The organism is Pseudomonas sp. Choline-02u-1 (assembly GCF_002836515.1).
In the GTDB taxonomy this organism is placed as follows: Bacteria; Pseudomonadota; Gammaproteobacteria; order Pseudomonadales; family Pseudomonadaceae; genus Aquipseudomonas.
In genome coordinates this window covers 567,724-625,075 of record NZ_PJBC01000065.1, presented here as the reverse complement: position 1 = coordinate 625,075, position 57,352 = coordinate 567,724, and the positions used below count along the sequence as shown (strand labels likewise).

At 59.7% G+C, this 57,352-nt stretch carries 50 protein-coding genes and 1 pseudogene (1 of these 51 cut by a window edge); 39 read left to right on the top strand and 12 right to left on the bottom strand.

Going from position 1 to position 57,352, the window contains the following annotated elements:
- Nucleotides 1-59: 59 nt before the first annotated feature.
- The 8 genes from CXF97_RS24530 to CXF97_RS24495 all read left to right on the top strand — a co-directional run bounded on the left by CXF97_RS24530 (nucleotide 60) and on the right by CXF97_RS24495 (nucleotide 10,823).
- A complete protein-coding gene (locus CXF97_RS24530) occupies nucleotides 60-1,358 on the top strand; it encodes an MFS transporter (protein WP_101161753.1) in 1,299 nt (432 codons plus the stop codon).
- Between the two features lie 251 nt (nucleotides 1,359-1,609).
- Nucleotides 1,610-2,608: a phosphate ABC transporter substrate-binding protein PstS gene (locus CXF97_RS24525; protein WP_101161751.1), complete on the top strand. Its 999-nt coding sequence runs from the start codon at nucleotides 1,610-1,612 to the stop codon at nucleotides 2,606-2,608.
- 504 nt (nucleotides 2,609-3,112) lie between these two features.
- Nucleotides 3,113-5,146: an ABC transporter permease subunit gene (locus CXF97_RS24520; RefSeq protein ID WP_178081232.1), complete on the top strand. Its 2,034-nt coding sequence runs from the start codon at nucleotides 3,113-3,115 to the stop codon at nucleotides 5,144-5,146.
- A 16-nt stretch (nucleotides 5,147-5,162) separates the two neighbouring features.
- Nucleotides 5,163-6,833: a phosphate ABC transporter permease PstA gene (gene pstA, locus CXF97_RS24515; RefSeq protein WP_101161747.1), complete on the top strand. Its 1,671-nt coding sequence runs from the start codon at nucleotides 5,163-5,165 to the stop codon at nucleotides 6,831-6,833.
- Between the two features lie 161 nt (nucleotides 6,834-6,994).
- Nucleotides 6,995-7,828 carry a phosphate ABC transporter ATP-binding protein PstB gene (gene pstB / locus CXF97_RS24510; RefSeq protein ID WP_101161745.1) on the top strand — a complete coding sequence of 278 codons (834 nt, stop codon included), beginning with the start codon at nucleotides 6,995-6,997 and terminating at the stop codon, nucleotides 7,826-7,828.
- A 71-nt stretch (nucleotides 7,829-7,899) separates the two neighbouring features.
- Nucleotides 7,900-8,661: a phosphate signaling complex protein PhoU gene (gene phoU / locus CXF97_RS24505; RefSeq protein ID WP_016772483.1), complete on the top strand. Its 762-nt coding sequence runs from the start codon at nucleotides 7,900-7,902 to the stop codon at nucleotides 8,659-8,661.
- A gap of 187 nt (nucleotides 8,662-8,848) precedes the next feature.
- A complete protein-coding gene (locus CXF97_RS24500; protein ID WP_101161743.1) occupies nucleotides 8,849-9,781 on the top strand; it encodes a response regulator in 933 nt (310 codons plus the stop codon).
- A 145-nt stretch (nucleotides 9,782-9,926) separates the two neighbouring features.
- Complete coding sequence (locus tag CXF97_RS24495) at nucleotides 9,927-10,823, top strand: M23 family metallopeptidase (protein ID WP_101161741.1); 897 nt, start codon at nucleotides 9,927-9,929, stop codon at nucleotides 10,821-10,823.
- Nucleotides 10,824-10,931: 108 nt separating this feature from the next.
- On the opposite strand, the gene CXF97_RS24490 is transcribed toward CXF97_RS24495, so the two are convergent.
- From CXF97_RS24490 to phoB, 3 genes are all read right to left on the bottom strand, one after another.
- The gene (locus CXF97_RS24490) at nucleotides 10,932-12,272 is read right to left on the bottom strand and encodes a hemolysin family protein (protein ID WP_016772486.1); all 1,341 of its coding nucleotides are present in this window, start codon (nucleotides 12,270-12,272) and stop codon (nucleotides 10,932-10,934) included.
- Nucleotides 12,273-12,395: 123 nt separating this feature from the next.
- Nucleotides 12,396-13,682, bottom strand: coding sequence for a phosphate regulon sensor histidine kinase PhoR (gene phoR, locus CXF97_RS24485; protein ID WP_256589924.1), 1,287 nt, complete (start codon nucleotides 13,680-13,682; stop codon nucleotides 12,396-12,398).
- A gap of 74 nt (nucleotides 13,683-13,756) precedes the next feature.
- Entirely contained in the window at nucleotides 13,757-14,446 is a 690-nt protein-coding gene (gene phoB, locus CXF97_RS24480; protein ID WP_007896474.1) for a phosphate regulon transcriptional regulator PhoB, read from the bottom strand.
- Between the two features lie 151 nt (nucleotides 14,447-14,597).
- On the opposite strand from phoB, the gene CXF97_RS24475 reads away from it, so the two are divergent.
- Nucleotides 14,598-14,981 (top strand): hypothetical protein, encoded by a 384-nt coding sequence (locus CXF97_RS24475; protein ID WP_101161737.1) that lies wholly within the window; start codon nucleotides 14,598-14,600, stop codon nucleotides 14,979-14,981.
- A gap of 113 nt (nucleotides 14,982-15,094) precedes the next feature.
- On the opposite strand, the gene ubiA is transcribed toward CXF97_RS24475, so the two are convergent.
- A complete protein-coding gene (ubiA, locus tag CXF97_RS24465) occupies nucleotides 15,095-15,985 on the bottom strand; it encodes a 4-hydroxybenzoate octaprenyltransferase (RefSeq protein ID WP_101161735.1) in 891 nt (296 codons plus the stop codon).
- Nucleotides 15,985-16,545 (bottom strand): chorismate lyase, encoded by a 561-nt coding sequence (locus CXF97_RS24460; RefSeq protein WP_101161734.1) that lies wholly within the window; start codon nucleotides 16,543-16,545, stop codon nucleotides 15,985-15,987. Before CXF97_RS24460 ends, ubiA begins: the two co-directional genes overlap by 1 nt.
- A 201-nt stretch (nucleotides 16,546-16,746) precedes the next feature.
- Here CXF97_RS24460 and CXF97_RS24455 point away from each other — a divergent pair, with 201 nt between their 5' ends.
- The 3 genes from CXF97_RS24455 to CXF97_RS24445 all read left to right on the top strand — a co-directional run bounded on the left by CXF97_RS24455 (nucleotide 16,747) and on the right by CXF97_RS24445 (nucleotide 18,549).
- Nucleotides 16,747-16,914 carry a rubredoxin gene (locus tag CXF97_RS24455; protein ID WP_003177199.1) on the top strand — a complete coding sequence of 56 codons (168 nt, stop codon included), beginning with the start codon at nucleotides 16,747-16,749 and terminating at the stop codon, nucleotides 16,912-16,914.
- A 20-nt stretch (nucleotides 16,915-16,934) separates the two neighbouring features.
- Nucleotides 16,935-18,083: an NAD(P)/FAD-dependent oxidoreductase gene (locus CXF97_RS24450; protein WP_101161732.1), complete on the top strand. Its 1,149-nt coding sequence runs from the start codon at nucleotides 16,935-16,937 to the stop codon at nucleotides 18,081-18,083.
- A gap of 190 nt (nucleotides 18,084-18,273) precedes the next feature.
- Nucleotides 18,274-18,549 (top strand): HU family DNA-binding protein, encoded by a 276-nt coding sequence (locus CXF97_RS24445; protein ID WP_003213368.1) that lies wholly within the window; start codon nucleotides 18,274-18,276, stop codon nucleotides 18,547-18,549.
- 97 nt (nucleotides 18,550-18,646) lie between these two features.
- Here the strand turns inward: CXF97_RS24445 and CXF97_RS24440 are convergent, their stop codons facing one another.
- The 6 genes from CXF97_RS24440 to tssI form a co-directional block, all read right to left on the bottom strand.
- Nucleotides 18,647-19,003 (bottom strand): hypothetical protein, encoded by a 357-nt coding sequence (locus tag CXF97_RS24440; RefSeq protein ID WP_101161730.1) that lies wholly within the window; start codon nucleotides 19,001-19,003, stop codon nucleotides 18,647-18,649.
- Nucleotides 19,004-19,098: 95 nt separating this feature from the next.
- Nucleotides 19,099-21,429 (bottom strand): lipase family protein, encoded by a 2,331-nt coding sequence (locus tag CXF97_RS24435; protein ID WP_101161728.1) that lies wholly within the window; start codon nucleotides 21,427-21,429, stop codon nucleotides 19,099-19,101.
- Nucleotides 21,426-22,217 (bottom strand): hypothetical protein, encoded by a 792-nt coding sequence (locus tag CXF97_RS24430; RefSeq protein WP_101161807.1) that lies wholly within the window; start codon nucleotides 22,215-22,217, stop codon nucleotides 21,426-21,428. Before CXF97_RS24430 ends, CXF97_RS24435 begins: the two co-directional genes overlap by 4 nt.
- A 41-nt stretch (nucleotides 22,218-22,258) precedes the next feature.
- On the bottom strand, nucleotides 22,259-23,050 hold the full coding sequence (locus CXF97_RS24425) for a hypothetical protein (protein ID WP_101161726.1): 792 nt from the start codon (nucleotides 23,048-23,050) through the stop codon (nucleotides 22,259-22,261).
- Nucleotides 23,047-23,895: a DUF4123 domain-containing protein gene (locus CXF97_RS24420; RefSeq protein WP_101161724.1), complete on the bottom strand. Its 849-nt coding sequence runs from the start codon at nucleotides 23,893-23,895 to the stop codon at nucleotides 23,047-23,049. The genes CXF97_RS24425 and CXF97_RS24420 overlap by 4 nt, the downstream gene beginning before the upstream one ends.
- Nucleotides 23,892-25,919: a type VI secretion system tip protein TssI/VgrG gene (gene tssI, locus CXF97_RS24415; protein ID WP_101161722.1), complete on the bottom strand. Its 2,028-nt coding sequence runs from the start codon at nucleotides 25,917-25,919 to the stop codon at nucleotides 23,892-23,894. The genes CXF97_RS24420 and tssI overlap by 4 nt, the downstream gene beginning before the upstream one ends.
- A gap of 698 nt (nucleotides 25,920-26,617) precedes the next feature.
- Between tssI and tssA the strand changes: the two genes are divergently transcribed.
- The 26 genes and pseudogenes from tssA to CXF97_RS24280 all read left to right on the top strand — a co-directional run bounded on the left by tssA (nucleotide 26,618) and on the right by CXF97_RS24280 (nucleotide 56,404).
- Nucleotides 26,618-28,180 (top strand): type VI secretion system protein TssA, encoded by a 1,563-nt coding sequence (gene tssA / locus CXF97_RS24405; protein ID WP_101161718.1) that lies wholly within the window; start codon nucleotides 26,618-26,620, stop codon nucleotides 28,178-28,180.
- 32 nt (nucleotides 28,181-28,212) lie between these two features.
- Nucleotides 28,213-28,716: a type VI secretion system contractile sheath small subunit gene (gene tssB, locus CXF97_RS24400; RefSeq protein ID WP_016772498.1), complete on the top strand. Its 504-nt coding sequence runs from the start codon at nucleotides 28,213-28,215 to the stop codon at nucleotides 28,714-28,716.
- Between the two features lie 25 nt (nucleotides 28,717-28,741).
- The gene (tssC, locus tag CXF97_RS24395; RefSeq protein ID WP_016772499.1) at nucleotides 28,742-30,217 is read left to right on the top strand and encodes a type VI secretion system contractile sheath large subunit; all 1,476 of its coding nucleotides are present in this window, start codon (nucleotides 28,742-28,744) and stop codon (nucleotides 30,215-30,217) included.
- 9 nt (nucleotides 30,218-30,226) lie between these two features.
- Nucleotides 30,227-30,634, top strand: a complete 408-nt coding sequence (gene tssE, locus CXF97_RS24390) for a type VI secretion system baseplate subunit TssE (RefSeq protein ID WP_101161716.1) — start codon at nucleotides 30,227-30,229, stop codon at nucleotides 30,632-30,634.
- A 10-nt stretch (nucleotides 30,635-30,644) separates the two neighbouring features.
- Nucleotides 30,645-30,938: pseudogene (locus tag CXF97_RS28580) on the top strand (PAAR domain-containing protein); the annotation flags it as partial.
- Between the two features lie 1,108 nt (nucleotides 30,939-32,046).
- A complete protein-coding gene (locus CXF97_RS24380) occupies nucleotides 32,047-32,430 on the top strand; it encodes a hypothetical protein (protein ID WP_101161712.1) in 384 nt (127 codons plus the stop codon).
- Nucleotides 32,431-32,450: 20 nt separating this feature from the next.
- Nucleotides 32,451-32,834, top strand: coding sequence for a hypothetical protein (locus CXF97_RS24375; protein ID WP_256589917.1), 384 nt, complete (start codon nucleotides 32,451-32,453; stop codon nucleotides 32,832-32,834).
- Between the two features lie 22 nt (nucleotides 32,835-32,856).
- Complete coding sequence (locus CXF97_RS24370; protein ID WP_101161708.1) at nucleotides 32,857-33,234, top strand: hypothetical protein; 378 nt, start codon at nucleotides 32,857-32,859, stop codon at nucleotides 33,232-33,234.
- A 40-nt stretch (nucleotides 33,235-33,274) separates the two neighbouring features.
- Nucleotides 33,275-33,634 (top strand): hypothetical protein, encoded by a 360-nt coding sequence (locus CXF97_RS24365; RefSeq protein ID WP_101161706.1) that lies wholly within the window; start codon nucleotides 33,275-33,277, stop codon nucleotides 33,632-33,634.
- The gene (locus CXF97_RS24360; RefSeq protein ID WP_101161705.1) at nucleotides 33,631-34,083 is read left to right on the top strand and encodes a hypothetical protein; all 453 of its coding nucleotides are present in this window, start codon (nucleotides 33,631-33,633) and stop codon (nucleotides 34,081-34,083) included. Before CXF97_RS24365 ends, CXF97_RS24360 begins: the two co-directional genes overlap by 4 nt.
- Nucleotides 34,084-34,110: 27 nt before the next feature.
- A complete protein-coding gene (gene tssF / locus CXF97_RS24355; RefSeq protein WP_101161703.1) occupies nucleotides 34,111-35,898 on the top strand; it encodes a type VI secretion system baseplate subunit TssF in 1,788 nt (595 codons plus the stop codon).
- A complete protein-coding gene (gene tssG, locus CXF97_RS24350; protein WP_101161701.1) occupies nucleotides 35,862-36,869 on the top strand; it encodes a type VI secretion system baseplate subunit TssG in 1,008 nt (335 codons plus the stop codon). Before tssF ends, tssG begins: the two co-directional genes overlap by 37 nt.
- A gap of 11 nt (nucleotides 36,870-36,880) precedes the next feature.
- On the top strand, nucleotides 36,881-39,538 hold the full coding sequence (gene tssH / locus CXF97_RS24345; RefSeq protein WP_101161699.1) for a type VI secretion system ATPase TssH: 2,658 nt from the start codon (nucleotides 36,881-36,883) through the stop codon (nucleotides 39,536-39,538).
- Nucleotides 39,539-39,548: 10 nt separating this feature from the next.
- A complete protein-coding gene (locus CXF97_RS24340; RefSeq protein WP_101161697.1) occupies nucleotides 39,549-41,069 on the top strand; it encodes a sigma-54-dependent Fis family transcriptional regulator in 1,521 nt (506 codons plus the stop codon).
- A gap of 93 nt (nucleotides 41,070-41,162) precedes the next feature.
- Nucleotides 41,163-41,303 (top strand): hypothetical protein, encoded by a 141-nt coding sequence (locus CXF97_RS24335; RefSeq protein WP_003229566.1) that lies wholly within the window; start codon nucleotides 41,163-41,165, stop codon nucleotides 41,301-41,303.
- An 18-nt stretch (nucleotides 41,304-41,321) separates the two neighbouring features.
- A complete protein-coding gene (tagH, locus tag CXF97_RS24330) occupies nucleotides 41,322-42,518 on the top strand; it encodes a type VI secretion system-associated FHA domain protein TagH (protein WP_101161695.1) in 1,197 nt (398 codons plus the stop codon).
- Nucleotides 42,519-42,523: 5 nt separating this feature from the next.
- Entirely contained in the window at nucleotides 42,524-43,024 is a 501-nt protein-coding gene (tssJ, locus tag CXF97_RS24325) for a type VI secretion system lipoprotein TssJ (RefSeq protein ID WP_101161693.1), read from the top strand.
- Between the two features lie 2 nt (nucleotides 43,025-43,026).
- Entirely contained in the window at nucleotides 43,027-44,358 is a 1,332-nt protein-coding gene (tssK, locus tag CXF97_RS24320) for a type VI secretion system baseplate subunit TssK (protein WP_016772510.1), read from the top strand.
- A gap of 5 nt (nucleotides 44,359-44,363) precedes the next feature.
- On the top strand, nucleotides 44,364-45,239 hold the full coding sequence (icmH, locus tag CXF97_RS24315; protein WP_101161691.1) for a type IVB secretion system protein IcmH/DotU: 876 nt from the start codon (nucleotides 44,364-44,366) through the stop codon (nucleotides 45,237-45,239).
- 14 nt (nucleotides 45,240-45,253) lie between these two features.
- The gene (gene tssM / locus CXF97_RS24310) at nucleotides 45,254-48,793 is read left to right on the top strand and encodes a type VI secretion system membrane subunit TssM (RefSeq protein ID WP_101161690.1); all 3,540 of its coding nucleotides are present in this window, start codon (nucleotides 45,254-45,256) and stop codon (nucleotides 48,791-48,793) included.
- The gene (locus tag CXF97_RS24305; protein WP_101161688.1) at nucleotides 48,793-49,521 is read left to right on the top strand and encodes a PP2C family serine/threonine-protein phosphatase; all 729 of its coding nucleotides are present in this window, start codon (nucleotides 48,793-48,795) and stop codon (nucleotides 49,519-49,521) included. Before tssM ends, CXF97_RS24305 begins: the two co-directional genes overlap by 1 nt.
- Nucleotides 49,518-50,519, top strand: a complete 1,002-nt coding sequence (locus CXF97_RS24300; protein ID WP_101161687.1) for a serine/threonine-protein kinase — start codon at nucleotides 49,518-49,520, stop codon at nucleotides 50,517-50,519. Before CXF97_RS24305 ends, CXF97_RS24300 begins: the two co-directional genes overlap by 4 nt.
- A gap of 28 nt (nucleotides 50,520-50,547) precedes the next feature.
- A complete protein-coding gene (locus CXF97_RS24295) occupies nucleotides 50,548-52,584 on the top strand; it encodes a type VI secretion system tip protein VgrG (RefSeq protein WP_101161685.1) in 2,037 nt (678 codons plus the stop codon).
- 11 nt (nucleotides 52,585-52,595) lie between these two features.
- Nucleotides 52,596-53,066, top strand: a complete 471-nt coding sequence (locus tag CXF97_RS24290; protein WP_101161683.1) for a hypothetical protein — start codon at nucleotides 52,596-52,598, stop codon at nucleotides 53,064-53,066.
- 5 nt (nucleotides 53,067-53,071) lie between these two features.
- Nucleotides 53,072-55,993, top strand: coding sequence for a M23 family metallopeptidase (locus CXF97_RS24285; RefSeq protein WP_101161681.1), 2,922 nt, complete (start codon nucleotides 53,072-53,074; stop codon nucleotides 55,991-55,993).
- Nucleotides 55,994-56,404, top strand: coding sequence for a hypothetical protein (locus CXF97_RS24280; RefSeq protein WP_101161679.1), 411 nt, complete (start codon nucleotides 55,994-55,996; stop codon nucleotides 56,402-56,404).
- 55 nt (nucleotides 56,405-56,459) lie between these two features.
- Here the strand turns inward: CXF97_RS24280 and CXF97_RS24275 are convergent, their stop codons facing one another.
- Nucleotides 56,460-56,846 carry a DUF6124 family protein gene (locus CXF97_RS24275; RefSeq protein WP_101161677.1) on the bottom strand — a complete coding sequence of 129 codons (387 nt, stop codon included), beginning with the start codon at nucleotides 56,844-56,846 and terminating at the stop codon, nucleotides 56,460-56,462.
- Nucleotides 56,847-57,345: 499 nt separating this feature from the next.
- Here CXF97_RS24275 and CXF97_RS24265 point away from each other — a divergent pair, with 499 nt between their 5' ends.
- A protein-coding gene (locus CXF97_RS24265; RefSeq protein WP_101161673.1) for a lysozyme inhibitor LprI family protein crosses the window boundary here: on the top strand, nucleotides 57,346-57,352 show its 5' end (the start). It continues 737 nt past the right edge of the window; only the first 7 of its 744 coding nucleotides appear in the window; its start codon is at nucleotides 57,346-57,348; the stop codon falls past the right edge of the window.

Below are 57,352 nucleotides of genomic sequence, written 5' to 3'. Positions count from 1 at the left end.
TCCAAGCCACCGCCAGCGTTGTTGTGGCGACAGATTCGACTATAAGAGAAGCCCTTGCCATGACCACAGCGCCTTCGAGCCTCGCGCAGCCCGAGCAACCCGCACGACCGTTGACCCGCAATGACTACAAGACTCTGTCGCTGTCCGCCCTCGGCGGGGCGCTGGAGTTCTACGATTTCATCATTTTCGTCTTCTTCGCCACCGTGGTCGGCAAGCTGTTCTTCCCGGCCGACATGCCCGAGTGGCTGCGCTTGATGCAGACCTTCGGCATCTTCGCCGCCGGCTATCTGGCGCGGCCTTTGGGCGGCATCGTCATGGCGCACTTCGGCGACCTGCTGGGGCGCAAAAAGATGTTCACCTTGAGCATTTTCATGATGGCCGTGCCCACGTTGATCATGGGCCTGCTGCCAACGTATGCGCAGATCGGCATCTGGGCGCCGATCCTGTTGCTGCTGATGCGCGTGATCCAGGGCGCCGCCATTGGCGGTGAAGTGCCGGGGGCGTGGGTCTTCGTTTCCGAACACGTGCCGCAAAAACACATCGGCTATGCCTGCGGCACGCTCACCAGCGGTTTGACCGCCGGGATCCTGCTTGGCTCGCTGGTCGCCACGGCGATCAACAGCATTTATACGCCTGCGGAAGTTTCCGATTACGCTTGGCGGATTCCGTTCCTGCTTGGCGGTGTGTTCGGTCTGTTCTCGGTGTATCTGCGCCGCTGGCTGCACGAAACACCGGTGTTCGCTGAGCTGCAACAGCGCAAGGCCCTCGCTGAAGAAGTGCCGCTGCGTGCGGTGCTGCGTGATCATCGCGGCGCGATCGCGATTTCGATGCTGCTGACCTGGCTGCTGTCGGCCGGCGTCGTCGTGGTGATTCTGATGACCCCGACCGTGCTGCAGACGGTGTACCACTTCTCGCCAACGACAGCCTTGCAAGCCAACAGCCTGGCCATCGTCTTCCTCAGCCTCGGCTGCATTGGTGCCGGCGCACTGGCCGATCGTTTCGGCGCTGGTCGCGTATTCGTGTTCGGCTGCCTGGGCCTGCTGATCAGCTCCTGGACTTTCTACCACAGCCTCGCCGACCACCCGGACTGGCTGTTCCCGCTGTACGCACTGACCGGTCTGCTGGTCGGCACGATTGGCGCGGTGCCGTACGTGATGGTCAAGGCGTTCCCGCCGGTGGTGCGCTTCAGCGGCTTGTCATTCTCGTACAACGTCGCATACGCAATATTTGGCGGCTTGACGCCGATGGTGGTGAGCCTGCTGCTGAAGGAAAGCGCGATGGGCCCGGCCTACTATGTTGCGGTGCTGTGTGCGATGGGGATTCTGGTCGGGGCGTGGCTCTGGAAGAAGGGGCGTTGATTTTCTCTCCCGCCTGATCGTTCCCACGCTCCGCGTGGGAATGCATCCTGTGACGCTCCGCGTCACGTCTCAAATGCGGACGCAGAGCGTCCATGGCGGCGTTCCCTCGCAGAGCGTGGGAACGATCTGTTCATCCAGCAAAACCCGATGCTGGCCTTTCATCCAATTGTCATATTTCAGCCATAGAGTGTTCATACGGCCTGCTGATACTTGGCCCCGACTTAACACACCCTATCTGCTAGGAGTAAGGCATGAAACTGAAGCGTTTGATGGCGGCAATGACATTTGTCGCTGCTGGCGTTGCGACTGCCAACGCGTTCGCCGCTGTTGACCCTGCTATCCCGAGCTACACCAAGACCACTGGTGTGTCGGGCAACCTGTCCAGCGTCGGTTCCGATACCCTGGCCAACCTCATGACCCTGTGGGCCGAGAACTACAAGAAAGAATACCCGAACGTCAACATCCAGATTCAGGCCGCTGGCTCCTCCACCGCGCCACCTGCGCTCACCGAAGGCACCGCCAACCTGGGCCCGATGAGCCGCAAGATGAAGGACAACGAACTGCAGGCGTTCGAGCAGAAATACGGCTACAAGCCGACCGCGATTCCGGTTGCCGTGGATGCCCTGGCCGTGTTCGTGCACAAGGACAACCCGATCAAGGGCCTGACCATGGAGCAAGTTGACGCGATCTTCTCGTCCACTCGCCTGTGCGGTGCCAAAACCGACGTGAAAACCTGGGGCGACCTGGGCGTGACCGGCGACCTGGCGAACAAGCCGGTTCAACTGTTTGGTCGTAACTCGGTATCGGGCACTTACGGTTACTTCAAAGAAGAAGCTCTGTGCAAAGGTGACTTCAAGCCAAACGTCAACGAGCAACCAGGTTCGGCCTCGGTCGTACAGTCGATCAGCTCCTCGCTGAACGGCGTTGGCTACTCGGGCATCGGCTATAAGACTGCCAGCGTGAAAACGGTAGCGCTGGCCAAAAAAGGCAGCACTGACTTCATCGAAGACACCGAAGAAAACGCCCTGAACGGCAAGTACCCGCTGTCGCGTTTCCTCTACGTATACGTCAACAAAGCCCCGAACAAGCCTCTGGCCCCGCTGGAAGCCGAGTTCGTGAAGCTGGTGCTGTCGAAACAGGGCCAGGAAGTGGTAGTGAAAGACGGTTACATCCCGTTGCCAGCCAAGGTTGCTGCCAAGGCACTGGCTGACCTCGGTCTGCAGGAAGGCGGCGCTGTCGCCAAAAAGTAACACCTCAGATCCGGGGCAACCCCCCGGATCTGCTGGAACCCTGTAGGAGCTGACGAGTGAAACGAGGCTGCGATCTTTTGATCTGGCCTCTGATCGCAAGATCAAAAGATCGCAGCCTCGGTTCCCTCGACAGCTCCTGCAGAGGTTTCGCAACCTCGAATTCTCGACTCCGCTGCCGGACTTCCGGCTGGCGGATTTGCTGCGTCACTGCATTGTCATCTTTCTGTCATACAGGATCGCTAGGGTGTGCGCATGAATGATCTGGCCAATTCCCCAATGACTACGACTTCCCCTCCCAAGCGCATTGATTTCAATACGCCTGAGCTGCAACGCAAGCGCCGCATTCGCGCGCTCAAGGATCGCTTCACCCGTTGGTACGTCCTCGTTGGCGGCCTGGCGGTGCTGGCTGCCATTACTCTGATCTTCTTCTTCCTCGCCTACGTCGTCGCGCCGCTGTTTCAGGGTGCCGATCTGACCGCGAAAGACTCGATCACCCCGGCCTGGATGCAGGACGCCGGCAAGCCGCTGATGATCTCGCTCGAAGAGCAGAATCAGGTGGCCATGCGCGTGTCCGACAAGGGCCAGGCGCTGTTTTTCGATGTCGACAGTGGCGCTGAGCTCAAGCGCGTCGACCTGCCGTTGCCGACGGGCGCAACCGTAACCTCGATCGGCGAAGATCAGCCAGGTCATCCGCTGGTGGCCGTGGGCTTGTCCAACGGTCAGGCGCTGGTGTTCCGTCACACTTATAAAGTCAGCTACCCCGACGGCAAGAAAACCATCAGCCCGGCCATCGAATATCCGTACGGCGAGACGCCGATCGCGTTGAACGAAAGCGGCGGCGCGCTGGAGCATGTCAGCCTCAACGCCACCGATTCGACCCTGATGCTGGTCGGTTCCACCGGTTCGCAACTCAATGTGCTGTCGCTGACCAGCGAAGAAAACATGATGACCGGCGAAGTCACCAACGAGCAGAAGCGTATCGATCTGCCGCAGATGACCGAGCCTGTGAAAAACATCTTCGTCGACCCGCGCCAGCAGTGGCTGTATGTGGTCAACGGTCGCGCTCAGGCCGACGTGTTCAGCCTTCGCGACAAGAGCCTCAACGGTCGCTATAAACTGCTGGAAAACGCTGACGCCGAAGTCACCGCCACCGGGCAACTGGTCGGCGGCATCTCGTTGATCGTCGGCGACTCCAAGGGTGGTCTGGCCCAGTGGTTCATGGCCCGCGACACTGACGGCGAGCAGCGCCTGAAGCAGATTCGCACGTTCCAGATGGGCACCACGCCAATCGTTGAAATCGCCGCCGAAGAACGCCGCAAAGGCTTCCTCGCCCTCGACGCCAGCGGCAAGCTCGGCGTGTTCCACAGCACCGCGCACCGCACGCTGCTGGTCGATCAGGTCGTCGAAGGCCAGGGCCTGTTCGGTCTGTCGCCGCGCGCCAACCGGGTCATCGTTGAAGCAGGCGGCAAGCTGCAACCGCTGCTGCTCGACAACCCGCACCCGGAAGTATCGTGGAGCGCGCTGTGGAGCAAAGTCTGGTACGAAAACTACGACGAGCCTAAATACGTCTGGCAGTCGACCGCGGCCAATACCGATTTCGAACCGAAACTGAGCCTGTCGCCCCTGACCTTCGGCACTCTGAAAGCTGCGTTCTACGCCATGCTGCTGGCCGCGCCCCTGGCTGTTGCCGCTGCCATTTACACCGCATACTTCATGGCCCCGGGCATGCGTCGCAAGGTCAAGCCGGTAATCGAACTGATGGAAGCGATGCCGACGGTGATCCTCGGTTTCTTCGCCGGTCTGTTCCTCGCGCCGTACGTAGAGGGCCATCTGCCAGGCATCTTCAGCCTGCTGATGTTGCTGCCGATCGGCATCCTCGTGGCCGGTTTCACCTTCAGCCGCCTGCCTGAATCGATCCGCCTGAGAGTCCCGGATGGCTGGGAAAGTGCGTTGCTGATTCCGGTGATCCTGTTTGTGGGCTGGCTGTCGCTGTACATGAGCCCCTTCCTGGAGAACTGGTTCTTTGGCGGTGACATGCGCATGTGGATCTCCCACGACCTGGGCATTACCTACGACCAGCGCAACGCTCTGGTGGTCGGCCTGGCCATGGGTTTTGCGGTAATTCCGAATATCTACTCGATCGCCGAAGACGCCGTGTTCAGCGTGCCCCGCGGTCTGACCCTGGGTTCACTGGCCCTCGGTGCGACGCCGTGGCAGACCATGACTCGCGTGGTGATCCTGACCGCCAGCCCGGGCATCTTCTCGGCGCTGATGATCGGCATGGGCCGTGCGGTCGGCGAAACCATGATCGTGCTGATGGCCACCGGCAACACCCCGGTCATGGAGATGAACCTGTTCGAAGGCCTGCGCACCCTGGCCGCCAACGTCGCGGTGGAAATGCCCGAGTCGGAGGTCGGCGGCAGCCACTACCGCGTGCTGTTCCTCTCGGCGCTGGTGCTGCTGTTGTTCACCTTCGTCATGAACACCCTGGCAGAACTGATTCGTCAGCGTCTGCGCAAGAAATACTCGTCGCTTTAAGCAAAGGTAGAAGTCTGTGAAACAGAACTCCCTGAAAGGATGGTTCAAGAGCGGCGCCCCGGGCGTCTGGATCAGCGGTGGCGCGGTGTCCATCGCGGTCATCATGACCATCGGCCTGTTGGCGGTGATCGCCGTGCGCGGTCTCGGTCACTTCTGGCCGGCGGACCTGATCCACGCCCATTACGACGTACCGGGCCAGGCCAATCACCTGGTGATCGGCGAAGTGGTGCAGAAAGAAGAAGTGCCGCGCGCGCGTCTGAAGAGCGCCGGCCTGCCGGTGCCTGACGAAGGCCCGGAATTCATGACCCGCGAGCTGATCAAGGTCGGCAACCGTGACCTGAACGGCAACGACTTCACCTGGATCGTCGGCGAATGGCTGACCGACCAGACCACGCCGCCCGAATTGATGGCCATCGAACGTCGCGAGTGGGGCAACTTCTACGGCTACCTGGTCAACGTCAAACAGGACGGCAAGGTCATCGCTGAAGGCGAAGCCGCATGGCCCGAGCTGCAAGCGCGCATCGATCGTGTGAACGATCTCGCCGCTCAGCTCAAGACGCTGGAAAAAGTCGACATTGGCGCAATCAACGCCGGCCTCGAACGCATCCGTCTGCATGGCCGCAAGCTGGAGCTGGAAGGCAAACTCGACGCCACTGCACAAGCGGACATGGAATCGGAGCGTGCCGAGCTGAACGCGCGCTATCAGGACATCGAAGCACGTCTGTCCGACCTGCATGCACAGTTCAACCGCGACGCCCTGACCGCTCGCGACGCCAACGGCAAAGAGATTGAAATCGGTCTGGGCAAAGTGGTTCACGCCTACCAGCCGAACGCGATGAGCACGTTGACCAAGGTCGGCTTCTACTTCAGCAAGATCTGGGAGTTCCTCTCGGATGACCCGCGTGAAGCGAACACCGAGGGCGGGATCTTCCCGGCGATCTTCGGCACCGTGATGATGACCCTGATCATGGCGATGATCGTGACCCCGTTCGGCGTACTGGCGGCGGTGTACCTGCGTGAATACGCCAAGCAGAACACCCTGACCCGCGTCATTCGCATCGCGGTGAACAACCTCGCCGGCGTACCGGCGATCGTCTACGGCGTGTTCGGTCTGGGCTTCTTCGTTTATGTACTCGGTGGTTCGGTTGACCGCTTGTTCTTCCCTGAAGCGCTGCCGGCACCGACCTTTGGTACACCGGGTCTGCTGTGGGCCTCGCTGACCCTTGCTCTGCTGGCGGTGCCGGTGGTGATTGTGGCGACCGAGGAAGGTCTGGCGCGCATTCCGCGTACCGTGCGTGAAGGCTCGTTGGCACTGGGCGCGACCAAGGCGGAGACGCTATGGAAGATCGTCATCCCGATGGCCAGCCCGGCAATGATGACCGGCATGATCCTCGCCGTGGCCCGTGCCGCCGGTGAAGTGGCGCCGCTGATGCTGGTGGGCGTGGTGAAACTGGCGCCGTCGCTGCCGGTGGACGGCAACTACCCGTACCTGCATCTGGATCAGAAAATCATGCACCTGGGCTTTCATATCTATGACGTCGGCTTCCAGAGCCCGAACGTCGAAGCAGCCCGCCCGCTGGTGTACGCCACCGCGCTGCTGCTGGTGCTGGTGATCGCGACGTTGAACCTGTCGGCGGTGTATATCCGCAACCACCTGCGCGAGAAGTACAAGGCTTTGGACAGTTGATATCCCTGTGGGAGCGGGCTTGCTCGCGAAGGCGGCGGGTCAGGCGACATTGATGTTGAATGTGCCGACCTCATCGCGAGCAAGCCCGCTTCCACCCTAGATTGAGTACAGCCGCACCAAGCGGCTACCCGAACCGAATTTGTCAGCACAGGGAGCCTCCCATGCAGCACGAAACACACAGCCACGGCATCAACATGTCTGCCCTGGGCCGCGACAAGCAGAGCCTGAACCTCGAACAGGAAACCGTCGCCATCGAAGTGCCGGGCCTGAGCCTGTACTACGGCGACAAACAAGCACTGTTCGACGTCAGCATGAACATCCCGAAGCAGCGCGTGACCGCGTTCATCGGCCCGTCGGGCTGCGGTAAGTCGACGTTACTGCGTACCTTCAACCGGATGAACGATCTGGTCGACGGTTGCCGCGTCGAGGGCGCAATCAACCTGTACGGCAACAACATCTATCGCAAGGGCGAAGACGTTGCCGAGCTGCGTCGTCGTGTCGGCATGGTGTTCCAGAAGCCCAACCCGTTTCCGAAGACCATCTACGAAAACGTGGTGTACGGCCTGCGCATCCAGGGCATCAACAAGAAGCGCATTCTCGATGAAGCGGTCGAGTGGGCATTGAAAGGCGCAGCGCTGTGGGACGAGGTCAAGGATCGCCTGCACGATTCGGCCCTCGGCCTGTCCGGTGGTCAGCAACAGCGTCTGGTCATCGCCCGTACCATCGCCGTTGAGCCAGAAGTTTTGCTGCTCGACGAACCGTGCTCGGCACTCGACCCGATCTCGACGCTGAAGGTCGAAGAACTGATCTACGAGCTGAAATCCAAGTTCACCATCGTCATCGTGACCCACAACATGCAACAGGCGGCACGGGTGTCCGACTACACCGCGTTCATGTACATGGGCAAACTGGTGGAATTCGGCGACACCGATACCCTGTTCACCAATCCGGCGAAGAAGCAGACCGAAGACTACATCACCGGTCGTTATGGCTGACAGTTGCGGGTTATTCACAGAATTGACGCTGCGGCCCACCGCACCTAACCGGACGCTCCAAGGACGCCAACATGATTAGTAAAGAAGGCCTTACCCACCACATCTCCGCGCAGTTCAACGCTGAGCTCGAGGAAGTGCGCAGCCACCTCCTTGCCATGGGCGGGCTGGTCGAAAAGCAGGTCAACGACGCGGTGACCGCGCTGATCGAGGCGGACTCCGGCCTGGCTCAGCAGGTGCGTGAGATCGACGACCAGATCAACCAGATGGAACGCAACATCGACGAAGAATGCCTGCGTATTCTCGCCCGTCGTCAGCCGGCGGCGTCCGACCTGCGTTTGATCATCAGCATTTCCAAGTCGGTGATCGACCTCGAGCGTATCGGCGATGAAGCCACCAAGATCGCCCGTCGTGCCATCCAGTTGTGCGAAGAAGGTGAAGCGCCGCGCGGTTACGTCGAGGTTCGCCACATTGGCGACCAGGTACGCAATATGGTTCGCGATGCACTGGACGCGTTCGCGCGTTTCGACGCCGATCTGGCCTTGTCGGTGGCGCAGTACGACAAGATCATCGACCGCGAATACAAAACCGCCCTGCGTGAGCTGGCGACCTACATGATGGAAGACCCACGCTCTATCTCGCGGGTGCTGAGCATCATCTGGGTCCTGCGTTCGCTGGAGCGCATCGGCGATCACGCGCGCAACATCTCCGAACTGGTGATTTACCTGGTGCGCGGCACTGACGTGCGCCACATGGGCCTCAAGCGCATGAAGGAAGAAGTTGAAGGCACAAGTGCCGAAACCGCTAATGTTCCGGGCGAAGCTGACGATAAGTAAGATTGCCTGAGAAAAGCGCCCGGCCCTCTGGCCGGGCGTTTTTGTTTGTGCTTTTCACAGGCGACCGAATTGAAAAGCGAATTAAAAAGCAGCACCCGCGAACGAAAAGTCCCGGCGTGACTGAAGAGTTTTGGCAATGTGCCATCAGCCAGCGTTATGCTTGCCGGGATTTTAATAGGGGTGTTGGATGAGCAAGATCAGTGTGTTGGTCGTGGACGATGCTTCGTTCATTCGTGACCTGGTGAAAAAGTGCCTGCGTAATTACTTCCCGGGGATCCGCACCGAGGACGCCATCAACGGCAAAAAGGCCCAGGCCATGCTGGCCAAAGAGGCGTTCGACCTGGTGCTGTGCGACTGGGAGATGCCGGAAATGTCGGGCCTCGAGCTGCTGACCTGGTGCCGCGAGCAGGACAACCTCAAGACCATGCCGTTCGTCATGGTTACCAGCCGTGGCGACAAGGAAAACGTCGTACAGGCGATTCAGGCCGGCGTTTCCGGCTACGTCAGCAAGCCGTTCACCAACGAGCAACTGCTGACCAAGGTCAAACAGGCGCTGAACAAGGTCGGCAAGCTCGACACCCTGATGAACAGCGCGCCGACCAAAATGAATTCGGCATTCGGCAACGATTCCCTGAGCGCACTGACCGGCGGCAAGCCTGCCGTGGTCGGCGGTGCTGCGGCCAAGCCTGTCGCTGCTGCCCCCGCTCCAGCCGCTGCACCGTCGCGCGGTTTGCTCAACAGCCCGCCAGTTCAGGCGCCCGGTGCATCCAAGGCGCCGGTGGGCGGTCGCGGTCAGGGTCAGCTGCGACTGCCGAGCGGCAATCAGCAATGCGTGATCAAGGCCTTGAGCATCAAGGAAGCGCTGCTGGTGGTGAAGCGCACCGAGACCCTGCCGCAGATTCTCGACAGCGCCGTGCTCGATCTGGAGCAGGGCGACAACGCCGAGATAGCGCGCCTCAATGGTTACCTGCACGCCATCGTCGCCCACGAGCAGAAAGCCGACAGCGACTGGCTGCAATTGACCTTCCGCTTCGTCGACCAGGACGCGCAGAAGCTCGACTACATCTCGCGCCTGATCGCCCGTGGCACGGCGCAGAAGCATTTCGTACCGGGCGCCTGATCTCGTCGCCTGGCAGTGATCGTTCCCACGCAGAGCGTGGGAACGATCGGCTTCTGCACTGCCTATTTGCAACATCTGTCGACTAGCCTGGTCTGTCTCAGCTGCTAGGCTGATTCCCAGGCCTTCCTTCGACAGACTTTTGCCCATGCTCGCGCGCCTGCTGTTTTTCTGCGGTCTCTGCCTGGCCTCCCACCTGGCGGTGGCCATGACCATCTACAAATCCACCGACGCCAACGGTGTGATCTCGTACAGCGACCGCCCGAGCAAAGGCGCGAAAGTGTTCGTGTTTCAGGATCGCATGGTCGAGCGCCTCGACCGCCAGGTGTATCTGGACATCAAGAAGCAGAAGGGCGTCGACGTGGTGTTTGCGCGCAACGATCTGTACGCGCCGGTCGAGGTTGCCCTGGCCTTCATCGGCACGAGCAATGTGCGCGGCGCCCCTGCGCAGGCCATACGTCGCGTCCTGCCACCGCGCAGCAACACGCGACTGGCGCTGCTGACGGCGATCAGCCGCGATCAGCCGCTGGTGTATTCGCCACAGTTCCAGTATTCGCTGGGCGACCCCTCAGGCACCGCGCAGGGCTATCGCTATCCGCTGCCCTGGCGTGGCGGGCCGTTCCGCCTGAGTCAGGGCGCCAACGGCCAGTACAGCCACTACGGGCCGAAGAATCGCTACGCCATGGACATCGCCATGCCGGTCGGCACGCCGATCATCGCCGCGCGAGCGGGGGTGGTGGTCAAGACCGAGAATTCCCAGAGCGGGCGCGGCACCGATGCGTCGGGCAATTTCGTGCGGGTGCTGCACGATGACGGCACCATGGGCGTGTACCTGCATCTGAAGCAGGGTTCGGTGAGCGTACGCGAAGGGCAGCGGGTCAAGGTCGGCAGTGCGCTGGCGCTGTCGGGCAACACCGGCAACAGCAGCGGCCCGCACCTGCACTTCGTGGTACAGCGCAATACCGGCGAAGGGCTGGTGTCGATTCCCTACCAGTTCAATCAGCCACTGGGGGCGTTGCCCAATTTTGCGTTGGGCAAACAATAAAGCAAAAGATCGCAGCCTGCGGCAGATCCTGCCATGGGAATGCGATCCCTGTAGGAGCTGCCGAAGGCTGCGATCTTTTGGCAGGCAACGCGGTTTCCCGCATGGCACTCAATCGAGCATCAACACCTTGGCCAGCACAATCTTCGGCCCTTTCATCTTCTTGATGATGATGCGCAGGCCTTCGACTTCCAGCACTTCTTCCTCTTCCGGCACCCGTTTCAGGGTTTCGTAAACCAGCCCGGCGAGGGTTTCCGCTTCGATGTGATCAAGATCGATGCCCAGCAGGCGCTCGACCTTGAACAACGGCGTATCGCCACGCACCAGCAGCTTGCCCGGCTGATAGGCGAGAATGCCGCGCTCAGCCTTGCGGTGTTCGTCCTGAATGTCGCCGACCAGCACTTCCAGCACGTCTTCCATGGTCAGGTAGCCGATGATGTTGCCGTCAGCCTCCTCGACCACGGCGAAGTGCGAGCCACCCTTGCGGAACTGCTCCAGCAACTGCGACAGCGGCATGTGCCGCGATACGCGCTCCAGCGGGCGGGTCAGCTCGGCCAGGTTGAACGACTCGGGAATGTGGTCCAGCGCCGCCAGTTCCAGCAGCAGATCCTTGATGTGCAGCAGGCCGACGAACTCCTGGCGCTCGCTGTCGTACACCGGATAACGGCTGAACTTGTGGCGACGGAACATCGCCAGGATTTCCTTCAGCGGCGCGTTGAATTCGAGGGTGATCAGGTCTTCGCGGGAGTTGGCCCAGTCGACCACTTCCAGCTCGCCCATTTCCACGGCCGAAGCCAATACGCGCATGCCCTGATCGCTCGGATCCTGGCCACGGCTGGAGTGCAGGATGAGTTTCAGTTCTTCGCGGCTGTAATGGTGTTCATGGTGCGGGCCGGGTTCACCTTGCCCTGCGATACGCAGAATCGCGTTGGCGCTGGCGTTGAGCAGGTAGATCGCCGGGTACATCGCCCAGTAGAACAGGTACAGCGGCACCGCCGTCCACAGCGACAGCAGCTCGGGTTTGCGGATCGCCCACGACTTGGGCGCGAGTTCGCCGACCACAATGTGCAGATACGAAATGATGAAGAACGCGGTGAAGAACGACACGCCTTTGATGATCTCGGGCGAGTCGACGCCGACTGCACTGAGCAAAGGTTCGAGAATGTGCGCGAACGCCGGTTCACCGACCCAGCCCAGGCCGAGGGAGGCGAGGGTGATACCCAACTGACATGCCGACAGGTAGGCATCGAGCTGACTGTGCACGGTGCGCAGGATGTGCCCGCGCCAGCCGTGCTGCTCGGCGATGGCTTCGACCCGGGTCGAGCGCAGTTTGACCATGGCGAATTCCGCCGCAACGAAAAAGCCGTTGAGCAACACCAGGATCAGAGCAAAAAGAATCATGCCGAAGTCGGCGAAAATGGTAGCGAGGGACAAGCCAGGGGAAGGGTCCATGATGGAGTTTTGCAGGTTCCGTGTGATTCGAAAGTAAGGGAAAACAGCGCCTGAAAGGCAGGCGCAAGTCAGCCAATGTAGCGGCTGACTTGGCAATTGCCTAGTGGCGTGTGCCGGGCGGCATCACTCGGCGGCGCTGATCGCCCGTGCGCTGGCCACCTGGGCCGGGGCGAAGTGGCAGGTGAACGTGCTGCCGTGGCCGGGCACGCTGCTGATCTCCATGCGCGCACGATGGCGCAACAGCACGTGTTTGACGATGGCCAGGCCGAGGCCGGTGCCGCCGGTGTTGGAGTTGCGGCTGGAATCGACGCGATAGAAGCGTTCGGTCAGTCGCGGCAGGTGTTTGCTGTCGATACCGATGCCCGAATCCTGCACGCTCAGGTGAGCGCCCTGATCGTCGCCCCACCAGCGAATCCGAATGTTGCCTTCGGCCGGGGTGTACTTGACCGCGTTGAACACCAGATTGGAAAACGCACTGCGCAACTCCGCTTCGCTGCCCTTGAGCAGCACTCCGGCATTGGCCTCGAGGCTGATGCGCTGGTTTTTCGACCCGGACAATTGCTGGGCGTCGCTGGTGATCGATTGCAGCAATGTGTCGATCTGCACCGGCTGGTTATCCGACGGATAATCGGTGGCTTCCAGTTTCGCCAGCAGCAACAAGTCGTTGAGCAGCGTCTGCATGCGCCCGCCCTGTTGCTGCATCTGCTGCAGGGCCCGGCTCCAGCGCGGGTTCACTTCCTCGACGTTATCGAGCAGGGTTTCCAGATAGCCGCAGATCACCGTCAGCGGTGTGCGCAATTCGTGGGAAACGTTGGCGATGAAGTCTTTGCGCATCTGCTCCAGTTGATGGATGCGCGTGACGTCGCGCACCAGCATCAGATGCTCGTTGTTGCCGTAGCGGGTCAGGTACAGCTGAATGCGTACGCGATCATTGGTCGGAGACGGGATTTCCAGCGGCTCGGCGAAGTTGTCCTGCTCGAAATATTCCTTGAAGCGCGGATGGCGCACCAGGTTGGTCACCGGTTGGCCGCTGTCTTGTGGGGTCTTGAGGCCGAGCAGGGTTTCGGCGGCGCGGTTCCACCATTCCAGATTGCCGTCGCTGTCGAGCATGATCACTGCGTCTTTCAGCGCGGCGGTGGATTCCTGCACCCGGTCGATCACTGCTTGCAGGCGCCCGCGCACGCGTTGATCGCGGCGTTGCAGGTGGTAGATGCTGTCGAACACCTCGCCCCACAGACCATAGCCATCGGGCGGTGCTTCGTCGGGTTGGTGCTGGCGCAGCCATTCGTGCAGACGCAGCAATTGCTTGAGCGTCCAGGCCAGATAAAGGCCCAGACCCACTGCGAGGCTCCAGCCGTAATAGCCGGTGATCAGGCCGATCACCAGGCAGGCGGTGACCAGCAACAGCATGTGGCGAATCAGGGTGCCATGCCAGTTTTGATTCACAGTCGATACGGTCCTTGTCAGCGAGTCTGGCGGGCGGATCAGGCCTTTGTAGAGAACCGATAACCGGTGCCGCGCACGGTTTGTACCAGATTTTCGTAAGCGTCGCCGAGGGCTTTGCGCAGGCGCCTGATGTGCACGTCGACGGTGCGCTCTTCGACATAGACGTTGCCGCCCCAGACCTGATCCAGCAACTGGCCGCGGGTGTAGGCGCGTTCCTGGTGGGTCATGAAGAATTGCAGCAGGCGGTATTCGGTCGGGCCCATCTCGGCGGGTTTGCCGTCGATGGTCACGCGGTGGCTGATCGGGTCGAGCAACAGGCCGCCGACTTCGATTGGCGCTTCGCCATCGGTCGGTCCGGCACGGCGCAGCACCGCCTTGAGACGGGCGACCAGTTCGCGCGGGGAAAACGGTTTGGTGATGTAGTCGTCGGCGCCGACTTCCAGGCCCTGGATCTTGTTGTCCTCTTCACCCTTGGCGGTGAGCATGATGATCGGGATGTCCCCGGTCAGCTCGTCACGCTTGAGGCGTCGGGCCAGTTCGATGCCGGAGGTGCCCGGCAGCATCCAGTCGAGCAGGATCAGGTCCGGCTTGCGGTCGACGATGATGGCGTGGGCCTGCTGCGAATTCTCTGCCTCGAGGCAGTCATAGCCGGCCATTTCCAACGCCACGGCGATCATTTCGCGAATCGGCGCTTCGTCGTCGACGATCAGAATGCTCCTGCCAACCATGCCTTAATCCTCTTGTCATTTAACTGTCTTGCGCCGCATTAGATAACGGAATTATTGCAGTCGTGTGACAGTATTTCAGAGTGGCGGTGATTGTGCTGATCCTGAACTAAGCTCCAAGTCCGAATCCTGACAACCACAAAAGAAGGTTTCCATGACTCAGATGACTGCTTGTTTCAAAGCCCTGCTGATGGCCGCTGCCTTGGCGCTGCCTGGCCTGGCCATGGCTGCCGATCCGGCGATGGAGAAGGACGGCATGTTCACTGACCACAAAGGCATGACCCTGTACACCTTCGCCAAGGACGCTGCTGGCAAGTCTGCGTGCAATGACAAATGCGCAGCGAACTGGCCGCCATTGATGGCGCAGGCAGGTGACAAGTCGATGGGCGACTGGACGGTGATCAAGCGTGACGATGGCTCGATGCAGTGGGCCTACCAGGGCATGCCGCTGTACACCTTCGTGATGGACAAGAAGGCCGGCGACATGACCGGCGACGGCAAAATGGACGGCGCGTGGAAAGTCGCCAAGGCCAAATAACCAGAAAACCCCTGTGGGAGCGGGCTTGCTCGCGAAGGCGTCGTGTCAGTCACATTCAGGGTTGACTGACACACCGCCTTCGCGAGCAAGCCCGCTCCCACAGGTATGGATCTTCAGCGCAATGCGTAATCCAGAACGATCCCGACAAATATCGCCAACCCGGCCCAGTGGTTGTGCAAAAACGCCTTGAAGCAGCGCATGCGATCACGATCACGGGTGTACCAGAACTCCCACGCATAACACCCGGCCGCCACCAGCAAACCGAGATGGAACCAGATCCCCAGCTCAAACTTCGACCCGGCCAGCGTCAGGCAGCCCAATGACAGCGCCTGCAGGCCGAGGATGATCACCCGATCCGCCTCGCCAAACAGGATCGCCGTGGATTTCACGCCGATCTTCAGATCATCATCGCGATCGGTCATTGCATAGTAGGTGTCGTAACCCACCGTCCACAGCAGATTGGCGATCCACAGCAGCCACGCCGCCGCCGGCAACTCGCCGGTCTCGGCGGTGAACGCCATCGGCATGCCCCAGGAAAACGCCGCACCCAGCACCACTTGCGGGTAATAGGTGTAGCGCTTCATGAACGGATAAGTGAACGCCAGCGCCAGACCGCCCAGCGACAGCCAGATGGTCGGCGCGTTGGTGCACAGCACCAGCAGAAAACTGATGCCCATCAGCACGGCGAAGAACACCAGCGCTTCTTTTGAACTGATCTTGCCGCTGGCCAGGGGGCGCTGGGCGGTGCGTTTGACGTGGCCGTCGACCTTGCGGTCGGCCCAGTCGTTGATCACGCAACCACCCGCGCGGGTCAACACCACGCCGAGGACGAAGATGACGATGTTGGCGAGTGACGGCGAACCCTTGCCGGCAATCCACAACGCCCACAGCGTTGGCCACAACAGCAGATAAATGCCGATCGGCTTGTCCATGCGCGTCAACTGAACGAAATCCCAGGCGCGCGGGTTCAGACGGTTGAGGGACTTGAGCAGGCTCTGGTACATCAGCAGTTCTCCGGATGGGCGCGGGCGGCGATCCACAGGCTCGGCAGGAAAATTTCCGCGACCAGCACGCTCAGCGCGCCACGGTCGAAACGTGAACGCCGACCCCATAGCTCAGGGGCTTTCACCGCAGGCGGCAGCCATTGTTCAGGGTAGTGGCAGACTTCAATCGCGCGGCGCTGGAACGCCTGATCGCAAAACAGCAATTCGCCCAGCGAGCGGCTGCCCAGTTCATCCATGTGCAAACCATCGCCTTGCAGGGCTGCTCGCGAGGCGACGCTGCGGGCAAACACCCAGGCTTCGCCATGGCCGCGCAAATACACCTCGCGCACCCAGCCTTCGCTGCCCTCGGCCAGATCCAGTGCCGCGCATTCATCAGCGCGCAGGGTGTCCCAGCCTTCGAACAACGGCGACACGCTGAAGCCATCGTTGGACAACCGAGTCAAACGGCGGGTCAGCGAACCTTCGTCGAACAACCAGTCGAGGGTCAGAGGATCGGGGCGAGGCGTCAGGCGGGCTTGGGTCAGCCAGAGCGGGGCGGGACAGGCATTTGAATGTTGCACAATGAGTCATTATTGGCCGCAAATGAGGCGGCGAGCTTACCATGGCGGGCGACAAGATCGAGCGGCGCCGGCCGCCGTTGCGCCGAACAGGCTTGCATCTGCCCGGCACCCTCAGTACAAAACGCCCTGAGCCGGATGGCAGCGCAGCACCCATCGACCGTCCGCGCCGGCACTACGCCTGAATCCTGAGGAAGTACCTGAATGAAGAAGTGGCAATGTATCGTCTGTGGCCTGATCTACAACGAAGCCGACGGCTGGCCGGATGACGGCATCGCGCCGGGCACCCGCTGGGAAGACGTACCGGCAGACTGGCTGTGCCCCGACTGCGGTGTCGGCAAGATGGACTTTGAAATGATCGAAATCAACTAAGCAAAACACAGGAGTAAGGCATGAGCGCACCAGTCGTCATCATCGGCACCGGGCTTGCGGGCTATAACCTGGCCCGCGAGTTTCGCAAGCTCGACAGCGAAACCCCGCTGCTGTTGATTACCGCCGATGACGGCCGCTCTTACTCCAAGCCGATGCTCTCCACCGGTTTCGGCAAGAGCAAGGACGCCGATGGCCTGAGCATGGCTGAGCCCGGCGCCATGGCCGAGCAGTTGAAGGCCGAAGTGCGCACCCACACGCGCATCAGCGGCATCGACGCCGGCCACAAGCGCTTGTGGATCGGCGAAGAAGCCGTGCCCTATCGCGACCTGATCCTCGCCTGGGGCGCGGAAACCGTGCGTGTGCCGATCGAGGGTGACGGTGCTGATCGGGTGTTCCCGATCAACGATCTCGAAGATTACGCGCGCTTTCGTGCCGCCGCCGAGGGCAAGCGTCGGGTGTTGGTGCTCGGCGCCGGGCTGATCGGCTGTGAGTTTGCCAATGACCTGATCCTCGGCGGCTACGAAGTGCAACTGGTCGCGCCGTGCGAACAGGTCATGCCAATGCTCTTGCATCCTGCCGCTGCGGCGGCCGTGCAGGCCGGGCTGGAAAGTATCGGGGCGAAGTTTCACCTCGGCCCGGTGCTGACTCGGCTGGAGAAAGCCGCCGATGGCCTGGAAGCGCACCTGTCCGACGGCCAGATCATCCCGTGCGATGTGGTGGTCTCGGCGATCGGTCTGCGTCCACGCATCGATCTGGCGGCAGCTGCCGGCGTGCAGGTCAATCGCGGCGTGACGGTCGATCGTTACCTGAAGACTTCCCACGCCAACATTTACGCCTTGGGCGATTGCGCTGAAGTCGACGGGCTCAATCTGCTCTATGTGATGCCGCTGATGAGTTGCGCCCGTGCACTGGCGCAAACCCTCGCTGCAAATCCGACCGCAGTCAGCTACGGGCCAATGCCGATCACCGTGAAAACCCCGGTGTGCCCGCTGGTAGTTTCGCCGCCGCCACGCGGCAGCGAAGGCGTGTGGAGCGTTGAAGGGCAGGGCGCCGACATCAAAGCGCTGTGCCGCAGTGCCGACGGTCAGTTGCTCGGTTACGCACTGACCGGCGGGGCGGTCATGGAAAAACTGGCCCTGAACAAACAGCTGCCGCCGTTGCTGGCGTAAATGCCGGTCGTTCTGTCGTAAACACCGCTCTTTTGCCCCGACAAAGGTCTTGGGGAGACTGGCGCCGCCGTTGGCGGCGTGCCATTCTCACTCCCGTCTGCCGCAGAGTAGAGCCTGCGGCGCCTTGGGCGCTGTTCCAACGAGAACAGCACGGACATAACAACAAAAAACCGTCAAAGGGGCTTCACTAATGCGTAAACCAGAACTCGCCGCTGCAATCGCCGAAAAGGCAGACCTGACCAAAGAACAGGCCAACCGCGTCCTCAACGCCGTCCTCGAAGAAATCACCGGCGCCCTGCACCGCAAGGACAGCGTGACGCTGGTCGGCTTCGGCACCTTCCTGCAGCGCCACCGCGGCGCCCGCACCGGCAAAAACCCGCAGACCGGCGAACCGGTGAAGATCAAGGCCAGCAACACCGTGGCGTTCAAGCCAGGCAAGTCGTTGAAAGACAGCGTCAATCCTTGATGGCGGCGTGCTCCCCTGAATGACGGGGAGAACCGCAAATGAGAAATGGGCACACCGATTGCGGTCGGGTGCCCATTTTTTGTGGTTGCCTGATGGCTTACTGGCGTCGGAAGCAAGCCTTGCCGTTACCGAAGTCCACAGCCAGGCAGTTTGGCTCGATTGCCAATTGCAGATCCTGGAACAGTCCGCCCAGATCGCTGTTGGAGGCAGGCTTGGCTGTGCTTTCCAACACTACTGTCTGGTTCTCGACCTTCCAGGTGCCTTTGGCAAAACCGTCGGCGCTGCCGTACGCCACGCCGGCGTCAAAGGTACCGTCCTTGCGCAACAGCAACTCCGCGCCCATTTCCATTGCGCCGGTCAGGTAGTAATGGCCGTCTAGTGGCGGTGTATCTGCTAATACCGGGGTGATGGGAAAGCCGATGAGTGCGGCGAACACTAGTGGTTTCAAATCCATGAAATGAAGCTCCTTGGCAGCTGTATTAAGAGGACCGAATTTTCGGGGTGTCGGATTCTGCCATAGCGGTGCTTTGCCGGCCCGCTGTTTAAACGCTACACAATCGAATCAATATCCAGCTGAAACGGCGCGCCAACTGCATGCCCACCGGTCATCGCGGCGATAGCGGCGTCGTGGTCTTCAGCGGCTGGCGGGATCATCGCCAGTTGCTCCTGAACCAGGTTTTCAGGGTGGGCGTTCCAGCGCAGCAGACTTTCCTCGACCCATTCGGGCTGGTCGGCATAGCTGCCGTAAACGTCGGCCTCGCTGACCCGTTGATCGCGCAGCGCTGTCAGGCGGGCCTTGGTCATGCTGATCTTGTCTATTTCCTGATTGAGCATCAGCGTCTTGTGCGCGCGCTCCTGCTCTCGCACGTAAGAACGGTGGTTGTTTTCCAGTTCACGCTTAACGGCCCGCAGCTGTTGCTGAATATTCTCCAGGGCGCTGCTGATCCACTCGAATTCGCGATTGGTCACCAGCGAACGCTTGAGCTGCAGTGCTTCCTGCCAACGGCGCAAGCTGGCCCAGCAGCCGGGGATGTAGCTGACGACCATTGAGTGGTGACCCCGGTCGAACAACTGCCGCAGAAACGATCCGCGTTCGGGCAAGCCGTTGGTAGCGCGCAGGGCCTTGGCGCAGCCGTGATCGACGATCGTGCTGCAACCCGGCTCCCAGAGAAGGGAGGATCGGTGGTTCTTGTCGAACTCAACGGGCATGAAATGGCGCAAAGCACCGTGATGCCCATAGTCGTCGCCAAAGAAATTGATGATTCCCCAGATCAGCAGGCCGAGGCCGGCGACCGGGTTGAAGCCCAGCACCACGGCGTTGGTTGCGTACATCGGCCCAGGCTTGGCAAAGGTGTTCATCCAGGTCGCCGGCACGCTCGGTACCGGATCGTTCTGATTGACGATGCGGTGGTGGGCCAATGCTTTGGCGCTTTCGATGAACGTGGTGTCACCAGCGCGGGGGGCGCCGTAGGTGTAGAGCACGATTTGCGGGGAGAACTCCAGGTTGCGTCTCAGCATCTCGGACAGGATCAGTGCAACTGCACCGCCCAGACTGTGACCCGTGATCAGCAGCTTTTGCCCGCTGTAGAATTTTTCCAGATAAGTCACGATGAATGGATAAGCCGCCAAAGCGCCACCGTAGAAACCGCGGTGCACTTTGCCTTCGCCTTCGGCAAAGGGAACCTGATAGGCATCGCCGTCACGCCGGCCGTCGGGCCAGATCTCACTGGTACCTCGCACGCTGATCAGGATCAACTCGTCATGGTGGCAGATGAAAGCTTGGGTATCAGTACTGTTGTCTTTGTTACGGTCATCGAGACAGTGCAACTTGGCCGGGTGTTCTTGTTCGTCGCCCAACGCGGGGTCATTCACTTCGGGGTAAAGGTTCGGGTCGAACGGCACCACTTCCAGGCGTTTCGAATACGGCACGTCTTCGTACAGTGGGTAGTATTTCTGCGTTTGCGAGTCATCGACCTTCCACAACTCGTCGAACTGCGGCAGCGCGTGGCCGAACCAGTTGCCGCTGCTGGGCTGTACCGGAAAGCTTACCGTGTCGGTCTGCACCGGTTGAGTGTTGGGTTCCTGTCCGAAATCGGTGTAGCTCAGCGTCGCCATCACCGACAGCTGATAAAGGTTGAGCGCGCAGAACGCGTCGCCTGTCGACAGCATTGGCCGTAGCGCTCTCATCGGCCGTACTTCCAGCACATGGTGTTTGTTCGGCAGCAGTGCGACGCCCTTGGGCGGCGGCGGGGAAAACCCCAATTCGACGGTGGCCATCTCCGCCGCACTCAAGATGGTGTGCAGTCCGCCATCCGCAGAAGTTTTATCGACGGCCGTGAAGTCTCTGGACTTCGCAGCGGGGCGCATGAGCTTGTGCGCCGCCCTCTTCGGAGGGTCGCGACGAGCAACCAGTGGTGGCAGGTGGGCGATGTGCTTTACCAGTTCACTGACTTCGACCTGGCAGTACGCATCGGTTTCGGACAGGTCCTTGGCGGGGTTTGCCTGGGTGCGAGTGCCTGTTTTGTGGAAGAAGCGGGTTTTTTCGGCGCGGACTTGGAGATCAGTTATGGGAAGGGGATAGTGGGGTCTTTTTATCAACCCCTTGTATAGAGTGTCCGAACCGTCGTATGGGCGGTTTGCCTTAAGTACTAAAGGGCCGCAGTAGTGGCTGTCGACCTTTGCGAAGCCGTTAGCATCAAGCCTTAGCGTATAAACCGTATCTTCGTAATCTATAACTTCGATCTTCAAGCCGGCGTAGGGTCTGCCATCACCAAATTCGTCCACGAATTGAAAGCTTGTCGAATGCGCGCGCCGGGGGCATGCATGAATATTGCCCGACATGAAAGGTGCATGATTGGCGGCTAAGGGGGAGGTATTCATGGTTTTGTTTCCCATTTCTCCGTGCATCCCGGGTAGATGGTGCAGACTCTTCCGTCCACCATCCGGAACGTGCTGAAGTCTTTGTAGTTTCCGTTGCAATAGGCGTGTTGATCTTCAAATTTCTCGCCCATACAGCGTTTCCAGCCACCGGGCACTTCGGCCCATGTGTCTCCCCAAGCCGGCTTTTCTTCTTCAGACAACCCAACTTTCAGCGTCACCGTTTTGCCCTCAAGTTGAGTCAATGTGTATGCCGTGGAAGGTCTCGTTCGCAGCACGTTGCCCTGTGCATCCATTTTTTTGCAGGTCAGCAGTTTGATCAGGGATCGATGTGGGCCGACGGTGCGGAATGACCACATGCATTCACCATAAAACTCCCCTGCACCGTCCTCGTTGAAAGTGCCCTTTAATCGTTCCAGCAACTCTGGGCGCACGAAAATCGAGGCGTAGTCCATGCTGAAGTTGCTTCGGCCTTTTCCATAAAACCCGATGACCTTGATTTCCACTTTGTTGAGCGCCAACGGACAATCGCTGACGGTTTTGTACAACTCGATTTCCGCAGTGCTTACATATTCCATGGTGGGTTTATTGAAGCTCACCCAGAAATCCGGCTTTCCTGGCACGCGGCAGGTTTCACCTGCGGCAGGCAGATAGATAGCCTTGAGCTCGTATTTGAAGTCAGGTGGGAAGTCCGGAATAAAGGTGAAGGAGTTTGGCTTGTCTACCGCCGAACAGCCTGAAGTCAGAGCGAGAACACCGCCGAGAGTACTGGCGATGAGGGCTCGTTTGATACGCGGGAGCGTTTGCCGCCGATTGAATTCTTTCCGGTCGTTCATGGCTTTTCTTCCGTGTTTTCTGTGCATCCTGGGTAGATGGTGCAAACCCGCCCATCGACCATTTTGAAAGTGCTGAAATCTTTGTCGTTGCCGAAACAGAACGCATCCTGATCCTCAAAGGCTTTCCCCATGCAGCGCTTCCATCCGCCGGGCACTTTTACCCACGTGTCACCAAAAGCGGGCTTTTCCCGCTCAGATAATTGGATTTTCAGAGTCACCGTTTTTCCGGAAAGCTGAGTCAGCGTGTACGCCGTGAAAGGACGGCTCCGCCCGACATTGCCCTGTGCATCCATTTTTTTGCAGGTCAGCAGTTTGATCAGATAACGCTTCGGGCCCACCGTGCGAAAAGACCACATGCATTCACCAAAGAACTCAGCTGTCTCGTCATCTCTGAAACTACCCATCTGTCGTTCCAACAACTCCGGACGCACAGCAATCGAGGCGTAGTCATAACTGAAGTTGCTTCGCCCTGAACCATAAATACCGATGACCTTGATCTCGATGTAATTCAGCGCCAGAGGACATTCGCTTACGGTTCTGTACAGCGGGATCTCGGAAGTCCCTTCGTACTTCATATTGGTTTTGTTGTATCCCAGCTGAGTGTTTCTCCCGCCAGGCACGGTGCATGTTTGGCCCTTGGCCGGAACATAGGTGGCCGTCAGGTCGTACCTGAATCCGGGCGGAAAATCCGGAACAAACGTAAACGTGTTCGGGGTCTTCACCGTCGTACAACCCACCAGCAATCCCAGGCATCCACTCAGCAGCAACCCTCGTTTCAAGTTCCTCATCGACCTACCTCTCCCTGCCAATACAACGCTTCCTGATATACCCGCTCAAAATGCATCGCCGGATCTTCACCGGGTTTGGGCAGCCATGATTTGCCTGGCCGATATCCCGGTAACTGCAAACTGCGGGTCAGCAAGAAATGCACTTGCTCCGGTTGTTGCCAGCCCCACAAGTGCGTCAGTTGAATCAGGCCCCACAGCCACTCATCGACGTCGAGCTGTTCGGCCAGCGTGGCCATTGCTTCGGTGTGTTCGCCGACCAGGTAACGGCGGGTGTTGTCGAACAGCACGTTGGCGTAGATCAGCTCCGGGGTCGGCGTGTGCAGCCAAGGCGGATCCATCGGCAGCGGGTGGTGGCCGGGGTCCGGGTTGTCGATGGCGTTCCATCGCTCTGCGTGCCAATAGCAGACGCTGTTGAATGGCCCGAGAAACGCCGCGCGGTGCTGGGGTTGCAGGTGCGCCAGCGCACGGCCCAGAACCCGGTTGTCATGCACGCGGTACACCGCCTGATTCGGGCGTTCGCCGGTGATCAGGCGCTCGCGCCAGTGCGCGGCCAGCAGATCAAGCTCGCCATGACGGGCACTGGCCAGCCAGCCCCAATTGCGCTCGGGCGTGGCGAGCAAGGCCTGGATGGCGGGATGCTGCGCCGTATCGATCTGCAACAGCAGCGGGCCGGTTGGCGCCAGCGACTCGGCCGGCGTGCCGGTGTACAGCGGGCGAAACCGCGCGGTGCCGAGGTCGCGGGTCAGCGCAGCGTGCTCTGCGCTTTGATCGTCGGTGTCGAGCATCAGATACAGATCGCAGCCGGCGCGGGATTGCGCGTGCAACCATTGTGCGACCGGGCTCATGCGACTTCTCCCAGCTCGCACAGACCCGCCGCGCAGGCTTCGCACAGCGGGCAATAGTCCGCCGCCTGCAGGCGGGCACTGTTGATGATCGACTGCGGTGTGGCGTTGATCGGAGGAGCCAGACCGGCCTCTGCCTGTAGCGGTTGTAGCGGCGCGAGCCCCGGCAGCGGCGCTCCGCCCTCTACCATGGGCACGCTGCTGAAAATCCCGGCGGCATTGATCACGATGTGATGGCCGCCCGCTGACAGCGTCAGGCTCATGCCGGCATCAATCACCACGTTGCTTGCAGTGACATGCGCCTGTTGACCGGCCTGAATCACCAGGGCGCCAACGGTCTGACTGCTGGTGCCGCTGACGGTCAGCATGTCATCGGCATTGATCAGTGTGCTGCGCAGCCCTTGATGAGTGCGCGAATCCCGGCCCTCGATCAGGCTGGTGCTGTCATTGCCGACATGCTCATGGCGGTCGCGCGTGATCAGGCTGCGGCTGTCGTTGAGGATCAGTTGCTCCAGATCACGCTGGGCCCGCAGGTAGATTTTTTCCTGCCCGGCGCGATCCTCGATCGACAGTTCGTTGTAGCCGCCATTGCGCGGAGTGCTCTGGCTGCGCAACACCGTTCGGGTCTGACTCGCCGGCAAGGGATGAGCAACACCATTGACCTTGTTGGCGACGCAGCCGGTAATCAAGGGGTGATCCGGGTTGCCCTCCAGAAAAGTCACGACCACCTCCATTCCAACCCGGGGTATGGCCACTGCGCCAAATCCATCACCCGCCCAACTGGAGGCTACGCGCAGCCAGCAGCTGCTTTTCTCGCTGTTGCGTTCAGTGCGGTCCCAGGGGAACTCAACCCGAACCCGTGCGTGCTCGTCGCAAAAAATTTCCTCCCCCGGTGGCACGGTGACTTTTGCGGTCTGGCAAACCAGCAGAGGCCTCGGCGCGGGCAGTGGCGGGCGGTAAAACACATCCGCAGGGATAGCCTTGAACGTGTTGCGATAACCCTGCGTGAAGCCATTGGCAGCATGGGCATCGTCGCTGCTGAAGACCTCTTCGAGCACGCCTGGTTGCTTGCCTTCATGAGAGAGCTGCAGCAGCCGCCACGACTCGTTGCACTCCGGCCGAGGATGTTGGCGTAGATCGAACAGGTGACCGCTGCGCAGAATCGGCTGATTGCTTTTGCCTTCAATCCATTGGTAATCGCTGCGGTGGCGCTCCAACGTCTGACGCGCCAGCTGTTTGCCGGACCTCTCTGAGGTCATCAACAACGGATAGCGGTAGTCTTCGAGCTCGGGACTGAACTCGGCGGTGAAACGGTTTTCCAGCAGCAGGTTGGGGCGCTTCAGGTCATAGTCGCGGCGGGTGACAGTGCTGGTGCGTGTGTTGAAGCCCAGGGTCAGGTGGTTGACCACCGGGTGTTCGGCGACCATGCCGCTATCAACCTGAAAGGGTGTCGTACCCAAGTTGGGCGCGAACACCGGGTTGTCGCTGAACACCAGCAAATGCCCGTCGACCGAATGCTGGTGATGCCAGGCAATACCCTCTTCGGCGCACAGGCGCTGGATGAACAGGAAATCGCTTTCGCCGTACTGCGTGCAGTATTCACGTGGCTCGCCGGCGGCGACATTGAATGTGAAGTCATCGGCCTGGATGCCATGCCCTCTGAGCACTTGCGCGATGATGTGCGGCACTGTCAGCTGCTGAAAAATCCGTTGGTCCTGGCTCAGTTGCAGATAGTGAAGCGCCGGCACCAGTGTCAGCTCGTATCGGGTCAGGCGCTTTCCGGTCTCGCCCAGCATTACATCTTCGATCCGCCCATGAATGCCTTCATCCCTTAATCCGAACTGCAGAAAGGCGGGCTGGCTGAGCAGGCTTTCCAAATCAAAATCCGCGTGTTCGCTCACCAGCTCGACGCGAAAAGCGTACAGCTGGCTGATCGCTTCTGTACCTGTGAACGCGAGCACCTGAAAGTCGTGACGAATGGCCGGGATGTGCAGTGAGAATGGCGCGCAGTGGCCTTTGCCGAACATGGGCTTGTCCTTAAGCAAAATGAGTCAGAGCGCGATACCGTTCCTCCCTGATCGCCGCGCATGAAAAGTTGCCAAGGCAAGCTAACGGCGCGGCAAACTAATTGATGTAAGAAGTATCCCTGACATTTGTCAGAGTATTCCGGGTTTGAAAGTGTCGGGGGAATGAGTGAAGTGTCTGTAGGACGCCGCTTCGATAACTATCGACTTGACGGTGTTTGACAGTGAGGAAAGTTTCAGAATAATGAAATGCCATCATTATAGTGGCACTTTTTGCGATCATCGTTGTCGTTGGAAACTTCTTGATGGCAATCGGTCATTTTCGGAAGTGTCCTACTTCTATTTTCTTTTGAATTTGTCATGCTGCACGCCGCTCGAGGATACGAGCGTCAGATAAACTCGCCCGGCTGGGTGGGAGGCTCTGGGTCAACGGTTTCGCGGGAGCAGGGGAAATGTGCTGATTAATAAGCGGCATCAGGGAAACCCCTGCGGCATATAGGGCGATCTCCTGCAGACCTCAATGAACAGTTCGTCTTGTTGTTTAATCAGATGCTTGCTAGTGGCCATCATAGTGATTACGATGCGCCCACTTGAAAGAGCACATCTCAATTGGATGAGTCGCTGAACTGCTCTTCGATACTGTCCCGCGTGGCTGAAACTGCATTCGCCCGCACGACTGTAATCCTTAATAAAGGCCATGGATGTCCTACTCAAGCAAACTTTCCGCCCATTACCTCGAACTCGCAAAAGTCTCTGTTTCCAAAGAGAATTTCGCGGGCGAAGACGTTCGTTTTTCGAGCGAGTTCGAGGCGCTGGAAAGTGAGCTGGCCAAGGCTTCGTCGATGCACGAAAGCGGGCAGATCGACTGGCTGAAAATCCGCGAAAACAGCGAAAATCTGCTGCGTACCCAATCCAAGGATCTGCGTGTCGGCGCCTGGCTGACCTGGTCGCTGTACCAGCGTGAATCCTTCCCAGGCCTGCTCGCCGGACTCGGTCTGCTGCACCATCTGTCGGAAAACAACTGGGCCGACGTCCGCCCGCTCAAACCCCGCACCCGTGCCGCCGCGATTGGCTGGCTGGTGCCGCGTCTCGAGCAGGTCATTACCGAAAACATTGCGATCAAAGAGCAGTTGCCGATGTTCCGGCAGCTCTCCGAGCACCTGGCCGGTCTCGAAGCCGCCTGTACTGAACATCTGGGCGATGATGCGCCGCTGCTGCTGCCGATTTCCCGCCGCCTGAAAACCATGATCCAGCGCGCCGCCGACAACCAGCCGGCTCCCGGTGTGGTGGGCGCGGCGGTGGCGCAGGTCAAGCAGGCGGCGAGCCAGTTGCTCACTCCAGGCGCGCCGATCGACAACGAAAGGGATGCGCACAAGGCCCTGCGTGCCCAGCAGGAAAGCGCCCGGCCGTTGTGCGCCTGGTGGCTCAAGCAGAAGGCCACTGACCTGCGCGCGTTGCGCCTCAATCGTACCTTGCTGTGGATGACCATCGACGCGGTGCCCGAGCGCAACGCCGAGCAGATCACCGTATTGCGCGGCCTGCCGCTGGAAAAGCTCAAGCTCTATCAGGACCGTTTCGATCAGGGCAAATACGCCGACCTGTTGGTGGAACTGGAGGCGAGCCTGGCGAAGGCGCCGTTCTGGTTCGATGGCCAGAGGATGGTCTGGGAATGTCTCCAGAACCTCAACGCCGAATTGGCAATGCGCGAAGTGGAAATCCACTTCGCGCTTTTGATTCAGCGCCTGCCGGGCATCATCGAGTTGCGCTTCCATGACGGCGCGCCGTTTGCCGATCCGTCCACCCGGGCGTGGATCGCCGCCAATGTCATGCCGCACCTGCAAAGCGCCAGCGCGCCGCGCAAGGTCGAAAGCGAGAACGTCGAAACCCAGCCGGCGTGGGAAAAAGCCCTCGAGGAAGTCCAGCCGATCCTGCGCAAGGAAGGTTTGAAGCCGGCCGTGCAGATTCTCAAGCAGGGTCTGCAATCTGCCCACGGTGGCCGTGAACGCTTCTTCTGGCAGTTCACCCTCGCGCGGCTGTGTTTCCTGGCCAAGAAATACGAACTGGCCAAGAACCAGCTCGAAACCCTCGATCAGACATTACAGGACTCAGGCCTGCACGCCTGGGAGCCCGATCTTGCATTGCAAGTGCTGCACCTGCTGCACAGTTGCTGCGAGTTGTTGCCGCAGAACCACGCCGTACGTGAAAGCAAGGAAGAGATTTATCGCAGGCTGTGCCACCTCGATCTCGAAGTGGTACTCGAATAGGCCCCAGGGCCACAACCGCAAGGAGAAAAGCCATGGCCAAAGAAGGCTCGGTAGCCCCCAAGGAACGCATCAACGTCACCTTCAAACCCGCCACCGGCGGTGCTCAGGAAGAGATTGAACTGCCGCTGAAGCTGCTGGCAATCGGTGACTACACCCACCGCAAGGACGATCGCAAAATCGAAGATCGCAAGCCGATCAGCATCGACAAGATGACCTTCGACGAAGTGTTGGCCAAGCAAGAGCTGGGTCTGACGCTGAGCGTGCCGAACCGTCTGCAGGAAGATGGCGAGGCTGAAGAGCTGGCCGTGCAATTGCGCGTCAATTCGATGAAGGACTTCAACCCGGCCAGCCTGGTCGAGCAAGTGCCTGAGCTGAAAAAACTGATGGAACTGCGCGATGCGCTGGTGGCCCTCAAAGGCCCGCTGGGTAACGCTCCTGCGTTCCGTAAAGCGATCGAAGGCGTGCTCGCCGACGACGAATCCCGCGGTCGCGTACTCGGTGAGCTGGGCCTGAACGCCGCAGCCCCGGACGCCTGAGACTCTTGCCAAGGAAGCCAACACAATGAGCACTAGCGCAGCACAAGAGAAGAGCGCCGCCAGCGGCGAATACAGCATTCTCGACAGCATCATCGCCGAAACCCGTCTGACTCCGGACGACGAAGCCTACGACATCGCCAAGCGCGGCGTGTCGGCCTTCATCGAAGAACTGCTCAAGCCGCAGAACAACGGTGAGCCGGTCAAGAAGGCCATGGTCGACCGCATGATCGCCGAGATCGATGCCAAGCTCAGCCGTCAGATGGACGAAATCCTGCACCACCCGGATTTCCAGGCGCTGGAATCGTCGTGGCGTGGCCTGCAGTTGCTGGTCGACCGCACCAATTTCCGCGAAAACATCAAGATCGAAATCCTCAACGTCTCCAAAGAAGACCTGCTGGACGATTTCGAAGATTCGCCGGAAGTCATGCAGTCGGGCCTGTACAAGCACATCTACACCGCTGAATACGGCCAGTTCGGTGGTCAGCCTGTGGGCGCGATCATCGCCAACTACTACATGTCGCCAAGCTCGCCAGACGTCAAGCTGATGCAGTACGTGGCCAGCGTTTCGTGCATGTCCCACGCGCCGTTCATTGCTGCCGCCGGCCCGAAATTCTTCGGCCTGGAAAGCTTCACCGGCCTGCCGGATCTGAAAGATCTGAAAGACCACTTCGAAGGCCCGCAATTTGCCAAATGGCAGAGCTTCCGTACTTCGGAAGACTCCCGCTACGTTGGCCTGACCGTGCCGCGTTTCCTGCTGCGCAACCCGTACGATCCGGAAGAAAACCCGGTCAAGTCGTTCGTCTACAAGGAAACCGTTGCCAACAGCCACGAGCACTACCTGTGGGGCAACACCGCGTACGCGTTCGGCACCAAGCTGACCGACAGCTTCGCCAAATTCCGCTGGTGCCCGAATATCATCGGCCCGCAGAGCGGTGGCGCGGTTGAAGACCTGCCGTTGCACCACTTCGAAAGCATGGGAGAAATCGAAACCAAGATTCCTACCGAAGTATTGGTTTCCGACCGTCGTGAATACGAATTGGCCGAGGAAGGCTTCATTTCCCTGACCATGCGCAAAGGCTCCGACAACGCGGCGTTCTTCTCCGCAAGCTCGGTGCAGAAGCCGAAGTTCTTCGGCATCAGCGCAGAAGGCAAGGCGGCAGAGCTGAACTACAAGCTCGGCACCCAGCTGCCGTACATGATGATCGTCAACCGCCTGGCTCACTACCTCAAAGTGCTGCAGCGCGAGCAACTCGGTTCGTGGAAAGAGCGTACCGACCTCGAGCTGGAACTGAACAAGTGGATCCGTCAGTACGTGGCCGACCAGGAAAACCCGAGCGCCGAAGTCCGTGGCCGTCGTCCGCTGCGCGCTGCGCAAGTGATCGTCAGCGACGTTGAAGGTGAGCCGGGCTGGTACCGCGTGAGCTTGAACGTGCGTCCGCACTTCAAGTACATGGGTGCCGATTTCACCCTGTCGCTGGTTGGCAAGCTGGACAAAGAGTAAGAGCAACTCATGGACGGATACGGCAGCCTGTTCGAACGCCTCAACGGCGACGCACAACTACGCAATGGCAAGAGCCTCGAGGTTTCTGCCATGGCGTCGGTGGCTGCCCATCTGGCCAAAATGCTCAGCACCCGGGCCGGCAGCGTGCAAACGCTGGCCGACTACGGGTTGCCCGATCTCAATGACATGCGCCTGAGCCTGCACGACTCGCTGAGTCAGGCCCGCCTGGCCATCGAAAGCTTCATCGAAGCCTACGAACCGCGCCTGAGCAACGTGCGTGTCATTTCCCTGCCGCGTGACCACGATCAGCTTCGCCTGGCCTTCAGTATCGAAGGCCTGCTGGAAATTGAAGGGTTCAAGCGTCAGGTCAGTTTTTCCGCGCGCCTGGATGGCAGCGGACAAGTCAAGGTCACCTAAGGAGATCCCGATGTCTGGCAAACCCGCAGCACGCGTATCCGACCCCACCGCTTGCCCGCTCCCCGGCCATGGCACCAACCCGATCGCCGCCGGTTCCGGCGACGTGTTCTTCGACGGCCTCGCGGCCGCCCGCCAAGGCGATGCCTCGGCGTGTGGTGGTGCGATGTCCGGCAGCTTGGCGACCACTGTGTTGATCAATGGAAAACCGGCCGCCACAGTCGGCTCCGTTGGCTCTCACGGGAACAAGGTTACGGCGGGTTCAGGGACGGTGATTATCGGTAATTCGCATTCGCCAGCGCCATTTTCGGGGCTTGCCGCTATAGCGGTTGTCGCGGCGCTGGATTACCGACTGGGTTTGAAGTCCGGTGGCAACTCGGTACTGACGCCGCTGGAAATTCCAGACTTCGACGAGCTGAAATCAGGAACATCGAAAAACCGTGAGGTGGTCGATTTCGTTGTCGAGAACCGCATGGACGCAGCTGACAGTGTGAAGCTGGAAGTGCTGGACGGCGAAAAGCTGGTTTACGCCGAAGCCAACACCGCGCCGTTCCTGCCACCAGGCAAGCATCCATGGCAATGGGACGGCTACGACACGGCCGGCATCCTTGATACCAAAGTCCTGAAAAGCCCGAACCTGAAAGTGCGCCTCACCGCGACCGGGGCGGGGAAACAGCACGTGACTGAAGTGAAGCTTGATTGCTCGGCTGGAGAGGTTAAGTGGGTCGATGCGCGCATCGACCGCAACGCCAAGACCGTTGAGGTCACGTTACGCCCGAGCTTTTCAGACGGCGGCAGTAGTGGTTCCACACCCGGACTGGTACCCACGCCTTTCAGCACGTTACTCGGCTGGGCCAAGGAAGGTATCGAGTTGTACTGGTCGCGTAATGGCTCACGCGGCGGCGGTATCGCTGAGGGCATCACGACCAGCAAAGGCCTGTACAAAGTCACGGTCAAAACCGAGATCAACGTCGAGCCCAAAGCCGGGGATTTCCCTTTGATTGATTCGCTGTCGGCGGACTTCGGTCGTTCCACCAGTCTGGCGATTGCAAGAAAGGTTTATCACAACGCCGGTTATGCCTATGAAAGCTACGTTGTTCAACGACGTCGAACTCCAGAGTTCGCTAGAGACATTGCCAGAGAAGAGTTCAAAGAAACGTCGGCTCATGAGTTTGGTCATTTGATTCTCAATGAGTACGGTGGGGGAATCATCCCCGGTTACTCCTGGACTCACAAAGAAACATCCACATTGATGCAAAACCCTAAGGACAACCACCCGACGCCGAACGCCGGCGAGGTGGATGTCATGCATTACTTCAGCAGTTACACGCAGTCCTCCGCTGATCTGCAAAAGAGAATGGCGGCGTCTGAACAGGACGTCAAAAGCTTGCTTTGGCTGGCAAGGGTCGAGTTCGATGACTAGGTTGACCGGTCTCATCTTGCCGTTCGTTTCCCTTTATGGCTGTGCTGCTCAGCAGGTGTACAACAACCATGTGTATGTCGAAAACCGCTGTGGCCAGCGCTTGGCAATGAGGGTTTCCAACGGCTCGAACATGTATTCGCAGGATCGCCACATGACTGCCGAACCGGATTCCCGTGCCATGGTCGCGAGTTTTGCTTCCTATGGTGAGGATGTGATGGAGCAGATCCCGCATAACTATCTGTTGAAGATCAACGATGCTGCTGGCACCAGGATCATCGGCGCTCTGGAGTTGAAGAGGCGCCTGAGTGGCGTACAGAAGGTCAGTCAAGGGACACAGCGCGAGTGGACAATCAGCGAGGCATCGGTTTGTCCGTGAAACTGCCAAGGACGATTTTGATGATGAGATGGGTAAGCCTCTTCGCGTGCTTCGTTTCGCTGACTGCATGCGCTGCGCAGCAGGTCTATCGCAATGATGTTTACCTGCTGAACACTTGTGGAGTACCACTGGAGTTGACGCTGGCGAACGACTCCAACTATGACGATCAGCCACGCAGTTTCACGTTAAACCCGAACCAGCGCAGTTCCATCGGCAACTACCAGTCATTCGGTGAAGACGTATCGGTTCAGATCAGGGACCAGTACAGCCTGTCGATCAAAAGCCAGAACGGGACTAAGTCCATTGACGCACAGACCTTGCGAAAGGCAGTAGCGAGCATCAAAAAAACCGAAGAAAAAGCTGTCCGTTCGTGGACGGTCGACACGGGGGCTTTCTGCCCATGAAGCACTCGTTCGGGTTGGCTCGATGAAACTCAGAGCCTGGCAATGCCTCATCGCTTTTCTCAGCTCGGTCGGTTTGCTGACGATTGTGGTCGGCTTGACGTTGCTTTTGCGAATGGAAAGCTCAACCGAACCAAAGCTGTTCGCTCATCCCCACGCGTTGTGGATTGGCGCCGAGGATGGTGGGGTATTCGTCGAGATTACCAAGTACGAAGCACCGGATTATTACGTGGAGATTCGCCACGAAAATGGCGGGATGTGGACTGAGGGCTGGGTTCGATATGGCACCACGGACAGCCATCCACTCAGCGCTGCGGCGATTGGTGGCTACGGCGGTGAAGAGCTCTATGTGTATACGGGTGTCGCGATCACGCCGCAAAAACAGGGAGTTGCGCAGCGATGAACAAATATGTGCCAGCGACCCCGGGGCAGGAGACGGACGCATGACCAATTCAGGTCGCTTTGGAATGATTTGGCTGCAGCGCTTGCTACTCGTGGTGGGAGCGTTCGCCTGCATGCTCTATTTTTCTGCGCATGCGCTTTCCAACGCCTTGATGTTGTTGATGGAGCGCGAAAATTTTATCCCCGCGCAGTCGTCCATCTGGACATTCGAACCTTACGAAATCAATCAAGGTTCTTCGTCTTACTGGCTCTACGGTGAGGACGGAGACAACTATTACTTTTTTGCGTACGTCCCCGAAGATTCGTATCGCTTGATCGCAAAAGACAATCGGTGCGCAGGCTTCGACAAGCGTGATGTCCGCACATGGTGCTCGGATTACGCTGTGGAGGTTCGTCGATGACCGACTCAGTAGACGAAATGCTCATGCTCAGTCGCGCACAACTTAACTTCTTCATGGCTGCATTGTGGCTGCCACTGCTGGCGGTGTTGGCGATTACTTCCTATGACCTGTGGAATGGCGAGTATTTAACATCCGAGTCGTCCGGAATTTATTGGCAGTACCTGTTGTGGTGGGGCGTTCCCGGGCTTCTGGGTTTCTCGCTGTGGATGTCCCGATCGGCGCAGCGCCGGAACGAGCAACAGGCATTGCGGATGGTTTGGTGGGCGCCAGTGAAGTTCATCCCGTTCTATGCCGTGCCCTGGATGCTGTATGGCTTGTTCAGTCTGATCGTCCGTCCGCTGAGTGATGCTTACATGGCGTACGGCTGGATCTCGGTTGTGCCGTTCCTGCTGATTGGCGGCTATGTCTGTGCCGGCGTAACGGTCGCGCTCTACAGGATATTTTTTTGATGAGTTCCACTACCAGGCAGGTACCCCGTGTCCTTTAACCACTACTACCAAAGCGAACTCACCGCACTGCGCCAGCTCGGTCGCCGTTTCGCCGAGCGTAGTCCGGCGTTGGCACCGTATCTGGGGCAGGCCGGGCGGGATCCGGATGTGGAGCGGTTGCTGGAAGGCTTCGCGTTTCTGACCGGGCGCTTGCGCCAGAAGCTCGATGACGAGCTGCCGGAGCTCAGCCACTCGCTGATGCAGCTGCTGTGGCCGAACTACATGCGCCCGCTGCCAGCGTTCAGCATTTTGCAGTTCGACCCGCTCAAGCGTTCCGGGCCGGCGCTGCTGGTCGAGCGCGATACGCCGATCGAGAGCAAGCCGATCGAAGACGTGCGCTGCCGTTTCCGCACCTGCTACCCGACCGAGGTGCTGCCGCTGGATCTGGCGGCGCTGAATTATTCGGTGAAGGGGGATGGCTCGCTGCTCAGCCTGCGCCTGGAAATGAGTGCCGACGGCCACCTCGGCGAATTGGAGCTGAGCAAATTGCGCCTGCACTTTGCCGGTGAGCGCTACATCAGCCAGATGCTCTACCTGAGCCTGCTGCGCAACCTCGACGGCATCGAGCTGATCCCGCTCGACGGCGCTGGTAAGCCGATCGATGGCGTCAGCGGCAAGCCGATGGCGTTCAAGATTCCCGGCGACCGGGTCAAACCGGTGGGCTTTGCCGAAGAAGAAGCGTTGATCCCGTATCCGCTGAACACCTTCCGTGGCTATCGCTACCTGCAGGAATACTTCGCCTTCCAGGACAAATTCCTCTTCGTCGACGTCAACGGTCTGGACATTCTCAAGGCGCTGCCGGAAGACACGCTCAAGCAGATGCGTGGTCTCGAACTGCGCTTCGACATCCGCAAGAGCGGCATCATGCGCATGCGCCCGACGCTGGATAACGTCAAGTTGTTCTGCACGCCGATTGCCAACCTGTTTGCCCACGATGCACTGCCGATCCGTCTCGACGGCAAGCAGGACGAATACCTGCTGCTGCCGGCGGAATACGACCTGGAAAACTGCGGTGTGTTCTCGGTGGAAACCGTGACCGGCTGGAAGCCCGGCGGCCTCGGATATCAGGAGTACGTGCCGTTCGAATCGTTCGAGCACGACCCGAGTTTCGACGTCCCCAACAGCCGTCCGCATTACAGCATTCGCCAGCGTTCGTCCTTGCTGCATGACGGCCTCGACACTTACCTGAGCTTCGGCATCCGCCATACCGAAGCCCACGAAACCCTGTCGATCGAGCTGATGTGCACCAATCAGAACCTGCCGAAAAAGCTCAAGCTCGGCGACATCTGCATGGCCAGCGAGCAGACCCCGGAATTCCTCAGTTTCCGCAACATCACCCCGGCCACCTCAAGCTTCGCGCCGCCGCTGAACCGTGACTTCCTGTGGAAGCTGATCAGCAACATGTCGCTCAACTATCTGTCGCTGGCCGACGTCAATGCGTTGAAGGTGATTCTGGAGACCTACGACCTGCCGCGTTACTACGACCAGCACGCGGAGAAGGTCAGCAAGCGCCTGCTCGGCGGCCTCAAGCACATCAAGCATCACCACGTCGACCGACTGCATCGCGGTCTGCCGGTGCGCGGTTTGCGTACCGAACTGACCATCGACCCGGAAGGCTATATCGGTGAGGGCGATCTGTTCGTCTTCGCTTCGGTTCTCAACGAGTTTTTCGCGCTTTACGCCAGTCTCAATTCATTCCATGAGCTGCGGGTAAAAAGCACACAGGGAGAGGTGTACCAATGGACACCACGTATGGGCCTGCAGCCCCTGCTCTAAGCGGGCTGACCAAGGTAATACGCGAGTACTCGCTGTTTCAGGCCGTGCTGCTGGTGATCGACCGGCTGCGCGTAGCACATCCACATCTGAGCGAAGACGATTTGTACGACCAGGTCGAGTTCCAGGCCAACCCGAGCCTGGGCTTTCCGCGCAGCGACGTCGATCGCGTCGAGTTTTTCGAAGAGCACGGCAAGATGCGCGCGCGCATGCGCTTCAACCTGATTGGCCTGGTCGGCTCAGGTTCGCCGCTGCCGGCGTTTTACGGCGAGCAAGCCTTGGGCGACAGCGAGGACGGCAACCCGACACGCAATTTCCTCGACCTGTTTCACCATCGCCTGCAACGGCTGATGCTGCCGATCTGGCGCAAATACCGATATCGCGCAAGCTTCCAGAGTGGCGCGATTGACCCGTTCTCCTCGCAGCTGTTCGCCCTGATCGGCCTGGGCGGCGACGAGATTCGCAAGGCCAAGGAACTCAACTGGAAACGCCTGCTGCCGTACCTCGGCCTGCTCAGCCTGCGCGCGCACTCGGCGGCGCTGATCGAAGCCGTGCTGCGTTACTACTTCAAGCACGAAGACCTGGTCATCGAGCAGTGCATCGAACGCCGCGTAGAAATTCTCGAAGAGCAGCGCAATCGTTTGGGCCGCGCCAACAGCGTGCTCGGCGAAGACCTGGTGCTGGGCGAGCACGTACGCGATCGCAGCGGCAAATTCCGCATTCACATCACCGAACTCGACTGGCAGCGATTCCATGAATTCCTGCCGATCGGTTTCGGTTACCAGCCGCTCTGCGCGCTGGTGCGGTTCACCCTGCGTGACCCGCTCGATTACGACATTCGCCTGGTCCTGCGCCAGGAAGAAATCCGCGAACTGCGCATCGGTGAGCAGAACGCCTGTCGCCTCGGTTGGACCAGTTGGCTGGGCCGCGAAAAAGCGGACGGCGTGGTGACCCTGGGCAGCAAAATTCATTAAGGACGTGAGCCATGATCAACGTAGACCTGCAACAACTCATCCAGGCGCTGGACGCCGAAACCCGTCGTGATCTGGAGCGTTCGGCCGAGCGTTGCGTGGCCCGTGGCGGCAGCAAGATTCTGGTCGAAGACTTGCTGCTGGGCCTGCTCGAGCGCCCGAACGGCTTGCTGTCGCGCGCGTTGCAAGATGCTGACGTTGACGCTGGAGAGCTGAGCGCCGCGCTGCAATCGCGGGTCGAGCACAGCGCTTCGCGCAACCCGGTGTTCGCTCCGGAACTGGTGCAGTGGCTGCAAGACGCACTGCTGGTGGCCAACCTTGAACTGGGCCAGACCCAGGTTGAAGACGCCGCGCTGATTCTCGCGCTGCTGCGCAACCCGATGCGCTACGCCGGCAGCCGTTATCAGCCGCTGCTCGCCAAACTGAACATTGATCGCTTGAAAGAATTTGCCCTGTCGCAACAGGAGCAGCCGGCGGCCAATGGCAAACCGGCCGCGCAAGGCGAATCGCTGTTGCAGCGCTTCACCCACAACCTGACCCAGCAGGCCCGCGACGGCAAACTCGACCCGGTGCTGTGCCGTGACGGCGCGATCCGGCAGATGGTCGACATCCTTGCCCGTCGCCGCAAGAACAACCCGATCGTCGTCGGTGAAGCCGGTGTCGGTAAAACCGCCATCGTCGAAGGTCTGGCCTCGCGCATCGCTGCCGGTGAAGTACCGCAGGTGCTCAAAGGCGTTGAATTGCTCTCGCTGGACATGGGCCTGTTGCAGGCCGGCGCCAGCGTCAAAGGTGAGTTCGAGCGTCGCCTCAAAGGCGTGATCGACGAAGTCAAAGCCTCGCCGAAACCGATCATTCTGTTCATCGACGAAGCTCACACGCTGATCGGCGCGGGCGGCAATGCCGGTGGCTCCGACGCAGCCAACCTGCTGAAACCGGCGCTGGCCCGTGGCGAATTGCGCACCATCGCCGCGACGACCTGGGCCGAGTACAAGAAATACTTCGAGAAGGACCCGGCGCTGGCCCGTCGCTTCCAACCGGTGCAACTGCACGAACCGACCGTCAGCGAAGCGGTGACCATCCTCCGTGGTCTGGCCCAGGTTTACGAGAAGAGCCACGGCATCTATCTGCGCGATGACGCGGTGGTTTCGGCGGCTGAATTGTCCGCGCGTTATCTGGCCGGTCGGCAGCTGCCGGACAAAGCTGTCGATGTGCTCGACACCGCTTGCGCCCGCGTGCGCATCAGCCTCGCCGCCGCCCCGGAAAGCCTTGAGCGCCTGCGTGGCGAACTGGCTGAAGGCGGCCGTCAGCGTCAGGCCCTGCGCCGCGATGCCGAGGCCGGTCTGCTGATCGACCACGAAGCGCTGGAAGCACTGGAAGCGCGTCTGGACGAAGCCGAAAGCGAGATGGTTGCGCTCGAGACCCTGTGGACTGAGCAAAAAGAACTGGCCGAGCGCCTGCTGGAACTGCGTCAGCAATTGGCCAAGGCCCGCGAAGCCGCAGCGGTCGAGCCAACCGTCAACGTTGAAGAAGACGCCGAAGGCACCGTGATTGAAACCGTGGTCGCTGAGGTTGAAGAAGGCCAAAGCGTCGAAGCGCTGGAAGCTCAGCTTCACGAAACCCACACGGCGTTGACTGCTGCGCAAGTCAAAGAGCGTCTGGTCAGCTTCGAAGTGTGCCCGCGTCTGGTTGCCGAAGTGATCAGCGCCTGGACCGGCGTGCCGTTGGCGCAACTGGCCCGCGAACACAACGCCAAGGTCGCCAGTTTCGCCACCGATCTGCGCACGCGCATTCGTGGTCAGGAACAAGCCGTGCACGCGCTGGATCGCTCGATGCGCGCCACTGCGGCCGGCCTGAACAAGCCTGACGCACCGGTCGGCGTGTTCCTGCTGGTCGGCCCGAGCGGCGTCGGCAAGACCGAAACCGCGCTGGCCCTGGCTGACCTGCTGTATGGCGGCGACCGTTTCATCACCACCATCAACATGTCCGAATTCCAGGAGAAGCACACCGTCTCGCGCCTGATCGGCGCGCCTCCGGGCTACGTCGGTTACGGCGAGGGCGGCATGCTCACCGAAGCGGTGCGGCAGAAGCCGTATTCGGTGGTGTTGCTCGATGAAGTCGAGAAGGCTGATCCGGACGTGCTCAACTTGTTCTACCAAATCTTCGACAAAGGCGTGGCCAACGACGGCGAAGGTCGCGAGATCGACTTCCGCAACGCGTTGATCCTGATGACCTCCAACCTGGGCAGCGACAAGATCAGCGAGCTCTGCGAAGACGGCGCACGGCCGACCGCCGAAGTGCTCGAAGAAACCATTCGCCCGGTGCTCAGCAAACACTTCAAACCGGCGCTGCTGGCGCGGATGAAAGTCGTGCCGTACTACCCGGTCGGCGGCCCGGTACTGCGCGAACTGATCGAAATCAAACTCGGCCGTCTGGGCGAGCGCCTGAATCGTCGTCAGCTGGATTTCACTTGGTGCCAGAACCTCGTCGATCACCTGTCCGAGCGCTGCACGCAAAGCGAAAGCGGTGCGCGTCTGATCGACCATTTGCTCGATCAACACGTGTTGCCGCTGGTGGCTGATCGTCTGCTCGATGCCATGGCAACCGGCGAAAGCCTCAAGCGTGTGCATGCCACGCTCGACGGCAACTCCAGCGTGACCTGCGAGTTCGTCTGAGGTGGGCGTGATGTTCACTCAAGTGCCGCAGCCACTGGTCTACGCCGAAGCGTTGCTGGCGCAGTTCGCCAGTCTGTCGCGGGCGGCGAACAGCGCCGCGCTGCTGGGTGAATTCGTCCGTGGTCTGGCCGAGCTGAGTGGCTGCGAGCTGACGCAGCTGTATCTGCTCGACGCCACCCACACCTGCCTGGGCATGAACGCCGAGTATCTCGACGGCGCGCTGCAACCGCGTCAGGCGGCGAGCCTGCCGGCGGATTACAACGGTGAACAACTGCTGCAATTCGCCCTGTGCCAGAACCGCGTGGTGTGCCTCGACGACCTGGCCGGCAGCCTGCACGAAACCAGTTTTCTGCCGGCGGCGGGTATGTCATGGCAATCACTGTTGTGTGTGCCGCTGGTCAACCAGCACAAGTCGGTCGAGGGCTTGCTGCTGTGTGCCAGCCGTCGGCGTACCGACCTGCAGGGTTTCGCCGATTCCCTCGGCCAGCTCGGTTCGTTCGTGCTCGGCCAACTGCATCTGCTGCAACGCCTGCGTCAGCCGCCGGCCGAATCGGCCACGGCCACACGCAGCGTGCCGAGCATCAGCGGCTACGGCCTGATCGGCAAAAGCGCGGCGATGCGCCAGACCTACTCGCTGATCAGCAAGATCCTCCACAGCCCCTACACCGTGCTGTTGCGTGGCGAAACCGGCACCGGCAAGGAAGTGGTGGCGCGGGCGATTCACGATTGCGGCCCGCGTCGCTCCCAGGCATTCATCGTGCAGAACTGCGCGGCATTCCCGGAAAACCTGCTGGAAAGCGAACTGTTCGGCTATCGCAAAGGCGCTTTCACCGGCGCCGATCGCGATCGCGCCGGGCTGTTCGACGCGGCCAATGGCGGCACGCTGCTGCTCGATGAAATCGGTGACATGCCGTTGTCGCTGCAAGCGAAGATTCTGCGCGTGTTGCAGGAAGGCGAAATTCGTCCGCTGGGCTCCAACGACACGCACAAGATCGACGTGCGCATCATCGCCGCGACGCACCGTGATCTGGCGGCGCTGGTCAGCGAAGGCAAGTTCCGCGAGGACCTGTATTACCGCCTCGCGCAGTTCCCGATCGAGCTGCCGGCCCTGCGTCAACGCGAAGGCGACATCCTCGATCTGGCCCGGCACTTCGCCGAGAAGACCTGCACGTTTCTGCAGCGTGATCCGGTGCGCTGGTCGGACTCGGCACTGGAACATCTGTGCGGTTACACCTTCCCCGGCAACGTTCGCGAACTCAAGGCACTGGTCGAGCGCGCGGTATTGCTGTGCGAGGGTGGCGAGTTGCTCGCCGAACATTTTTCCCTGCGTCTGGAGCCGATGCCCGAAGACAACAGCGGCTTGAATCTGCGTGAACGGCTGGAGCAGGTCGAGCGCACCTTGCTGCTCGATTGCCTGCGCAAGAACGACGGCAACCAGACCCTCGCCGCCCGCGAACTAGGCCTGCCACGGCGCACGCTGCTGTACCGGCTGGGACGCTTGAACATCAATCTGGGCGATTTCGATGGCTAGGCAAAGAGCCCGCGAGATGTCCGCAAATACCCATTTCAGCGCCGCCCGCAAGGGCCGGCGCTTTGTGCTTTGTCTACACCTGGAGACCCTCTGATGTCTGTTCGTCACTGGCACGCTGTCCTGCTGACCCTCGTCGTTCTATGCGGCCTTGGCGGCTGTAGCGGCAATTACAAATTCAACGACAACGACTATCGCCCGTTGGGTGATCCGCAAGCGGTCAATCGCGGCAAGTGACCGCAAGGAGCATCAAACATGGAATTGGTTTTCGAAATGCTGAACACCAAGCAGTTCGTGCCCACCGAGTTGTGCCAGCGAACCTTCAAGCAGGCCGGTGGCGTGATCGGGCGCGGCGAGGACTGCGACTGGATCATCCCTGACCGCAAGCGTCACCTGTCCAATCACCACGCGATTGTCAGCTACCGCGAGGGCTCGTTTTTCCTCACCGATACCAGCAGCAATGGTGTCCAGGACGGCAGCAGCGGCGCACGCCTGCACAAGGGCGAACCGGTGCGCATCGAGCACGGCAGCACCTACATTCTCGGCGACTTCGAGATTCGTGCGCGGCTGGTCCGCGATCCGGCCACGTTCGACGGCGAAGTCGGCCGTCCGCGCGCGGCCGGCAGCATCATTCCGGACGACGCGTTCCTCGACCTCGACCCGCTCAATGCCCTCGAGCAGCAAGAGCGCGTGTACTCGGAAATCGACGAGCTGCTGTCGCCTACCGCCAAGCCGGAAGACTCCCGTCAGCGTGCCGACTACGCGCGCATCGACATGGAAAGCCTGATGGTCCCGGAGCTGATCGCCGCCCCGGCCGAACCTGAGCCGGCGCCTGCACCGAAAGCCGTTGAGCGTCAGAGCGAAGGTTTCTGGGAGCACTTCGGCGCGGCGCTGGGCATCGACGTGAAAGGCCTCAGACACGACGAACGTGAAGCGCTGGCGCTGAACGCTGCGCGCCTGCTGCGCCAGAGCGTCGGCGGTTTGCAGCAGAGTCTGCGTACTCGCTCGGAGCTGAAAAACGAATTGCGTCTGGCCCAGACCACCGTGCAAGGCACCAACAAGAACCCGCTGAAATTCGCCGTCGATCCGAGCGAAGCACTGCAGATTCTGTTGCAGCCGAGCAAGCCCGGGCACCTGCCGGCCGAGCAGGCGATATCCCGCGCGTTCCGTGATTTGCAGGCGCATCAAGTGGCACTGCTGACCGCCAGTCGCGCCGCCGTGCGGGGCACGCTGGAGCATTTCTCGCCAGAGCAACTGACCTTGCGTTTCGAGCGCGACAACAAGCCGTTGATCGCGACATCGGGCGGGCGCTGGAGAGCGTTCGGCCGCTATCACCAGGCCCTGCGTCAGGACGATGACTGGAGCGAGCGCCTGCTGGCCCGCGACTTCGCTCAGGCCTACGAAGAACAGATCCGCCTGATCTCAACCCTCCACACCGACCACCAAGGATGATGCGCATGTCTCGCCGCTCGACCGCTTTTTTCAAGACGCTGACTGCGCTCACCGTGCTGGTGCTGCTTGCCGGTTGCTCGTCGCTGTCGCCGTACTCGAAAGTGACCAAGATCAACCTGAAACTGACCGGCAGCGATCAGCTCAATCCGGACCTCAACGGTCGGCCGTCGCCAATCGTCGTGCGCCTGTTCGAACTCAAGCATCCGGTGACTTTCGAGAACGCTGATTTCTTCAGCCTCTACGAGCGCGCCAAGGAATCCCTCAACCCGGATCTGGTGGCCAGCGAAGAACTCGAACTGCGCCCGGGTGAAACCGTGGAGATGAAGCTCAAGGTGGAAGAGGGCAGCCTTTATGTTGGCGTTCTTGCCGCTTACCGCGACTTGCCGGACACCCAGTGGCGCCACACGGTTCAGATCACTGCGCTGGAAGTCACCGACGTCGACCTGACGCTGGACCAGACCGGCATCCGTAACACCCATCAAGTGCTCGCCAAGGCGGATGACTGATCATGAACACCCATAAAGTCATTTGGCAGGAAGGCATGCTGCTGCGCCCGCAGCACTTCCAGCACAACGATCGTTACTACGATCACCAGATGAAAACCCGCACGCAGTTGCTCGGTGGCTACACCTGGGGTTTTCTCAATTTGGAGATCGACCTGCAATTCCTCAACATGGGCAAACTGGTGATCAGTGAAGCCTCGGGGATTCTGCCGGACGGCAGCCTGTTCGAGCTCGGTGGCAACACCGAACCGCTGGCGCTGGACGTGCCGCCGAACACCGGCAACACGCCGATCTATCTGGCGCTGCCACTGGTCACCGGCAACCACATCGAGGCCCGCCGCCCGGAGCAATCCGACGTGCTCGCGCGCTACACCGCGTACGACGCCGAAGTTGCCGATTCCAACGCCGGCGACGATTCCGCCAGCCAGGTCAGCTGCGGTCGTCCGGACTTCAAGCTGTTGCTCGGCGAGCAGCAGAGCGACCAGGCCTACGTCAAGCTGAAGATCTGCGACGTGCTCGATACCACGCCCGACGGCGTGATCAGCCTCGACCCGGATTTCGTCCCGACCTACATTCAGGCCCACGCCTCCAGCTACCTGCTGTCGTGCCTGAAAGAAGTCATCAGCATGCTCAGCCACCGTGGCGACACCATCGCCGAGCGGATTCGCTCCAACGGCAAGGTCGGCGGCGCTGAAGTCGGCGACTTCATGATGCTGCAACTGATCAACCGCACCGAACTGCTGCTGCGCCATTATCTGGGTCTTGAGCAGGTGCATCCGGAAGAGTTGTATCGCACGCTGCTGACCATGCTCGGCGATCTGGCGACCTTCTCCGGCGAGAGCAAACGCCCGCGTCTGGACAGCCGCTATTCCCATGCCGATCAGGGCGCAAGCTTCCGCAAACTGATGGAAGCGATCCGTCAGGTGCTGTCGATGGTGCTCGAACAGCACGCCATCGAGCTGATCCTGCAGGCGCGTCAGTACGGCATCATCGTTTCGCCGTTGCACGACCACAAACTGCTCGGCTCGGCCTCGTTCGTGCTGGCAGCCAGTGCCAACTGCGACTCCGAAGAACTGCGTCAGCGCTTGCCGCAGCACCTCAAGGTCGGCCCGGTGGAGCGCATCCGCCAACTGGTCAACCTGCACTTGCCGGGGATCAAGGTCAAACCGTTGCCGGTGGCCCCACGGCAGATCGCGTTCCACTCGAACAAAACCTATTTCATCCTCGAACTCAGTTCCGAAGACCTCGCACAACTCGAGCGCTCCGGCGGTTTCGCGTTCCACGTGTCCGGCGAATTCGCCGAGCTTGAACTGAAATTCTGGGCCATCAGGAACTGACCGACATGATCAAGGAAACGGATTACAGCCAGGACGATAAAACCGTCCTGCTCGATCGCCAGGGCCACGGGCCGGCGTCGAGTCCATTGACCGACTTCGCCGCGCCGCCGCGCTTCGAGCAACTGGAAGAACGCATGATCTACGCCGCGCGCCTGCGCCCGGCCGAAGCGTTCAACATCAGCCTCAACTCGCTGGTCGCGGCCTCGTCCGACCTGCTCTCGGAAGTGGTGCGCCTCAAGCACAGCGAAACCCGCGAAGACCTGTACGCGCTCAATGAGCGCCTGACCGCCGGGCTGAAGTTGTTCGAAGTGCGCGCCCTGCACAACGGCGCCGAAAGCAGCCAGGTAATGGCCGCGCGTTACGTGCTCTGCACCGTGGTCGACGAAGCCGTCGTGACCACGCCGTGGGGCAACGAAAGCGAGTGGTCGCAGATGAGCCTGCTGAGCAGCTTCCACAACGAAACCTTCGGCGGCGAGAAGTTTTTCCAGCTGCTCGATCGGCTGTCGAAAAACCCGGTCAAGCACCTGCCGATGCTCGAGCTGATGTACCTGTGCCTGTCGCTCGGTTTCGAGGGCAAGTACCGCGTTCAGGCGCGCGGCATGCTCGAACTCGAAGGCATCCGCGACGCCTTGTACCGGCAGATCCGTCAGTTGCGTGGCGACGTGCCGCGCGAGCTGTCGCCGCACTGGGAAGGCCTCAACGATCAGCGCCGCAATCTGGTGCGCATCGTGCCGGCGTGGATGGTGGTGCTCTTTACGCTGGTCTGCCTGGTCGTGATGTATTCGGGCTTCGCCTGGGTTTTGGGCGAGCAGCGCGACACCGTTCTGCAACCTTATCAGCCGCTTGATCCAGCCGCGGTACAACCGCAGGCGCAGCCGTAAAACAGGGACGTGTGATGAAAAAGTTTTTCAAGAAAGTCGGCGCCTTCCTGCGCCAGACCTGGGTCTGGACTCTGCTGCTGGTGCTGTTCGTGGCGCTGCTGGTGTGGTTCGTCGGCCCGTTGTTGGCGGTCGATGATTACAAGTTCTGGGAAAGCGCGACCTCGCGCCTGCTGACCATCAGCGTGCTGTTCCTGATCTGGGGCCTGACCATGGTCTTCGTCAGCTGGCGCGCGGGTATTCGCAAGAAAGCCGAGGAAGAAAGCGAGGACGGCCAGGACCGCATTCGTCGCGAAGAGTTGATCGACGAAGAACAGAAGGAGTTGAAGGCGCGCTTCAAGGACGCGCTGAAAACCCTGAAAACGTCGAGCCTGTATCGCGGTCGCAGCGAGCGCTGGCGCAGTGACTTGCCGTGGTACCTGCTGATCGGTCCGCAGTCCTCGGGCAAGACCAGCCTGCTGGACTTTTCCGGTCTGGAATTTCCGATCAACAAGATCGACCGCAAGCTGACCCGCGACACCCTCGGCACCCGTCACTGCGACTGGTACTTCGCCGACCACGGTGTGCTGATCGACACCGCCGGGCGCTACACCACTCAACCGGACGCGGAAGTCGACGGCAACGCCTGGACCACCCTGCTGGAACTGCTGCGCAAGCGTCGTCGCGGCCGCCCGTTGAACGGCGTGCTGGTGACCATCCCGGTGGAAACCCTCACCGGCGGCAGCGAGCAGGACATCGAGACACTGGCGCGCCAGGTGCGCAGCCGACTGCAGGACGTGCATCAGAAACTGCACGTCGACGTGCCGGTGTATCTGGTTCTGAGCAAGGCTGACAAGCTGCTCGGCTTCGACGAGTTCTTCGATCAACTGACCCGCGAAGAAAGCGATCAGGTGCTCGGCACCAGTTTCCGCAAGGATCAGGTCGGCACCGATGTCGCGGTTCTGCGCAGCGAGTTCGAAGAGCTGCTGCGCCGCTTGAACAGCCAAGTGATCATGCGCATGCACTCCGAGCGCGATACTCAGCGCCGTGGGCGCATCCTCGACTTCCCGCATCAGTTGGGACAGATCGGCGAGCGTCTGTGCCTGTTCGTCGACATGGCGTTCACCGGCAACCGCTATCAGCGCGCCACGCAACTGCGCGGTTTCTACCTGACCAGCGCGCCGCACCTGACCCAGGAAATGGATTCGACCACCGCCGGCATCGGCGCCAGCCTGGGCCTTAACGCCGGTGTGCTGCCGACCCTGCGCAGCGGCCGTTCGCGGTTCATCCACCACTTGCTCAGCCAGGTGATTTTCCCCGAGGCCGATCTGGCTGGCCTGGACAAGCGCGAGCGCAGCCGCATTCATTGGGGCCAACGTGCGCTGTACGTTGGCGCACTGGCGGCGCTGGCACTGTTCGGCATGCTCTGGGCCGGCGGTTTCTCGGCCAACTACGAGCGTCTGGAAAACCTGCGCACGCTGGCGCAGAACTGGACTCAGCAACGCTCGGCGGTGACGCCGCGCGATGACGCCATGGGCGTGCTGAAAGTCCTCGACACCAGCTACGCCGCGACTCAGGTGTTCCCGAGCAAAAGCGACGTGTCGTACCACGAACGTGGCGGCCTGTATCAGGGCGAAGAGATCAACCCGGTGGTCAAAACCGCTTACGAGCGTGAGCTTGAAGCGCAGTTGCTGCCACGGGTGGCGACCATGCTCGAAGGGCAGATCCGCGCCAACATGAAGGACCGCGATCGCCTGCTCAACAGCCTGCGCGCCTACCTGATGCTGAACATGAAGGATCGTCGCGACGCGGCGTGGCTCAAGGACTGGGTCGCCACTGACTGGTCGCAGCGCTACACCGGCAACACTGCGGTGCAGAACGGTCTGAATACGCACCTGGAGCGTTTGCTCAAGCAGCCGTTCATCTACCCGCTGAACGATCAGTTGGTGACGCAGGCGCGTCAGGTTCTGCGCAGCGAATCGTTGGCCAACGTGGTTTACCGCATGCTCCGCGAGCAGGCGCGCAACCTGCCGGACTATCGCTTCAGCCAACATCTCGGCCCGCAAGGCTCGTTGTTCATCGGCACTGAATACGTGATCCCGGGTTTCTACACCCAGCAGGGTTATCAGCAGTATTTCTCGGTACAGGGTGCAGCGCTGGTCACCGATATCCTGCGTGACAACTGGGTGCTGGGCGAAGGCGCGGGCATCAGTGACATGGATTTGCGTCGCCTGATGGTCGAGCTTGAGCAGCTGTACTTTCGCGACTACGCCAACTACTGGAGCGAAGCCGTTGGCCAGGTCGCATTGCCACCGATCAGCGACGCCGGCGAAGGCGCCGAGCAACTGGCGGGCCTGACTTCGGCCAACTCGCCGGTCCTCGCATTGCTCACCGAAGTGCGCGAAAACACGCGCTTCGAAGCCGCTGCTGATCCGGTCGATGAAGCCGGCGAAGCTGCCGATGCGCTGGCCGGGCAGAAGGGCAAACTGGGCAAGGTCGGCAAACTCGCCGCCGCTGCCGCCGACAAGGCTTCGGCGCTGAACGTGGCGAAGAACCTGCCGGACACCGCGAAGAAATCCCTGCAGCGCCGCTTCGAACCGCTGCATCGTCTGCTCGATGACAACAACGGCCCGGGCGCTGACCTGACGCCAGCGTTCAGCGCGCTCAACGACCTGCAACTGCAACTGGCCGGTCTGGCCCGTTCCAGCACGCCGGAGCAAGCCGCGTTCGAAATGGCCAAGACGCGCATGAGCGGCCAGCGTGATGCGCTGACCAACCTGCGCAATGCCTCCGGTCGTCTGCCGCGTCCGCTGAGCGTGTGGTTCAACGTACTGGCCGAGGACTCGTGGCGCCTGGTGCTCAACGATGCCTATCAATACCTGAACGGCCGTTATCAGAACGAGCTGTACAGCGTGTACGGCAAAACCATCAGCAAGCGTTATCCGTTCAGCGCCAGCAGCACCAGCGATGTGGCGATCAGCGACTTCCGCGAGTTCTTCCGTGCTCAAGGCACCGTCGACCGCTTCTTCGACAGCTACATGCGTCCATTCGTCAGCGGCGATCCGGGCAACTACCGCATGCGCAGCGTCGATGGTCACAGCCTGCCGGTATCGAAGGTCTACCTCGATCAGATGGCGGCGGCGCAGACGATTCGCCAAAGCTTCTTCTCGATCAACCCGGCCGAGCCGACCGTGCAGTTCAAGCTCGAGCCATACACCCTTGATCCGGCGGTCAGCCGTTCCGAATTCAAGTTCGGCGACAAGACCATGGAATACCGTCACGGCCCGATCCTGCCAATGACCTTCAAGTGGCCGACCGATGCTGAAGACGGTCGCACCAGTCTGGTCATGGACAAGATGGCCGGGCGCCCGATCGGCATCGAGAAGAACTCCGGCCCATGGTCGCTGTTCCGTCTGTTCGATCTGATGCAGACCGAGTACCTGAACGGTCGTGACGTGCTGGTGCTGAAAGCGGACGTGGGCGGCCTGCGCGCCAACTACCTGCTGACCAGCCAGCGCACGCCGAACCCGTTCGACATGGGCGTGCTGCGCACCTTCCGTATGCCGGTGCAGCTCTGATGCTGGTGGCCAGTGCCTGGCGCAGCGCGGCGCGGACCGACCCGGGCAAGGTGCGGGCGCGCAACGAAGATGCCTTCCTCGACTCGCCACAGCAGGGGCTGTGGGTGGTCGCGGACGGCATGGGCGGTCATCAGGGTGGCGACATCGCCAGCCAGTTGATCGTCGCCAGCCTGGCTGAACTGCCGCAACACGAAGACTTCGACGAACGCCTCAAAGCCATCCGCCAGTGCCTGCACTGGCTGAACCGGCGTTTGGGGCAGGAGTTGACCGTCACCGCCGGACGTCACGACAGCATCATGGGCAGCACCGTCGTCGCGCTGCTGGTGGAAGGCAATCGCGCGGCCTGCATCTGGGCCGGCGACAGCCGTTGCTACATGTGGCGCGGGCAGCGTTTGTATCAGCTGTCCAAGGACCATTCGCTGCAACAGCAACTGATCGACGAGCAGCAAATGAGCGTCGAACAGGCGGCAGCGCACCCGGCGGCTCAGGCACTCACCCGAGCCGTCGGCGCCGCCGAGACACTGACCCTGGATGTGCTTGAACTCGAGGTCTATCCGGGCGATGTGTTTTTGCTCTGCAGCGATGGTTTGTATCAGGGCCTGAGCAGCGATGCCCTCGGCAACGCCCTCAGCCTCAGCGCGCCACATGTCGCGCTGGAACGCTTGTTCGACGGCGCCCTGCGTGGCGCTGCGCGGGACAACCTGACTGCCGTGGTGATCCGCCAATGAGTGAACTCGAATCGGCCATCGATGAGCTGTTGATCAGCGAAGAGCAGGCCAACAACCTGACCTATTTCGCCTTCGCCAAGGGCAACAAGGCCGAACCGCTGCTGGCGCCGACCAAGGCCAGCATCGGTGCGCTGCCAGATGTACTCGCCGGTCGCTACCACCTCGAGCGTCTGCTCGGGGCCGGTGGCATGGGCGCCGTTTACCGGGCGCGGGATCTGCTGCATGAGCAGTTCGGCGATCCCGACCCTTACATTGCGCTGAAAATCCTCAGCGAAGAATTTGCCGAATCGCCGGATGCCAGTGCCTTGCTCTACAGCGAGTTCGCCCTGACCCGACGCCTGCGCCACGACAACGTCGTGCGTGCGCACACCTTTGAAGTCGACACCGACTGCCAGCGGGCCTTCATCACCATGGAATACATGCGTGGCCTGACCCTGGACAAATTGCTCTGCGAGCGGCCCCTCGGCTTGCCGTGGAAAGAACTGCGCGACATCGTGCTGCCGCTGCTCGACACGCTGGCCTACGCCCACCGTCGCGGCGTGCTGCACGGTGATCTGAAACCGAGCAACGTCATGCTCAGCGAAGACGGCCTGCGCCTGTTCGACTTCGGTCTGGGACAGGCAGAGGAGGGCACCTTGCCCGGCCTGCCGCACCTGAGCCGCGAGCGCTTCAATGCCTGGACCCCGGGCTACGCCGCCCCCGAACTGCTTGAGGGCCAACCGTTGTCGGCCAGCGCGGACGTGTACGGCGTGGCCTGCGTGATCTATGAACTGGCGGGCGGCAAACACCCGTTCCGCCGCTTGCCCTCGACCCAGGCCCGCGACGAGCACCTGGAGCGCGAACTGCGCGCCCCAGCGAATCTACCCCAGCACGGCTGGCACGCGCTGCGAACCGCGCTGAGCTTCAACCCGGCAGAACGCACCATCACTGCCCAACAATTGCGTGACGCCTTGGGCGCCACTTCGTCCTGGCTGCAACGTCTGCGACTTCGGGCGTAACGGATGACATTCGAACAGGGAGCACACGATGTTCAACTCAGCTAACGAAACCCACTTCAGCCTCAAGGTCGAAGACTACGTCGGCGACCTGCAAGTGCTGTCGTTCACCGGCACCGAAGGCATCAGCCAGGCGTATCGCTTCGACCTCGAACTGGTCAGCGAAAACCCGGATCTGGACCTGGAAAAACTCCTGCACAAACAGGCCTTCCTGGCTTTCGATCCGCAGGGCAGTGGCATTCACGGGCAGATCTACCGCGTCGCCCAGGGTGATGCCGGCAAGCGCCTGACTCGCTACAAAGTGTCGATGGTGCCGCAACTGCAATACCTGCATCACCGCACCAACCAGCGCATCTACCAGCAGATGTCGGCGCCGAAAATTATCGCGCTGATCCTCGAAGAGCACGGCATCAAGAGCAACGCCTACAGCTTCCAGCTCAGCCGGCCGTGCCCGGATCGCGACTACTGCGTGCAGTACGACGAAACCGACCTGCATTTCGTGCAGCGCCTGTGCGAAGAGGAAGGCATTCACTACCACTTCCAGCACAGCGAAAAAGCGCACCTGCTGGTGTTCGGCGACGACCAGACCGTGTTCCAGAACCTTGGGCAGCCAACTGCTTATGTGCAGGGCAGCGGTATGGTCGCCGACGAGCCGGTGATCAAAGCCTTCAAACTGCGCCTGGAAACCCGCACCACGCGCACCACGCGCCGCGACTACGACTTTGAAAAACCGCGCCTGCAAATGGAAGCCGCGTACAAACCTGACGGTGAGAGCACTGAGCCGGATCTCGAAGACTACGACTACCCCGGCCGCTTCATCGACCGCGCGCGCGGCAAGTTCCTCAGCCAGCGCGCCCTCGAACGCCACCGCGCCGACTACCGCCAGGCCGAAGGTCGCGGCGACCAGACCAGACTGGTCAGCGGCCACTTCATGGAAATGTCCGACCACCCGCGCAGCGAGTGGAACGACCTGTGGCTGCTCACCGAAATCTTCCACGAAGGCAAACAACCGCAAGTCCTCGAAGAAGGCGTGACCAGCGACACCACCGACAACAAGGACGACTTCCACCAGGGCTACCGCAACCGCTTCCTCGCCACCCCGTGGGACGTGTTCTACCGCCCGGCGCTCGAACACCCGAAACCACGCGTGCTCGGCAGCCAGACCGCCATGGTCACCGGCCCCAAAGGCGAAGAAATCCACTGCGACCAGTACGGCCGCGTCAAAGTCCAGTTCCACTGGGACCGCGAAGGCCAGGCCGACGACAAAACCAGCTGCTGGCTGCGCGTCTCCAGCTCCTGGGCCGGCGACCGCTACGGCGCCATCTCCATCCCGCGCATCGGCATGGAAGTCCTCGTCACCTTCCTCGAAGGCGACCCCGACCAACCGCTGGTGACCGGCTGCCTGTACCACAAGGAAAACCCGGTGCCGTATGCACTCCCGGCGAACAAGACTCGCAGCGTGTTCAAAACGCTTAGCTCGCCGGGTGGTGGTGGGTATAACGAACTGCGCATCGAAGACAAGAAAGGTTCGGAGCAGATCTACATCCACGCCCAGCGCGATTGGGATGAAAACGTTGAGCATGACCAGAAGATTCGGGTCGGCAATGAACGTCACGACACGGTGGTGAAGAACACCTACACCGAGCTGAAGGCTGAAGAACACCGCACCACGATCTCCGACCGCAAGGTTGAAGCGAAGCTGGATGATCACCTCACGGTTGGGCAGAACCAGCATGTGAAGCTGGGGACTGCGCAGCTCACCAGCGTGGGGAAAGAGATTCACCTTAAGGCTGGGGACAAGATTGTTATCGAGGCGGGGACGGAGCTGACCATCGTGGGTGGTGGGAGCTTTATCAAGCTGGATGGTGGTGGGGTTACGGTGGTTGGGCCGGTGATCAAAATCAATGCCGGTGGCTCGGCTGGGTCGGGGACTGGAATCGGGATTAAACCGCCGGTGCTGCCGGGGGCGGCGGATAAGGATAAGGCGGGGAGTTTGATGGATCAGGCGTTGGGGAATGCGGTGCCTGAGAAGGTTAAGCCGAAAGCTTTTTTTGTGTTTTCAGAGTAAGGATGAAGCGAATGCTCAACATCAGAACATCTCAGGCAATGCAGCGATTCAAACGGGCGCCGCTGCTTATTGCACTCTTGGTATTAAGCGCTTGCTCCCAAATGACGCTGGAGGAGCAGTTCACCGGTATTGAAACGTGCAACATCCATAACATTTTTCTCGACCCGGTTACCAACAAGCCAAGTGGCCAATATTTTATTGATAAAAAGCTTGAACCTTGTCGGGTTGATGAAGCTGCGTTTTATTGCGTGAACGATAAATTCTATGGTTTGACGGTCAGCCAGATTGCCATTCCGTATAAAGGCCCTTTCAGTGTTCACGCCATCTACTTGAAAGAAAGTCCAGTGGTAGTTGAAGCCGCCTTACGTGAGCGCTTCAAAGACTTAAAAATAAATCAGAGTGAAGGCAATGCTCCGATTTTGATCGCCGATCCAAAGCAACAAGGAAGTTCGATCTTCTACTGTGACGAGTACAGTGAGTAATCAATATGGAATATTTTAATCCAGGCGCGCCATTTCATTATACGAGTGCATGGAACCCTACTCGGGTGCATCCGGTGAGCGGGTTGGTCAGACCACACCGGGGTGAAGACTGGGCGGCACCCGCTGGAACACCCATTCCAGCAGCCGGCGCGGGAAAGGTTGTTTATAAAGGCGTCATGAATGGCTACGGCAATGTGGTCGTTCTAGAGCACGCGAATGGCGCTGAAATCGTGCATACGCTTTATGCACATATGCGCTCAGCATCGCCCTTGGCGATGGGGGCAGCAGTAGCAAAGGGTGGAACGGTCGGCCCGTGTGGTAACACGGGTATCGGAACCGGTGCCCATTTGCATTTTGAGGTTTTGAGGAACGGCACCAAAGGTCACCCCAACCTGGCGCAAGGTCATGCGACGGTGAACCCTCGTGGGTTCGATATCTCGAATCTGACGCATCCGGATAACGCAACGGCGGCCGCTCCTGCGGCAACACCTGCCACAACGCCTGCTGCCGCTGCGTCGACGCAAAAAATGAGTTTCCAATACCCGATCAGGAAGCATGGCGGCAGCCAGTTTGAGGATGCAGAGGAACTGTACAAAGCCTTGGAAGGCGAGACAGCCGGGCACTATTTGCTCGGAAGCAACCATTTCTGGCACGGTGGAATCCACATCACTAACGCCAGTGCACCACAGTGCATCAGGGACGAGCCTGTGCGCTGTATGGCCGATGGGGTAGTCGTCGCCTATCGCTTGAACAAGAACTATCTGACGTCGGATTTCGAACCGGCCAAAGGCTTGCAGTACTCCACTTCATTTTGTCTTGTTCGACACGAGTATGAATCACCCGCGAATGAAAAGTCCGAGGGAGTAAAAACCAATAAGCTGGTTTTCTTTAGCCTTTACATGCACGTGTTGCCCTATGAACTTTACACGGCAGAAGAAGAGAAAGCCCCTAGAGTAGTTGCCGTTGTTAACGGTGGCTGGCCTGCTCGAACACATCATAAAGACGATCCACAAAGTACGGTTGTGGAAAACATACCGTCGGGTGTCGAGTTTGAAATACTAAAAGAGCAGCCGACGGCTGACGGTAAATACAATTTTGCTCAGGGCAAAATCCTCAAGGGAAAAATTGGTGAACTCAAGAAAGATGATGTCGTCTGGTTCGCTACCGAAGAAAACGGTCAGCCCATTAAGAACAGCAAAAACAAGGAACGCTTGAAAACAGTGCTCCCACCCGAGCGCAAGGTTCCCGGCTACTGGAAAGGCATGGTGGAGGCTACGATTACCGCTCCGCGTGGTCTGAAGGTTCGAGGAGCTCCATCCGGCGATAAAGCAGGAGAACAAGTAGCTCCCGATCAAGTGCTGTGTACCGGAAGTACAATCCGCTTTGACAGTGACAAGATCAAATGGCTGTTAGTGGATGGTAAAAAGTACCCCATGGCAGAATGCACTTTCGTTCCGTCGGCAGGCACAGGCCTAAAAGGCAAGGGTGTTTTACCTGCGACGTTCTGGTGCAGTGTGGACGATGTCGGGTCAGGTGCTGTTATCAAGAGAAAAAGCACAATTCCTACTGTTTTTGACAGTGTTGTGGTGTGTAATTCAGCAATCAAGGCGGGTGAGCCGATCGGTTATCTAGGTCTCTACGAAACACCTGCGGACGATAAAGGAAATATCAGCAAGAAACATCAGGTTCACATCGAGATTTTCAGCTCGGATGAGAAACTTGAAGAGTATTTGAAAAATCCTGCAGCATTGGTTGAAGGCAAAAAATATCTGAAGTTGAAAAAGGGTCAGGTATTAGCTGCCAAAGGTGGTACCGATCAGGCACCGGTATTCACTCCTCAGGAGCCCGGGTTACCAGCAGATACATTAGTGCCCGTTGATCGTCCAACCATTATTAAAGACAGTGCAGGCAAGGAATGGGTTCGGGCCATATTTCAGAGTGACGGCAAGCCGCAAACCGGGTTTATCGAAAAAGAAAAACAGGAAATAATCTGTCAGCATGATTGGGAGAAGCTTGGCTTCAAAGTCATCAAAGAGAGCAATGCCATAGCCGACGGGTTTCTGGATCCAGATGACATGCCCGCTTTCTTTAAGGAGTTGTATGCCAGGATTGATGCAAAAGGTACACAGGATAACGAAGTCACGTCTGCAGAACTGCAAAGTGCTTTGCGAGATCCTGAGATACGCAGCGAGTGGTCGAAACTGATTGCTTACCATCCAACGGAATGGCAAGCGAAGTCCACTGAGCCCAAGTGGGAACGGCTGAAAAAATTGATGAAGGACTCGCCTGAATTGCTCAAGCATGAGCAAGAGCGAATAGATAAGCTCGTGTTCTGGGATGAGATGGCAGGTGCCATGCAAATCCCGTTGCCAAGTCAGATTTATCATTTTCATCCGATAGAGTTCATCGGTAATTTCAAGGCCAAAGGTCCTGTTGCTCATGCTGGATTATTTACAGTCGCAGATGGCAAAGCCGCAATCAAAGTAATTTACGAGAAATACGGTAAAGAGATGGCGGTCATTATTGAGCGTATGTATCGCGATGAGACCGGCCACTTTGAATCCGGTCAATACGCGCATTGCGGAACCGGTGGTATGGAAGCTTTTGGTCAACCTCCATACTATGGTTGGGACAGTTCTATTTTTGAGGCCAATCCTGAATACACCCCCACCGGTACGTGGTCGGCGTTTGAAAACAAAGGGATGAGCGGTCAAGGCGGAAACGCACAAATCACCGACAAGAAGAAAGTTTTTGTCGTATTGCCTTCGGTGATAGCGGGTATGGAGTATAAGGCGGCCTATATCAAGCGGCACAATGGTCAGTGGGCACGCTGGCACTCTACCGATACGAATGTGCAAGCAGTATACAAAAAACACATTGAGGCGATTCGCGCTCGTTTTGTAGAAGCGTTGGAGAAAGGTGAATAAATGAAAGTCATGAAATATAAACGTATCAGCTTGAACCTGTTTTTTGGTTTTGTTTTTTCGGCTTTTGCCAGTTTGGTGTTTGCAGGTAACGATGAAACTGTTGATGCGCGCTCAGACAGTGCGGGTTGCTATGGGTATCTGACAGAGCTGGTTAGAAGCAGTAACTTTCCATTTCGTTATACAAAGAAAGAAAACATCAACTTGCTGATTGATGATGACAATGGAGAGAGAGTGCTCGCGCAGTTGCACTATGATGCGTCGGGAGAAGGTATCGTCGGCTGGATCAAGTATTATCCGCAAGACAAAACCTTGTTTAATGCCTCGGCTGATCTTGATGAGCCGGTTGAATTGGTGTACGACAAAAAGTATTCAAAGCTTTATGAGAAGTGCGTTGCCAAGCTTAATAACTGACCGAAAAATGGCTTAACGGGGGACGGATTTATTTGAATCCGTCCCCTTCTTATCTTTACGTCTTCACTTCCTGCCTTGCCGCAATTAACTCCTCCAGATGATCCAGCGCACGCTCCACCGTAAGCTGCGCGCCATCGGCAATTCGGCTAAGGGCTAACGCTACGGAGCGGTTTGAGCCTTCGACATCGTCGGCTAATTTGGCAGCGATGGCGCTGATGGACAGCATGTCTTCGGAGGCGTTGGCCAGGAGGGCTTCCGAGTCGATGTCATTGGCGGCGTTGAAGAGTCTGCCTTTGCGGCGCTTGGACTGTTTGTCGTGGGGGGGCGTGAAGTAGTGGGCGAAGGCGCGGTCGGCGGCTTCTTTGCCGAGCGTCGCAGTGTCGAGGGATTCTTCGGCAGGGGCACCAGTACTTTCTGGCGGGTTGGGCGTTACTTTGAACATGGGCGTATCTCCGTCTGTAGGTAAGGAGCCACCACCGTTCGCTTGCACGCAAATAAGGTGGCAACTGTGCGCAGGTGTGCAAGACCGGGCAGACGGACCCGGCAGATCGCTCTCGAAAGAAGGTTCTCCCACGCACAGCCGCCATAGAGTCGATACCGCGAGCAGCGATATGCCTGATCAGCGACCAATCACGTTGCGCGTCGTCTTTTACCCGGACTTGCACGTCCGTGTCACCGTTTTTTGCGGTGACAAATCAAGGTTAACGGCGAACGGAGAGGTCGGATAGTTCATGGATGGCTCGGTGTCTTGCGGGAAATGTCCGACAAACATGACATCCGTTTAGCAGAAGATCGGAGGATCGTAAGTTCTGTTTAAACGTTTGCGTCAGAAAGTGGAAGGGTCTTACAGCAGGACACCTGTATCTGATTCTGAGGTTGAGTGGGTCAAATTCAGATCGTGTGAATTGCAGACTTTTATAGTTTTTCAAGGAAACCAAGGAATGAAGA

Excerpts from the sequence above, each read along its gene's own strand:
- ubiA (WP_101161735.1), bottom strand. The coding sequence starts at position 15,985 with ATGTACCAGAGCCTGCTCAAGTCCCTCAACCGTCTGAACCCGCGCGCC.
- CXF97_RS24530 (WP_101161753.1), top strand. The coding sequence starts at position 60 with ATGACCACAGCGCCTTCGAGCCTCGCGCAGCCCGAGCAACCCGCACGA.
- tssM (WP_101161690.1), top strand. The coding sequence starts at position 45,254 with ATGAAAAAGTTTTTCAAGAAAGTCGGCGCCTTCCTGCGCCAGACCTGG.
- CXF97_RS24360 (WP_101161705.1), top strand. The coding sequence starts at position 33,631 with ATGACCGACTCAGTAGACGAAATGCTCATGCTCAGTCGCGCACAACTT.
- CXF97_RS24445 (WP_003213368.1), top strand. The coding sequence starts at position 18,274 with ATGCGTAAACCAGAACTCGCCGCTGCAATCGCCGAAAAGGCAGACCTG.
- phoR (WP_256589924.1), bottom strand. The coding sequence starts at position 13,682 with ATGCTGTTGCTGGTCACCGCCTGCCTGGTGATCGGCCTGATCACCGGC.
- CXF97_RS24425 (WP_101161726.1), bottom strand. The coding sequence starts at position 23,050 with ATGAGGAACTTGAAACGAGGGTTGCTGCTGAGTGGATGCCTGGGATTG.
- CXF97_RS24285 (WP_101161681.1), top strand. The coding sequence starts at position 53,072 with ATGGAATATTTTAATCCAGGCGCGCCATTTCATTATACGAGTGCATGG.
- CXF97_RS24380 (WP_101161712.1), top strand. The coding sequence starts at position 32,047 with ATGACTAGGTTGACCGGTCTCATCTTGCCGTTCGTTTCCCTTTATGGC.
- CXF97_RS24435 (WP_101161728.1), bottom strand. The coding sequence starts at position 21,429 with ATGAATACCTCCCCCTTAGCCGCCAATCATGCACCTTTCATGTCGGGC.
- CXF97_RS24280 (WP_101161679.1), top strand. The coding sequence starts at position 55,994 with ATGAAAGTCATGAAATATAAACGTATCAGCTTGAACCTGTTTTTTGGT.
- CXF97_RS24335 (WP_003229566.1), top strand. The coding sequence starts at position 41,163 with ATGTCTGTTCGTCACTGGCACGCTGTCCTGCTGACCCTCGTCGTTCTA.
- tssK (WP_016772510.1), top strand. The coding sequence starts at position 43,027 with ATGAACACCCATAAAGTCATTTGGCAGGAAGGCATGCTGCTGCGCCCG.
- pstB (WP_101161745.1), top strand. The coding sequence starts at position 6,995 with ATGCAGCACGAAACACACAGCCACGGCATCAACATGTCTGCCCTGGGC.
- tssI (WP_101161722.1), bottom strand. The coding sequence starts at position 25,919 with ATGTTCGGCAAAGGCCACTGCGCGCCATTCTCACTGCACATCCCGGCC.
- phoU (WP_016772483.1), top strand. The coding sequence starts at position 7,900 with ATGATTAGTAAAGAAGGCCTTACCCACCACATCTCCGCGCAGTTCAAC.
- CXF97_RS24290 (WP_101161683.1), top strand. The coding sequence starts at position 52,596 with ATGCTCAACATCAGAACATCTCAGGCAATGCAGCGATTCAAACGGGCG.
- CXF97_RS24295 (WP_101161685.1), top strand. The coding sequence starts at position 50,548 with ATGTTCAACTCAGCTAACGAAACCCACTTCAGCCTCAAGGTCGAAGAC.
- CXF97_RS24525 (WP_101161751.1), top strand. The coding sequence starts at position 1,610 with ATGAAACTGAAGCGTTTGATGGCGGCAATGACATTTGTCGCTGCTGGC.
- CXF97_RS24455 (WP_003177199.1), top strand. The coding sequence starts at position 16,747 with ATGAAGAAGTGGCAATGTATCGTCTGTGGCCTGATCTACAACGAAGCC.
- CXF97_RS24475 (WP_101161737.1), top strand. The coding sequence starts at position 14,598 with ATGACTCAGATGACTGCTTGTTTCAAAGCCCTGCTGATGGCCGCTGCC.
- CXF97_RS24300 (WP_101161687.1), top strand. The coding sequence starts at position 49,518 with ATGAGTGAACTCGAATCGGCCATCGATGAGCTGTTGATCAGCGAAGAG.
- tssG (WP_101161701.1), top strand. The coding sequence starts at position 35,862 with ATGGACACCACGTATGGGCCTGCAGCCCCTGCTCTAAGCGGGCTGACC.
- icmH (WP_101161691.1), top strand. The coding sequence starts at position 44,364 with ATGATCAAGGAAACGGATTACAGCCAGGACGATAAAACCGTCCTGCTC.
- CXF97_RS24275 (WP_101161677.1), bottom strand. The coding sequence starts at position 56,846 with ATGTTCAAAGTAACGCCCAACCCGCCAGAAAGTACTGGTGCCCCTGCC.
- CXF97_RS24370 (WP_101161708.1), top strand. The coding sequence starts at position 32,857 with ATGAAACTCAGAGCCTGGCAATGCCTCATCGCTTTTCTCAGCTCGGTC.
- CXF97_RS24490 (WP_016772486.1), bottom strand. The coding sequence starts at position 12,272 with ATGGACCCTTCCCCTGGCTTGTCCCTCGCTACCATTTTCGCCGACTTC.
- tssC (WP_016772499.1), top strand. The coding sequence starts at position 28,742 with ATGAGCACTAGCGCAGCACAAGAGAAGAGCGCCGCCAGCGGCGAATAC.
- CXF97_RS24305 (WP_101161688.1), top strand. The coding sequence starts at position 48,793 with ATGCTGGTGGCCAGTGCCTGGCGCAGCGCGGCGCGGACCGACCCGGGC.
- CXF97_RS24500 (WP_101161743.1), top strand. The coding sequence starts at position 8,849 with ATGAGCAAGATCAGTGTGTTGGTCGTGGACGATGCTTCGTTCATTCGT.
- phoB (WP_007896474.1), bottom strand. The coding sequence starts at position 14,446 with ATGGTTGGCAGGAGCATTCTGATCGTCGACGACGAAGCGCCGATTCGC.
- tssH (WP_101161699.1), top strand. The coding sequence starts at position 36,881 with ATGATCAACGTAGACCTGCAACAACTCATCCAGGCGCTGGACGCCGAA.
- CXF97_RS24375 (WP_256589917.1), top strand. The coding sequence starts at position 32,451 with ATGATGAGATGGGTAAGCCTCTTCGCGTGCTTCGTTTCGCTGACTGCA.
- CXF97_RS24520 (WP_178081232.1), top strand. The coding sequence starts at position 3,113 with ATGCAGGACGCCGGCAAGCCGCTGATGATCTCGCTCGAAGAGCAGAAT.
- CXF97_RS24365 (WP_101161706.1), top strand. The coding sequence starts at position 33,275 with ATGACCAATTCAGGTCGCTTTGGAATGATTTGGCTGCAGCGCTTGCTA.
- CXF97_RS24495 (WP_101161741.1), top strand. The coding sequence starts at position 9,927 with ATGCTCGCGCGCCTGCTGTTTTTCTGCGGTCTCTGCCTGGCCTCCCAC.
- tssJ (WP_101161693.1), top strand. The coding sequence starts at position 42,524 with ATGTCTCGCCGCTCGACCGCTTTTTTCAAGACGCTGACTGCGCTCACC.
- tssA (WP_101161718.1), top strand. The coding sequence starts at position 26,618 with ATGTCCTACTCAAGCAAACTTTCCGCCCATTACCTCGAACTCGCAAAA.
- tssE (WP_101161716.1), top strand. The coding sequence starts at position 30,227 with ATGGACGGATACGGCAGCCTGTTCGAACGCCTCAACGGCGACGCACAA.
- CXF97_RS24450 (WP_101161732.1), top strand. The coding sequence starts at position 16,935 with ATGAGCGCACCAGTCGTCATCATCGGCACCGGGCTTGCGGGCTATAAC.
- tssB (WP_016772498.1), top strand. The coding sequence starts at position 28,213 with ATGGCCAAAGAAGGCTCGGTAGCCCCCAAGGAACGCATCAACGTCACC.
- CXF97_RS24340 (WP_101161697.1), top strand. The coding sequence starts at position 39,549 with ATGTTCACTCAAGTGCCGCAGCCACTGGTCTACGCCGAAGCGTTGCTG.
- tagH (WP_101161695.1), top strand. The coding sequence starts at position 41,322 with ATGGAATTGGTTTTCGAAATGCTGAACACCAAGCAGTTCGTGCCCACC.
- CXF97_RS24440 (WP_101161730.1), bottom strand. The coding sequence starts at position 19,003 with ATGGATTTGAAACCACTAGTGTTCGCCGCACTCATCGGCTTTCCCATC.
- CXF97_RS24420 (WP_101161724.1), bottom strand. The coding sequence starts at position 23,895 with ATGAGCCCGGTCGCACAATGGTTGCACGCGCAATCCCGCGCCGGCTGC.